General features: G+C 60.5%; 59 protein-coding genes, 1 tRNA gene and 1 pseudogene (1 of these 61 cut by a window edge). 36 read left to right on the top strand and 25 right to left on the bottom strand.

The annotated features are described in order from the left end of the window. Positions 1–1,148 carry the 3' portion of an ATP-dependent Clp protease ATP-binding subunit ClpA gene (gene clpA / locus J1G35_RS11870; protein ID WP_053128508.1) on the top strand. The gene continues 1,123 nt to the left of window position 1, outside the view, so the window shows 1,148 of its 2,271 coding nt (coding positions 1,124–2,271); its start codon lies off the left edge, out of view; the stop codon is at positions 1,146–1,148. A gap of 184 nt (positions 1,149–1,332) precedes the next feature. Here the strand turns inward: clpA and infA are convergent, their stop codons facing one another. The 3 genes from infA to aat form a co-directional block, all read right to left on the bottom strand. Next, positions 1,333–1,551 (bottom strand): translation initiation factor IF-1, encoded by a 219-nt coding sequence (gene infA, locus J1G35_RS11865; RefSeq protein WP_002553999.1) that lies wholly within the window; start codon positions 1,549–1,551, stop codon positions 1,333–1,335. Positions 1,552–1,651: 100 nt separating this feature from the next. Further along, positions 1,652–2,359 carry an arginyltransferase gene (locus J1G35_RS11860; RefSeq protein ID WP_053128509.1) on the bottom strand — a complete coding sequence of 236 codons (708 nt, stop codon included), beginning with the start codon at positions 2,357–2,359 and terminating at the stop codon, positions 1,652–1,654. Between the two features lie 56 nt (positions 2,360–2,415). Continuing rightward, the gene (aat, locus tag J1G35_RS11855; RefSeq protein WP_223015043.1) at positions 2,416–3,096 is read right to left on the bottom strand and encodes a leucyl/phenylalanyl-tRNA--protein transferase; all 681 of its coding nucleotides are present in this window, start codon (positions 3,094–3,096) and stop codon (positions 2,416–2,418) included. Between the two features lie 497 nt (positions 3,097–3,593). On the opposite strand from aat, the gene J1G35_RS11850 reads away from it, so the two are divergent. The 6 genes from J1G35_RS11850 to cysG are packed head-to-tail and all read left to right on the top strand — an operon-like array spanning position 3,594 to position 11,096. Continuing rightward, positions 3,594–6,002, top strand: a complete 2,409-nt coding sequence (locus J1G35_RS11850; protein ID WP_053128513.1) for a DNA translocase FtsK — start codon at positions 3,594–3,596, stop codon at positions 6,000–6,002. 54 nt (positions 6,003–6,056) lie between these two features. After that, a complete protein-coding gene (gene lolA / locus J1G35_RS11845) occupies positions 6,057–6,680 on the top strand; it encodes an outer membrane lipoprotein chaperone LolA (protein WP_016975527.1) in 624 nt (207 codons plus the stop codon). Between the two features lie 27 nt (positions 6,681–6,707). Then, positions 6,708–8,030 carry a replication-associated recombination protein A gene (locus J1G35_RS11840; RefSeq protein ID WP_027606344.1) on the top strand — a complete coding sequence of 441 codons (1,323 nt, stop codon included), beginning with the start codon at positions 6,708–6,710 and terminating at the stop codon, positions 8,028–8,030. Further along, positions 8,030–8,404 carry a fluoride efflux transporter CrcB gene (gene crcB / locus J1G35_RS11835; RefSeq protein WP_027606345.1) on the top strand — a complete coding sequence of 125 codons (375 nt, stop codon included), beginning with the start codon at positions 8,030–8,032 and terminating at the stop codon, positions 8,402–8,404. Before J1G35_RS11840 ends, crcB begins: the two co-directional genes overlap by 1 nt. A 16-nt stretch (positions 8,405–8,420) precedes the next feature. Continuing rightward, positions 8,421–9,701: a serine--tRNA ligase gene (gene serS, locus J1G35_RS11830; protein ID WP_167655666.1), complete on the top strand. Its 1,281-nt coding sequence runs from the start codon at positions 8,421–8,423 to the stop codon at positions 9,699–9,701. Then, complete coding sequence (gene cysG / locus J1G35_RS11825) at positions 9,702–11,096, top strand: siroheme synthase CysG (RefSeq protein ID WP_027606347.1); 1,395 nt, start codon at positions 9,702–9,704, stop codon at positions 11,094–11,096. 129 nt (positions 11,097–11,225) lie between these two features. On the opposite strand, the gene J1G35_RS11820 is transcribed toward cysG, so the two are convergent. The 6 genes from J1G35_RS11820 to tusD form a co-directional block, all read right to left on the bottom strand. Next, a complete protein-coding gene (locus tag J1G35_RS11820; RefSeq protein ID WP_223015042.1) occupies positions 11,226–12,221 on the bottom strand; it encodes a glutathione S-transferase family protein in 996 nt (331 codons plus the stop codon). An 88-nt stretch (positions 12,222–12,309) separates the two neighbouring features. Further along, positions 12,310–13,311, bottom strand: a complete 1,002-nt coding sequence (locus J1G35_RS11815) for a glycosyl transferase family protein (RefSeq protein WP_223015041.1) — start codon at positions 13,309–13,311, stop codon at positions 12,310–12,312. Continuing rightward, a complete protein-coding gene (locus J1G35_RS11810) occupies positions 13,308–13,643 on the bottom strand; it encodes a TusE/DsrC/DsvC family sulfur relay protein (RefSeq protein ID WP_053128521.1) in 336 nt (111 codons plus the stop codon). The genes J1G35_RS11815 and J1G35_RS11810 overlap by 4 nt, the downstream gene beginning before the upstream one ends. Continuing rightward, the gene (gene tusB / locus J1G35_RS11805; protein ID WP_053128523.1) at positions 13,640–13,918 is read right to left on the bottom strand and encodes a sulfurtransferase complex subunit TusB; all 279 of its coding nucleotides are present in this window, start codon (positions 13,916–13,918) and stop codon (positions 13,640–13,642) included. The genes J1G35_RS11810 and tusB overlap by 4 nt, the downstream gene beginning before the upstream one ends. Then, positions 13,918–14,268, bottom strand: coding sequence for a sulfurtransferase complex subunit TusC (gene tusC, locus J1G35_RS11800; protein WP_223015040.1), 351 nt, complete (start codon positions 14,266–14,268; stop codon positions 13,918–13,920). The genes tusB and tusC overlap by 1 nt, the downstream gene beginning before the upstream one ends. A 1-nt stretch (position 14,269) precedes the next feature. Then, complete coding sequence (gene tusD / locus J1G35_RS11795; protein ID WP_223015039.1) at positions 14,270–14,662, bottom strand: sulfurtransferase complex subunit TusD; 393 nt, start codon at positions 14,660–14,662, stop codon at positions 14,270–14,272. Positions 14,663–14,819: 157 nt separating this feature from the next. On the opposite strand from tusD, the gene J1G35_RS11790 reads away from it, so the two are divergent. Continuing rightward, on the top strand, positions 14,820–15,995 hold the full coding sequence (locus tag J1G35_RS11790; RefSeq protein WP_223015038.1) for a CaiB/BaiF CoA-transferase family protein: 1,176 nt from the start codon (positions 14,820–14,822) through the stop codon (positions 15,993–15,995). 96 nt (positions 15,996–16,091) lie between these two features. Here J1G35_RS11790 and J1G35_RS11785 read toward each other — a convergent pair whose 3' ends face one another. Next, complete coding sequence (locus J1G35_RS11785) at positions 16,092–16,586, bottom strand: SprT family zinc-dependent metalloprotease (protein ID WP_027606355.1); 495 nt, start codon at positions 16,584–16,586, stop codon at positions 16,092–16,094. A gap of 129 nt (positions 16,587–16,715) precedes the next feature. Next, positions 16,716–17,318, bottom strand: coding sequence for a Yip1 family protein (locus J1G35_RS11780; RefSeq protein ID WP_027606356.1), 603 nt, complete (start codon positions 17,316–17,318; stop codon positions 16,716–16,718). 264 nt (positions 17,319–17,582) lie between these two features. On the opposite strand from J1G35_RS11780, the gene ttcA reads away from it, so the two are divergent. Continuing rightward, complete coding sequence (gene ttcA, locus J1G35_RS11775; RefSeq protein ID WP_053128530.1) at positions 17,583–18,407, top strand: tRNA 2-thiocytidine(32) synthetase TtcA; 825 nt, start codon at positions 17,583–17,585, stop codon at positions 18,405–18,407. 80 nt (positions 18,408–18,487) lie between these two features. After that, entirely contained in the window at positions 18,488–19,159 is a 672-nt protein-coding gene (locus J1G35_RS11770) for a DNA-3-methyladenine glycosylase I (protein WP_053128532.1), read from the top strand. 43 nt (positions 19,160–19,202) lie between these two features. On the opposite strand, the gene J1G35_RS11765 is transcribed toward J1G35_RS11770, so the two are convergent. Genes J1G35_RS11765 through arsC form a run of 3 tightly spaced genes read right to left on the bottom strand, consistent with a single transcriptional unit; the run spans position 19,203 to position 20,558 of the window. Beyond that, positions 19,203–19,610 (bottom strand): DUF2069 domain-containing protein, encoded by a 408-nt coding sequence (locus J1G35_RS11765; protein ID WP_223015037.1) that lies wholly within the window; start codon positions 19,608–19,610, stop codon positions 19,203–19,205. Continuing rightward, entirely contained in the window at positions 19,594–20,208 is a 615-nt protein-coding gene (gene wrbA / locus J1G35_RS11760) for an NAD(P)H:quinone oxidoreductase (protein ID WP_223015036.1), read from the bottom strand. The genes J1G35_RS11765 and wrbA overlap by 17 nt, the downstream gene beginning before the upstream one ends. Continuing rightward, complete coding sequence (gene arsC / locus J1G35_RS11755; RefSeq protein ID WP_053128537.1) at positions 20,205–20,558, bottom strand: arsenate reductase (glutaredoxin); 354 nt, start codon at positions 20,556–20,558, stop codon at positions 20,205–20,207. Before arsC ends, wrbA begins: the two co-directional genes overlap by 4 nt. 115 nt (positions 20,559–20,673) lie before the next feature. On the opposite strand from arsC, the gene J1G35_RS11750 reads away from it, so the two are divergent. After that, positions 20,674–21,135, top strand: coding sequence for a TlpA disulfide reductase family protein (locus J1G35_RS11750; RefSeq protein WP_223015035.1), 462 nt, complete (start codon positions 20,674–20,676; stop codon positions 21,133–21,135). 51 nt (positions 21,136–21,186) lie between these two features. Here the strand turns inward: J1G35_RS11750 and J1G35_RS11745 are convergent, their stop codons facing one another. The 5 genes from J1G35_RS11745 to J1G35_RS11725 all read right to left on the bottom strand — a co-directional run bounded on the left by J1G35_RS11745 (position 21,187) and on the right by J1G35_RS11725 (position 26,649). Further along, positions 21,187–21,591: an META domain-containing protein gene (locus J1G35_RS11745; protein ID WP_223015034.1), complete on the bottom strand. Its 405-nt coding sequence runs from the start codon at positions 21,589–21,591 to the stop codon at positions 21,187–21,189. Further along, positions 21,588–22,028 carry a hypothetical protein gene (locus J1G35_RS11740; RefSeq protein WP_223015033.1) on the bottom strand — a complete coding sequence of 147 codons (441 nt, stop codon included), beginning with the start codon at positions 22,026–22,028 and terminating at the stop codon, positions 21,588–21,590. Before J1G35_RS11740 ends, J1G35_RS11745 begins: the two co-directional genes overlap by 4 nt. A gap of 71 nt (positions 22,029–22,099) precedes the next feature. Next, complete coding sequence (locus J1G35_RS11735; RefSeq protein WP_053128545.1) at positions 22,100–23,089, bottom strand: 2-hydroxyacid dehydrogenase; 990 nt, start codon at positions 23,087–23,089, stop codon at positions 22,100–22,102. 51 nt (positions 23,090–23,140) lie between these two features. After that, positions 23,141–25,894: a response regulator gene (locus J1G35_RS11730; RefSeq protein ID WP_053128547.1), complete on the bottom strand. Its 2,754-nt coding sequence runs from the start codon at positions 25,892–25,894 to the stop codon at positions 23,141–23,143. A gap of 239 nt (positions 25,895–26,133) precedes the next feature. After that, positions 26,134–26,649 (bottom strand): DUF2062 domain-containing protein, encoded by a 516-nt coding sequence (locus tag J1G35_RS11725; RefSeq protein WP_053128548.1) that lies wholly within the window; start codon positions 26,647–26,649, stop codon positions 26,134–26,136. Between the two features lie 135 nt (positions 26,650–26,784). On the opposite strand from J1G35_RS11725, the gene J1G35_RS11720 reads away from it, so the two are divergent. From J1G35_RS11720 to murB, 8 genes are all read left to right on the top strand, one after another. Next, entirely contained in the window at positions 26,785–29,010 is a 2,226-nt protein-coding gene (locus tag J1G35_RS11720) for a DNA internalization-related competence protein ComEC/Rec2 (protein ID WP_262417258.1), read from the top strand. Positions 29,011–29,119: 109 nt separating this feature from the next. After that, positions 29,120–29,755 (top strand): MotA/TolQ/ExbB proton channel family protein, encoded by a 636-nt coding sequence (locus J1G35_RS11715; protein ID WP_053128550.1) that lies wholly within the window; start codon positions 29,120–29,122, stop codon positions 29,753–29,755. Further along, positions 29,752–30,180, top strand: a complete 429-nt coding sequence (locus tag J1G35_RS11710) for a biopolymer transporter ExbD (protein ID WP_053128551.1) — start codon at positions 29,752–29,754, stop codon at positions 30,178–30,180. The genes J1G35_RS11715 and J1G35_RS11710 overlap by 4 nt, the downstream gene beginning before the upstream one ends. Beyond that, positions 30,180–31,190 carry a tetraacyldisaccharide 4'-kinase gene (lpxK, locus tag J1G35_RS11705; protein WP_053128552.1) on the top strand — a complete coding sequence of 337 codons (1,011 nt, stop codon included), beginning with the start codon at positions 30,180–30,182 and terminating at the stop codon, positions 31,188–31,190. The genes J1G35_RS11710 and lpxK overlap by 1 nt, the downstream gene beginning before the upstream one ends. 24 nt (positions 31,191–31,214) lie before the next feature. Beyond that, positions 31,215–31,400 carry a Trm112 family protein gene (locus J1G35_RS11700; RefSeq protein ID WP_003174668.1) on the top strand — a complete coding sequence of 62 codons (186 nt, stop codon included), beginning with the start codon at positions 31,215–31,217 and terminating at the stop codon, positions 31,398–31,400. Continuing rightward, on the top strand, positions 31,397–32,161 hold the full coding sequence (gene kdsB / locus J1G35_RS11695; protein WP_053128554.1) for a 3-deoxy-manno-octulosonate cytidylyltransferase: 765 nt from the start codon (positions 31,397–31,399) through the stop codon (positions 32,159–32,161). The genes J1G35_RS11700 and kdsB overlap by 4 nt, the downstream gene beginning before the upstream one ends. Continuing rightward, positions 32,161–32,625, top strand: coding sequence for a low molecular weight protein-tyrosine-phosphatase (locus tag J1G35_RS11690; RefSeq protein WP_223015032.1), 465 nt, complete (start codon positions 32,161–32,163; stop codon positions 32,623–32,625). Before kdsB ends, J1G35_RS11690 begins: the two co-directional genes overlap by 1 nt. Continuing rightward, positions 32,622–33,641, top strand: a complete 1,020-nt coding sequence (gene murB / locus J1G35_RS11685; RefSeq protein ID WP_053128558.1) for a UDP-N-acetylmuramate dehydrogenase — start codon at positions 32,622–32,624, stop codon at positions 33,639–33,641. The genes J1G35_RS11690 and murB overlap by 4 nt, the downstream gene beginning before the upstream one ends. A gap of 62 nt (positions 33,642–33,703) precedes the next feature. Here the strand turns inward: murB and J1G35_RS11680 are convergent, their stop codons facing one another. Further along, positions 33,704–34,375 carry a Bax inhibitor-1/YccA family protein gene (locus J1G35_RS11680; RefSeq protein ID WP_048728419.1) on the bottom strand — a complete coding sequence of 224 codons (672 nt, stop codon included), beginning with the start codon at positions 34,373–34,375 and terminating at the stop codon, positions 33,704–33,706. 152 nt (positions 34,376–34,527) lie between these two features. Here J1G35_RS11680 and J1G35_RS11675 point away from each other — a divergent pair. From J1G35_RS11675 to J1G35_RS11660, 4 genes are all read left to right on the top strand, one after another. Beyond that, a tRNA-Ser gene (locus tag J1G35_RS11675) sits at positions 34,528–34,618 on the top strand. A gap of 272 nt (positions 34,619–34,890) precedes the next feature. Next, positions 34,891–35,454, top strand: a complete 564-nt coding sequence (locus tag J1G35_RS30930; RefSeq protein WP_262417255.1) for a hypothetical protein — start codon at positions 34,891–34,893, stop codon at positions 35,452–35,454. A 359-nt stretch (positions 35,455–35,813) separates the two neighbouring features. Then, positions 35,814–36,455 carry an alpha/beta hydrolase gene (locus J1G35_RS11665; protein WP_156338094.1) on the top strand — a complete coding sequence of 214 codons (642 nt, stop codon included), beginning with the start codon at positions 35,814–35,816 and terminating at the stop codon, positions 36,453–36,455. Positions 36,456–37,007: 552 nt separating this feature from the next. After that, the gene (locus J1G35_RS11660; RefSeq protein WP_172681440.1) at positions 37,008–37,154 is read left to right on the top strand and encodes a hypothetical protein; all 147 of its coding nucleotides are present in this window, start codon (positions 37,008–37,010) and stop codon (positions 37,152–37,154) included. A gap of 167 nt (positions 37,155–37,321) precedes the next feature. On the opposite strand, the gene J1G35_RS11655 is transcribed toward J1G35_RS11660, so the two are convergent. Together J1G35_RS11655 and J1G35_RS30925 are read right to left on the bottom strand one after the other, a co-directional pair. After that, positions 37,322–38,947 carry a methyl-accepting chemotaxis protein gene (locus J1G35_RS11655; RefSeq protein WP_223015031.1) on the bottom strand — a complete coding sequence of 542 codons (1,626 nt, stop codon included), beginning with the start codon at positions 38,945–38,947 and terminating at the stop codon, positions 37,322–37,324. 309 nt (positions 38,948–39,256) lie between these two features. Then, a pseudogene (locus J1G35_RS30925) lies at positions 39,257–39,424 on the bottom strand (helix-hairpin-helix domain-containing protein); the annotation flags it as partial. Between the two features lie 436 nt (positions 39,425–39,860). Here J1G35_RS30925 and J1G35_RS11650 point away from each other — a divergent pair. The 4 genes from J1G35_RS11650 to J1G35_RS30920 all read left to right on the top strand — a co-directional run bounded on the left by J1G35_RS11650 (position 39,861) and on the right by J1G35_RS30920 (position 42,386). Then, a complete protein-coding gene (locus J1G35_RS11650) occupies positions 39,861–40,610 on the top strand; it encodes a hypothetical protein (protein WP_053128564.1) in 750 nt (249 codons plus the stop codon). Between the two features lie 113 nt (positions 40,611–40,723). Next, a complete protein-coding gene (locus J1G35_RS11645; RefSeq protein WP_053128566.1) occupies positions 40,724–41,200 on the top strand; it encodes a GAF domain-containing protein in 477 nt (158 codons plus the stop codon). Between the two features lie 148 nt (positions 41,201–41,348). Next, entirely contained in the window at positions 41,349–41,618 is a 270-nt protein-coding gene (locus J1G35_RS11640) for a hypothetical protein (RefSeq protein ID WP_053128567.1), read from the top strand. Positions 41,619–41,888: 270 nt separating this feature from the next. After that, positions 41,889–42,386, top strand: a complete 498-nt coding sequence (locus J1G35_RS30920; protein ID WP_082340902.1) for a hypothetical protein — start codon at positions 41,889–41,891, stop codon at positions 42,384–42,386. Between the two features lie 58 nt (positions 42,387–42,444). Here J1G35_RS30920 and J1G35_RS11630 read toward each other — a convergent pair whose 3' ends face one another. Together J1G35_RS11630 and J1G35_RS11625 are read right to left on the bottom strand one after the other, a co-directional pair. Further along, positions 42,445–43,071, bottom strand: a complete 627-nt coding sequence (locus J1G35_RS11630; protein ID WP_053128569.1) for an XRE family transcriptional regulator — start codon at positions 43,069–43,071, stop codon at positions 42,445–42,447. Positions 43,072–43,075: 4 nt separating this feature from the next. Next, the gene (locus J1G35_RS11625; RefSeq protein WP_223015030.1) at positions 43,076–43,234 is read right to left on the bottom strand and encodes a hypothetical protein; all 159 of its coding nucleotides are present in this window, start codon (positions 43,232–43,234) and stop codon (positions 43,076–43,078) included. A gap of 239 nt (positions 43,235–43,473) precedes the next feature. Here J1G35_RS11625 and J1G35_RS11620 point away from each other — a divergent pair, with 239 nt between their 5' ends. The 3 genes from J1G35_RS11620 (at position 43,474) to J1G35_RS11610 (ending at position 47,183) form a co-directional block, all read left to right on the top strand. Continuing rightward, entirely contained in the window at positions 43,474–45,591 is a 2,118-nt protein-coding gene (locus J1G35_RS11620) for a TonB-dependent receptor (RefSeq protein ID WP_223015029.1), read from the top strand. A 120-nt stretch (positions 45,592–45,711) separates the two neighbouring features. Further along, a complete protein-coding gene (locus J1G35_RS11615; protein ID WP_223015028.1) occupies positions 45,712–46,254 on the top strand; it encodes a sigma-70 family RNA polymerase sigma factor in 543 nt (180 codons plus the stop codon). Next, entirely contained in the window at positions 46,251–47,183 is a 933-nt protein-coding gene (locus J1G35_RS11610) for a FecR family protein (protein WP_223015027.1), read from the top strand. The genes J1G35_RS11615 and J1G35_RS11610 overlap by 4 nt, the downstream gene beginning before the upstream one ends. Here J1G35_RS11610 and J1G35_RS11605 read toward each other — a convergent pair. Further along, the gene (locus J1G35_RS11605) at positions 47,180–48,997 is read right to left on the bottom strand and encodes a sigma-54-dependent Fis family transcriptional regulator (RefSeq protein ID WP_223015026.1); all 1,818 of its coding nucleotides are present in this window, start codon (positions 48,995–48,997) and stop codon (positions 47,180–47,182) included. The two genes, J1G35_RS11610 and J1G35_RS11605, sit on opposite strands and share 4 nt — an antisense overlap. A gap of 264 nt (positions 48,998–49,261) precedes the next feature. Between J1G35_RS11605 and J1G35_RS11600 the strand changes: the two genes are divergently transcribed. The 6 genes from J1G35_RS11600 (at position 49,262) to J1G35_RS11575 (ending at position 55,315) form a co-directional block, all read left to right on the top strand. Further along, positions 49,262–50,356, top strand: coding sequence for an ABC transporter ATP-binding protein (locus J1G35_RS11600; protein WP_108572711.1), 1,095 nt, complete (start codon positions 49,262–49,264; stop codon positions 50,354–50,356). Next, complete coding sequence (locus tag J1G35_RS11595) at positions 50,356–51,453, top strand: ABC transporter ATP-binding protein (RefSeq protein WP_053128582.1); 1,098 nt, start codon at positions 50,356–50,358, stop codon at positions 51,451–51,453. The genes J1G35_RS11600 and J1G35_RS11595 overlap by 1 nt, the downstream gene beginning before the upstream one ends. Continuing rightward, positions 51,450–52,316 (top strand): sugar ABC transporter permease, encoded by an 867-nt coding sequence (locus J1G35_RS11590; RefSeq protein WP_025858174.1) that lies wholly within the window; start codon positions 51,450–51,452, stop codon positions 52,314–52,316. Before J1G35_RS11595 ends, J1G35_RS11590 begins: the two co-directional genes overlap by 4 nt. Positions 52,317–52,326: 10 nt before the next feature. Then, entirely contained in the window at positions 52,327–53,127 is an 801-nt protein-coding gene (locus J1G35_RS11585; protein WP_003174634.1) for a carbohydrate ABC transporter permease, read from the top strand. 10 nt (positions 53,128–53,137) lie between these two features. Then, the gene (locus tag J1G35_RS11580) at positions 53,138–53,410 is read left to right on the top strand and encodes a DUF2160 domain-containing protein (protein WP_014718862.1); all 273 of its coding nucleotides are present in this window, start codon (positions 53,138–53,140) and stop codon (positions 53,408–53,410) included. 162 nt (positions 53,411–53,572) lie between these two features. After that, positions 53,573–55,315, top strand: a complete 1,743-nt coding sequence (locus tag J1G35_RS11575; protein WP_053128584.1) for an ABC transporter substrate-binding protein — start codon at positions 53,573–53,575, stop codon at positions 55,313–55,315. Positions 55,316–55,573 lie beyond the last annotated feature (258 nt).

Here is a 55,573-nt window from a genome sequence, read left to right as displayed (position 1 = left end):
TCGAGTACACCGATGAAGCGTTGCGTGCGGCGGCTGAGCTGGCGTCACGCTACATCAATGACCGGCACATGCCGGACAAGGCCATCGACGTGATTGACGAGGCGGGGGCCTACCAGCGCCTGCAGCCGGTCGAGAAGCGTGTGAAGCGCATCGACGTGCCTCAGGTCGAGGACATTGTCGCGAAGATCGCGCGCATTCCGCCAAAACACGTCAACAGTTCCGACAAGGAGCTGCTGCGTAACCTGGAGCGCGACCTCAAGCTCACGGTGTTCGGCCAGGACGCGGCGATCGATGCGCTGTCCACCGCGATCAAGCTGTCGCGTGCGGGCCTCAAGTCGCCGGACAAGCCCGTCGGTTCGTTCCTGTTCGCTGGTCCTACCGGTGTCGGCAAGACCGAGGCGGCACGGCAATTGGCCAAGGCCATGGGGATCGAGCTGGTGCGCTTCGACATGTCCGAATATATGGAGCGTCACACCGTGTCGCGCCTGATCGGTGCGCCTCCGGGCTATGTCGGTTTCGACCAGGGCGGCCTGTTGACCGAAGCGATTACCAAGCAGCCGCATTGCGTACTGCTGCTCGATGAAATCGAGAAGGCCCACCCGGAAGTCTTCAACCTGCTGCTGCAGGTGATGGACCACGGGACCCTGACCGACAACAACGGGCGCAAGGCGGACTTCCGCAATGTCATCGTGATCATGACCACCAACGCCGGTGCCGAGACAGCCGCGCGGGCTTCGATCGGCTTTACCCATCAGGATCACTCGTCTGATGCGATGGAAGTGATCAAGAAGAGCTTCACGCCGGAGTTCCGCAACCGTCTGGACACCATTATCCAGTTTGGTCGCCTCAGCCATGAGGTTATCAAGAGTGTGGTGGACAAGTTCCTCACCGAGCTCCAGGCGCAGTTGGAAGACAAGCGCGTGCAGCTGGATGTCACGGAGGCGGCGCGCAGTTGGATCGCCGAAGGTGGCTACGATGCGGCAATGGGCGCTCGTCCAATGGCGCGTCTGATCCAGGACAAGATCAAGCGGCCGCTGGCCGAGGAGATCCTGTTTGGCGAGCTTTCCGACCATGGTGGCGTGGTGCATATCGACCTGAAGGATGGCGAGCTGACCTTCGAGTTCGAAACCACGGCTGAAATGGCCTGATCGTTCTGCAGCAACACAAAAGGCGCCGAAAGGCGCCTTTTTGCTGTCTGAAATGCAATTCTTGGAGCAATGAAGATCCATTGTGGGAGGGGGCTTGCCCCCTCCCGCATGGGGTTTCAGGTGTCAGGTAAATCCGACCCACACAAAAACGCCCGGCATAACCGGGCGTTTTGTATTGACTTGCTTAGCGAGCGCGGTAAGTGATGCGCCCTTTGCTCAAGTCATAGGGCGTCAGCTCGACGCGCACTTTGTCACCGGTAAGAATACGAATGTAGTTCTTGCGCATCTTGCCGGAGATATGCGCGGTTACGACGTGCCCATTTTCCAACTCCACACGAAACATGGTGTTGGGCAGGGTGTCGACGACAGTGCCTTCCATTTCGAAGCTGTCTTCTTTCGACATGCAGTAAAGCCCTCGGTATCCAGTGAATGGCCCGGTGCAACTGCGCCAGGCAAAAGCGGCGTGCATTGTGCCCGAAAAAGGGTGTTTAAGCCAAGGGGTTCTAGTTAAGCGTGACCCATCTTTGATTAATCAGCAGTTCTATGGGCCGATATTGGGTCTTGTAGTTCATCTTTTTGCAGTTCTTGATCCAGTATCCGAGGTACACCGCCTCCAGTTCCAGGCGCAGTGCTTCACCGATTTGCCAGAGGATCGCAAAGCGCCCAAGGCTGCGACGCTCTTCGGCTGGCTCGTAGAAGGTGTAGACCGCTGAGAGGCCGTTAGGCAGCAAATCGGTCACGGCGACGGCCACCAGGCGGCCGTCCGCGCGAAACTCGTAGAAACGCGAGAACGGCAGGTCGCGCACCAGAAAGGTGGAAAACTGGTCGCGGCTGGGAGGGAACATATCGCCGTCGGCGTGGCGTTGCTCGATATAGCGCTGGTACAGGTCGAAGTATTCTTCGGTAAATCGCGGCTTGGCAGCCGTCACCGTCAAGTCGGCGTTGCGCTTGAGGATGCGCTTCTGATTACGGTCCGGGAGAAACTGCGCCACAGGGATGCGTGCCGGCACGCAGGCATTGCAGTTCTGGCAGTGAGGCCGGTACAGATGATCGCCGCTGCGCCGAAAACCCATTTCCGAGAGATCGGCATACACGTGCACATCCATTGGCTGGCTGGGGTCGAGGAACAGCGTGGTGGCCTGCTCGTCGGGCAGATAGCTGCAAGAGTGGGGTTGAGTGGCATAGAACTTCAAACGCGCCAACTCGGTCATGATCAACCCTCGGGATAAGCTTTGGAATAAGTGTAAGCCAGGTGGGCGGATGTCGCCTACGAAACCCACGGCCCAGAGCTGGGTTGGTCCAGGTGGTCACGCAGGAAACCTGCGAAGTCGCTGCGGGATATGGCGCGGGCGCCCAGGCTGTGCAGGTGATCGTTGGGCATCTGGCAGTCGATCAGTACAAAGCCCCAGGCCTGCAATTGCCGGGTCAATGTGGCAAAGCCGAATTTCGAGGCGTTATCGGCGCGACTGAACATCGACTCGCCGAAGAACAGCTGTCCCATCGCCAGGCCATACAGGCCGCCCACCAGCTCGCCGTTGTCCCATACCTCTACCGAATGGGCGTAACCGCTCTGGTGCAGCGTCAGGTAGGCGCTCTGTATGCCTTCGGTGATCCAGGTGCCATCAGCATACGCACGCGGCGCGGCGCACGCCTGGATGACGGCGGCAAAGTCCTGGTCGAAGGTCACGGTATAGCGCTGCTGGCGCAATAGTTTGCCCAGGCTGCGCGAGACATGCAGTTCGTCAGGGAATATCACGGTACGCGGATCCGGCGACCACCAGAGGATCGGCTGGCCCTCCGAGAACCAGGGGAAGCAGCCGTGGCGATAGGCTTGCACCAGTCGCTCGGCCGACAGGTCGCCACCGGCGGCGAGCAGGCCATTGGGTTCGCGCATGGCCTTGGCCAGCGGGGGGAATCTCAGTGAGTCGCGTTGTAACCAGGTCAGCATGGCATCCAGGCTTACGGAAGGGGAGGGGAGTGGCAGGCGGGTCGTCTGCCCCAAGGGTGTGATTATTGTCGACGCAGCGCCGTGGGGCCAGCCCGAATCGGCCGTTGGCGTGCATTAGCGTGAGCGGGTGTTTCTGCAACTCTATGCCAGGGGTGTGGTCGTATTCGGGTCTGGCCCATGCAGGCCATTTGCCAAGCTTGCCTGGATTGGTAAAAACAGCTCATAAGCCTTTGTCAGCAAAGACAATGCATGCTCAAATTGAACATGTTGTGACACACAATTGGCTATGCTGCTTGAAGAAAGCCAAGTGGCGTGGCAACAGGAACACAAACCCGTACAATGCGGCCATTGTGGCGTTATCGCCATTTCATCCAGCAATCGCCCAGTGTTAAAAGTAGATTCCACGACGTTCGTTCATTTTTCAGCTGCTCGGATTGGGCAGTATTTGCACTTATTCAACAGATGGACGCGCTAACAGGCGCAGGAAAAGACCCGTTTTGAAGAAATCCGCCGCAACACCTAAAGCAGCAGTCGTGCCGGCCTGGCGCCAGCACCTGCATTATCGACTCAAGGAAGGCGCGCTGATCGCTATCGGCGCGCTGTGCCTGTTCCTGATGATGGCCTTGCTCACCTATGGCAAGGACGATCCGGGCTGGAGTCACAACAGCAAGATCGAAGACGTGCAGAACTTCGGTGGGCCTGCCGGTTCCTACAGCGCCGATATCCTGTTCATGGTGCTGGGTTACTTCGCTTACATTTTCCCTTTGCTGCTGGCGATCAAGACCTGGCAGATCTTCCGCCAGCGTCATGAGCCGTGGCAGTGGAGCGGCTGGCTGTTCTCGTGGCGCCTGATCGGCCTGGTATTCCTGGTGCTGTCGGGTGCCGCCCTGGCGCATATTCATTTTCACGCACCCACCGGCCTGCCGGCGGGCGCGGGTGGGGCGCTGGGTGAGAGCCTTGGGGACCTGGCGCGCAAGACCCTGAATATCCAGGGCAGCACCTTGATGTTTATCGCGCTGTTCCTGTTCGGCCTCACGGTGTTCACCGACCTTTCGTGGTTCAAGGTGATGGACGTGACCGGCAAGATCACCCTCGACCTGCTGGAGCTGTTCCAGGGTGCAGCCAATCGCTGGTGGGCCGCACGGGTCGAACGCAAGCGCATGGTCGCCCAGTTGCGCGAGGTGGACACCCGCGTCAACGAAGTGGTGGCGCCCAGCACGCCGGACCGCCGTGAGCAGGCCAAGGTCAAGGAGCGTCTGATCGAGCGCGAGCAGGCCCTGAGCAAGCACATGTCGGACCGCGAGAAGCAGGTGCCGCCGGTGATCGCCCCTGCGCCGCCCAAGCCTGCCGAGCCGAGCCATCGTGTGCAGAAAGAGAAACAGGCGCCGTTGTTTGTCGACAGCGCCGTGGAAGGCACCTTGCCGCCGATCTCGATCCTCGACCCGGCCGAGAAGAAACAACTCAACTATTCCCCTGAGTCCCTGGCGGCCGTCGGCCATCTGCTGGAAATCAAACTCAAGGAATTCGGCGTCGAAGTGTCGGTGGACTCGATCCACCCCGGCCCGGTGATTACCCGTTACGAAATCCAGCCGGCCGCGGGTGTAAAAGTCAGCCGCATTTCCAATCTGGCCAAAGACTTGGCCCGCTCACTGGCCGTGACCAGCGTGCGCGTGGTGGAAGTGATTCCCGGCAAGACCACCGTCGGTATCGAGATTCCCAACGAAGACCGCCAGATCGTGCGCTTCTCCGAAGTGCTGTCGACGCCCGAATACGACAACTTCAAGTCGCCAGTCACCCTGGCCCTGGGCCACGATATCGGCGGCAAACCGGTGATCACCGACCTCGCAAAAATGCCTCACCTGCTCGTGGCCGGTACCACCGGTTCGGGTAAATCGGTGGGCGTGAACGCAATGATCCTGTCGATCCTGTTCAAGTCCGGCCCGGAAGACGCCAAGCTGATCATGATCGACCCGAAGATGCTCGAGCTGTCGATCTACGAAGGCATTCCGCACCTGCTGTGCCCGGTGGTCACCGACATGAAGGACGCCGCCAACGCCCTGCGTTGGAGCGTTGCCGAGATGGAACGTCGCTACAAGCTGATGGCGAAGATGGGCGTGCGTAACCTGTCGGGCTTCAATGCCAAGGTCAAGGAAGCCCAGGACGCTGGCACGCCGCTGAGCGACCCGCTTTACAAGCGCGAAAGCATTCACGACGAAGCGCCGCTGTTGAGCAAGCTGCCAACCATCGTGGTGGTGGTCGACGAATTTGCCGACATGATGATGATCGTCGGCAAGAAGGTCGAAGAACTGATCGCGCGTATCGCCCAGAAGGCCCGTGCTGCCGGTATTCACTTGATCCTTGCCACCCAGCGTCCGTCGGTGGACGTGATCACCGGCCTGATCAAGGCCAACATCCCGACCCGCATGGCGTTCCAGGTGTCGAGCAAGATCGACTCACGGACCATCATCGACCAGGGCGGCGCCGAGCAACTGCTGGGTCACGGCGACATGCTCTATATGCCGCCAGGTACCAGCCTGCCGATCCGGGTTCACGGCGCCTTCGTGTCCGACGATGAAGTGCACCGTGTGGTGGAAGCCTGGAAGCTGCGCGGCGCGCCTGAGTACAACGACGACATCCTTGCTGGTGTCGAAGAGGCCGGCAGCGGCTTCGACGGCGGCAGCAGCGGTGGCGACGATGATGCCGAAACCGACGCGCTGTACGACGAAGCCGTGGCGTTCGTGCTGGAAAGCCGCCGCGCCTCGATTTCTGCGGTGCAGCGCAAGCTGAAGATCGGCTACAACCGCGCCGCGCGCATGATCGAAGCCATGGAAAACGCTGGCGTCGTCACTGCAATGAACACCAACGGCTCGCGCGAAGTCCTTGCTCCTGGGCAGGCGCGCGACTGATTCCGTGCCGCGTGGCAGCACGCGGCGCGCCCTTACGACTCAATGAGGACTCCCATGCGTCTTATCCGCATGCTGTTGTTGCCGGCACTGGCCTTGACCGCTGTTTCGGCCCACGCTGACCCGGCCTCCGTCGCCAGCCTGAAAAACCTGTTGGACAAATCCCAGACCCTGACCGCGCGCTTTTCCCAGCTCACGCTGGATGCCGGTGGTACCCAGTTGCAGGAAACCGCTGGCGAGATGGCCGTGCAGCGCCCAGGGCTGTTCTACTGGCACACCGAAGGCAAGGCCGAGCAGACCATCGTCTCGGACGGCCAGAAAGTCACCCTGTGGGACCCGGACCTGGAGCAGGCGACCATCAAGAAGCTGGACCCGCGCCTGAACCAGACCCCGGCGCTGCTGCTCTCGGGCGACGTGTCGAAAATCAACGACAGCTTCGACATCACCTCCAAGCAAACCAGCAACGTGATCGAGTTCACCCTCAAGCCGAAATCCAAGGACACGCTGTTTGACACGTTGTCCCTGTCGTTCGGCAACGGCGTGATCAATAACATGCGCCTGGTCGACAGCGTCGGCCAGCGCACCGATATCCTGTTCTCCGGGGTCAAGGCCAACCAGCCGGTACCGGCGTCCAAGTTCAAGTTTGACATCCCCAAGGGTGCCGACGTGATCCAGGAATAAACTGCCCAGAGGTTTCAAACGCTGCCCATGGATCTGTTTCGAAGTGACCCGATTGCCCAGCCTTTGGCCGCGCGCTTGCGCTCGACCAATCTGGATGAGTACGTCGGTCAGGAACACCTGCTCGCTCGCGGCAAGCCGTTGCGCGAAGCCCTGGAGCAGGGTGCACTGCACTCGATGATTTTCTGGGGGCCGCCGGGCGTGGGTAAGACCACCCTGGCGCGGTTGCTGGCAAAAGTCTCGGATGCGCACTTCGAAACGGTCTCGGCCGTGTTGGCCGGGGTCAAGGAGATCCGCCAGGCCGTCGAGGTGGCCAAGCAGCAGGCCGGGCAATACGGCAAGCGCACCATCCTGTTTGTCGACGAAGTGCATCGCTTCAACAAGTCGCAGCAGGATGCGTTCCTGCCCTATGTCGAAGATGGCACGTTGATTTTTATCGGTGCCACCACCGAAAACCCTTCCTTCGAACTGAACAACGCCTTGCTCTCGCGTGCGCGGGTCTATGTGCTTAAAAGCCTGGACGAAGCCGCGATGCAAAAGCTGTTGCACCGTGCCCTGAGCGAAGACAAGGGCCTGGGCAAGCGCCAACTGAGCCTCAGCGATGAAGGCTTCAAGATTCTGCTAAGCGCCGCCGACGGTGATGGCCGGCGCTTTCTCAACCTGCTGGAGAACGCCTCCGACCTGGCCGAAGACGGCAGCGAGATTGGCGTCGACCTGCTGCAAAGCCTGCTTGGCGACACGCGTCGGCGTTTCGACAAAGGCGGTGAAGCCTTCTACGACCAGATTTCGGCGCTGCACAAATCCGTGCGTGGCTCCAACCCGGACGGCGCGCTGTATTGGTTTGCGCGCATGATCGACGGCGGCTGCGACCCGCTGTACCTGGCCCGCCGCGTGGTGCGCATGGCCAGTGAAGACATCGGCAACGCCGACCCGCGTGCCTTGAGCCTATGCCTGGCGGCCTGGGAAGTGCAGGAGCGCCTCGGCAGCCCGGAAGGTGAGCTGGCGGTGGCGCAGGCCATCACGTACCTGGCCTGCGCACCGAAAAGCAACGCGGTGTACATGGGCTTCAAGTCCGCCCTGCGCGCGGCTGCCGAACACGGCTCCCTCGAAGTGCCGCTGCACCTGCGCAATGCGCCGACCAAGTTGATGAAACAACTGGGCTACGGTGATGAATACCGCTATGCCCATGATGAGCCGGACGCCTATGCCGCCGGTGAAGACTATTTCCCCGATGAGCTTGAGCCGCAGCCGTTCTACCAGCCTGTGCCCCGTGGCCTGGAGCTGAAGATCGGTGAAAAGCTCAATCACCTCGCCCAACTCGACCGTCTTAGCCCCAAACAGCGGAGAAAGTAGTGTTCAAGACGATTCTTGCCGTGTCCGCAGCGGGCATCGCTGGTACATTATTGCGTTTCGCCACCGGTACGTGGGTGAGCGCCAATTGGCCGAAGCATTTTTATGCGGCGACCCTGGCGGTCAACCTGGTGGGTTGCCTGATCATCGGGTTGTTGTACGGCTGGTTCCTGTTGCGCCCGGAAGTACCGATTGAAATTCGCGCTGGCTTGATTGTCGGCTTTGTAGGCGGTCTGACGACCTTTTCATCCTTTTCACTGGATACGCTGCGCTTGCTGGAAAGCGGGCAGGCCCTGGTCGCCTTCGGGTACCTCGGCATCAGCGTGTTCGGCGGGCTGCTCGCCACCTGGGCCGGCCTGTCCTTGACCAAACTTTGATAAACGAGAGACCGACATGCTCGATTCCAAACTGTTACGTAGCAACCTTCAGGACGTAGCGGACCGCCTGGCATCCCGTGGCTTTGCCTTGGATGTTGCGCGCATCGAAGCGCTGGAAGAACAGCGCAAGACCGTCCAGACCCGCACCGAAGCACTGCAGGCTGAGCGGAATGCGCGTTCCAAATCCATCGGTCAGGCCAAGCAACGTGGCGAAGACATCGCGCCGTTGATGGCGGACGTCGAGCGCATGGGCACCGAGCTGTCCGACGGCAAGGTCGAGCTGGAAGGCATTCAGTCCGAGCTGGATTCGATCCTGCTGGGTATTCCCAACCTGCCGCACGAGTCCGTGCCGATTGGCGAAGACGAAGACGGCAACGTCGAAGTGCGTCGCTGGGGCACGCCAACCGCCTTTGATTTCGAGATCAAGGACCACGTCGCCCTGGGCGAATTGACCGGTGGCCTGGATTTCGAAACCGCCGCCAAGATGTCCGGTGCGCGCTTTGCCTTGCTGCGCGGCCCGATCGCACGCATGCACCGTGCCCTGGCGCAGTTCATGATCAACCTGCACACCGGCGAGCACGGTTACGAAGAGGCTTACACCCCGTACCTGGTACAGGCGCCGGCGCTGATGGGCACCAGCCAGCTGCCGAAGTTCGAGGAGGACCTGTTCAAGATCAGCCGCGATGGCGAAGCCGATCTGTACCTGATCCCGACCGCCGAAGTGTCGCTGACCAATATCGTTGCCGGCGAGATCCTCGATGCCAAGCAACTGCCGCTCAAGTTCGTCGCCCACAGCCCGTGCTTCCGCAGTGAAGCCGGCGCCTCGGGTCGTGACACCCGCGGCATGATCCGCCAGCACCAGTTCGACAAGGTCGAGATGGTGCAAGTGGTTGAGCCGTCGACCTCCATGGAAGCCCTGGAAGGCCTGACCGCCAACGCCGAACGCGTCCTGCAACTGCTGGAGCTGCCGTACCGCGTCCTGGCGCTGTGCACCGGCGACATGGGCTTCAGCGCCGTGAAGACCTACGACCTCGAAGTGTGGGTACCCAGCCAGGACAAATACCGCGAGATTTCCTCGTGCTCCAACTGCGGTGATTTCCAGGCCCGGCGCATGCAGGCGCGTTTCCGTAACCCGGAAACCGGCAAGCCGGAGCTGGTGCACACCCTCAACGGTTCGGGCCTGGCTGTAGGTCGTACCCTGGTGGCCGTGCTGGAAAACTACCAGCAGGCTGACGGTTCGATCCGTGTACCTGAAGTGCTCAAGCCGTACATGGCGGGCGTTGAGGTCATCCGCTAAATGGAATTTCTGCCGCTGTTTCATAACCTGCGCGGCAGTCGTGTGTTGGTCGTCGGTGGGGGGGAGATTGCCTTGCGCAAATCCCGCCTGCTGGCTGACGCCGGCGCAGTGCTGCGGGTGGTTGCTCCCCAGATCGAAGACCAGTTGCGTGAGTTGGTGCAGGGCAGTGGCGGGGAAATGATTCTGCGCGGTTATCAGGAGGCCGACCTTGAAGGCTGCACCCTGATTATCGCGGCGACCGACGACGAGCCACTAAACGCGCAAGTGTCCAGTGACGCCAAGCGTCGTTGCGTACCGGTCAATGTGGTGGACGCGCCGGCCTTGTGCAGCGTGATCTTCCCGGCGATCGTCGACCGTTCGCCCTTGGTGATCGCGGTGTCCAGCGGCGGCGATGCGCCGGTGCTGGCGCGCTTGATCCGCGCCAAGCTGGAAACCTGGATTCCGTCCACCTACGGCCAGTTGGCCGGGCTGGCGGCGCGGTTTCGTGCCCAGGTCAAAGGTTTGTACCCGGATGTGCAGCAGCGTCGGGCGTTCTGGGAAGAAGTATTCCAGGGCCCGATTGCCGACCGTCAGTTGGCCGGGCAGGGCGATGAGGCTGAGCGTCTGTTGATCGAAAAGGTCAACGGCGCGCCGCCTTATGCGCCGGGCGAGGTGTATCTGGTAGGGGCTGGCCCGGGCGACCCGGACCTGCTGACCTTCCGTGCGCTGCGCCTGATGCAGCAAGCCGACGTGGTGCTGTACGACCGTTTGGTGGCGCCGGCGATTCTGGAACTGTGCCGTCGTGATGCCGAGCGCATCTACGTCGGTAAACGCCGCGCTGACCACGCCGTGCCGCAAGACCAGATCAACCAGCAACTGGTGGACCTGGCCAAGCAAGGCAAGCGCGTGCTGCGCCTCAAGGGTGGCGATCCGTTCATCTTTGGCCGTGGCGGTGAAGAAATCGAGGAACTGGCGGCCCATGGCATCCCGTTCCAGGTGGTGCCGGGGATCACCGCAGCCAGTGGTTGCGCGGCGTACGCCGGGATTCCGCTGACCCATCGCGACTATGCGCAGTCGGTACGCTTTATTACCGGGCACTTGAAGAATGGGACGTCGGACCTGCCTTGGAGTGACCTGGTAGGGCCGTCGCAGACCTTGGTGTTCTACATGGGCTTGATTGGCTTGCCGATCATCTGTGAGCAACTGATCAAGCATGGTCGTGCGGCGGATACCCCGGCGGCGTTGATCCAGCAGGGCACCACGTCCAACCAGCGCGTGTTTACCGGCACCCTGGCAGACTTGCCGCGCATGGTGGCGGAGCATGAAGTGCATGCGCCGACACTGGTGATCGTCGGTGAGGTGGTGGTGTTGCGCGAGAAGCTGAAGTGGTTTGAAGGCGCCCAGTCACAAGTCTGAGCACCTGCGCACACATCGACTGTAGGAACGAGCTTGCTCGCGAAAATCGTCAACGATAACGCGCCCATCCTGAATGCACGCGGTGTTTTTGAGTTATTCGCGAGCAAGCTTGCTCCTACGGGTTTTGTATCAGCTCCAAATGCCTTTGCTGGTTAGTCGCGCTCGATCATGCCCGGCATCAAACGCCTGCAACGGCCCCTTCGGCACAATCCCCGTCGGGTTGATGGTGCGGTGGCTCGCATAGTAATGCCCCTTGATATGCTCGAAATCCACCGTCTCGGCCACGCCCGGCCACTGATACATCTCCCTCAACCAGTTCGACAAGTTCGGATAATCGGCAATCCGCCGCAGATTGCATTTGAAGTGGCTGTAATACACCGCGTCAAAACGAATCAGCGTGGTGAACAAACGCACATCCGCCTCGGTCAGGTACTCGCCGGCCAGATAGCGATGGTCGCCCAAGTGCTGCTCGAGGTGATCCAGTTCGGCAAACACATCATCAAACGCGCTTTCATAGGCTTTTTGTGAGGTGGCAAAGCCTGCGCGGTATACGCCATTGTTCACGGCCGGGTAGATCCGCTCGTTCAGCCCATCGATGGTCGCGCGCAGCGGCTCGGGGTAGAAGTCCAGGGTGTTGCCGGTCAGCCCGTTGAACGCGCTGTTGAACATGCGGATGATCTCCGCCGATTCATTGCTGACGATGCGATTGAGCTGCTTGTCCCACAGCACCGGCACGGTGACGCGGCCGGTGTAGTCGGCGGTGTCGGCGGTATAGCGCTGGTGCATGAATTCGAAACCATCGAGCTTATCGCCGGTGGAGCCGTGGGCCTTGTCGAAGGTCCAGCCGTTTTCCAGCATCAGCCAACTGACCACGGACACGTCGATCAAGCTTTCCAGGCCCTTGAGCTTGCGCAGGATCAGGGTGCGATGGGCCCATGGACAGGCCAGGGACACGTAGAGGTGATAACGACCGGCCTCGGGCTTGAAGCCGCCTTCGCCGCTGGGCCCAGGCTGGCCATCGGCGGTCACCCAGTGGCGGCGCTGTGCCTGTTCCCGCTGGAAAGCGCCATCTGCGCTACTTTCGTACCACTGGTCTTTCCAGTGTCCTTCGATCAGCAAACCCATGACTGGCTCCTTGGCTAATAAGCGTTGGAGCCCAGTCTAAAGGGATGAGTTCGAACTAAAAGCGCAAAGACCGGGCGGGAATGATCGATTAAATCGATTTGTCCCGTGCATCCCAGTATTGCCGGGCCAATTCGAATGCCTGCTCCCGTGGGTGGCCAAGGCCGCGCAAGGCCAGGGCCATGGTGGCGATCAGCGCCAGTTGCGGGTAGCTGTCCTCTACGTCGCCGCGCCACACGGCCTTCAAGTGTTCAGGCTCCAGGGTTGCCGGCTTGACGTGACGCTGGTCGGAGAGGGCGGGCCATTCTTCATCCCAGCTTTCGCCACCGGTGGTGCCGTAGAGGTGGCTGATCGTATCGGGGTTGATCTCGACTTCGCCGCCGTCGCCCTTCACCACAATCACATGGTCGCCAAGCAGGCCGCTGGCATCGCGGTGCACGCCCTGGTAACCAGGGTGGAAAATGCTTTGCAGGCCGCAGCGCGCATTCAGCGGATTGAGCAGGCGCGCCAGGGAGTGGATCGGCGAGCGCAGGCCCAGGGTGTTGCGCAGGTCGATCATGCGTTGCAGTTGCGGCGCCCAATCGCCCAGCGGGATAAACGTCAGGTTGCCTTGTTCAAACGCGGTCCCGACCTGCTGCCAATTACGGCACAGCGGGATGTGCAGGGTTTGCAGCAATTGTTCGGTGTACAGCCGGCCCGCCGTGTGTGCGCCGCCGCCGTGCATGAGAATGCGCACGCCATTTTGCGCCAGGCACTTGGCCGCCAGCAGGAACCACGGCAGATGGCGTTTCTTGCCGGCGTAGGTCGGCCAGTCGACATCCACATTCAGTGCCGGGGCGTCCAGGCGTTCGCGCACGGCTTCGGTAAAACCGGCGAGTTCTTCCGGGCTTTCTTCCTTGTGGCGCAGCAGCATCAGGAAGGCGCCGAGCTGGGTGTCTTCGACTTTTTCGTCGAGCAGCATGCCCATGGCTTCGCGGGCCTCGTCGCGGGTGAGGTTGCGCGCGCCGCGCTTGCCTTTGCCCAGGATGCGCACGAACTGCGCAAACGGATGCTCGGCAGGGGTTTCAAGGGTCAGCGGGGCGAAGTCGGTCATAAGCAATTCGTCGGTCTGGGCAGGCCCGCCAGCTTGGCGGCGAGTTTGGCGGGAGTGCCGTTGAACAGTCTGTTGAGGTGCAAGCTGTTGCCCTTTTCCGGGCCCAGCTTCAAGGCCGTGTACTTGATCAGCGGCCGCGTGGCAGGGGACAGCTGGAATTCGGCATAGAACTGGCGCAGCAGTTCGAGGATCTGCCAATGATCTGCGGTCAATTCCAGGCCTTCGACGGCGGCCAGGGCATTGGCCACCTCATCGGACCATTCATTCAGGTCGACGAGGTAACCGTCCTTGTCCAGGTCCAGGGTGCGCGCGCCTATGGTCAGGGTGTTCATAGCCAGGTGTTGACCTTGCTGTAGTCGAGCGACAGCTGCACGAAACCCGGGTAGTCCACGCTGTCGGCCCAATCCGGCAGCGGCAGATTGCGCGCCTGCATGTCTTCGGCCAGCACAAAAACCTTTATGCCCTTGGTGTGCAGGGCCGCGTTATGCAGCCCATAGGCGCCATCGCCGCAGAGCAGGATCGCGTCTTCGGCGCCACAGATACGCAGGCAACTGTCGAGGCGGCTATCGGTAAACGGGGAGTGGGAAACCACATGTAGAGTCGACATCAGAGGGTCATCACCTGGTCGTAACGGTCAATCAGCTTGGCGATCGCTTCGCTGTCCAGCGACTGGGCATTGGCCAGCTGCGTCAGCCCGCGCTCACCCAGGCTATGGCTGCAGGCGAACACGTCATCGATGCCGAACAGGCCCAACGCCTGCAAGTTAGCGCTGAGGTCCTTTTGCTGCACGGCCTTGGCATCCTGGTGCGGCGCCAGTTGGAACACGCCGTCATCCATGAACAGCACGCCGATCGGCAGATCGAATGCGCCTCCGGCCAGCACGATATCCAGCGCTTCGCGCGCGCTCGGCCCGGACCAGGGCGCCTGGCGGCTGATCACCAATAAGGATTTGGACATGTCACGGCCCTCCAAAACAGATCAGGCGGTCGGCAGCCTGGGCGGCGTCGTGCAATTGCCCCAGGCCCGACAACGCCCAGGGCGCATCCAGATTGACTGCGCTGCGTTGATAGCGTGTGGCTTCCTCCGTGTTCAGCACGCCGCGACGCAAGGCGGCGGCGATGCACACCACGCCGTCCAGCTGATGCGTGCTGACAAACTCGCGCCATTGGCGGGCGATGTCCTGCTCATCCTGGGGCGTAACGAGGGTGTTGGAGGCGTTGTAGATGCCATCCTGATAGAAGAACAGCCGCACAATCTCATGCCCGCCGGCCAACGCCGCCTGGGCAAACAGCAGGGCGCGGCGCGAGGAGGGCGCGTGGGCGGCGGAAAACACTGCAATCGCAAACTTCATGGAACACTCTGCAAGCAAACGTGGGGCAATGATAAGGCCGCTGCCGCGAAAAAGCCCGCCGCGATCAAAACAGTCACTCTCGATGATCGTTCTGACGATTGCCGGTAGGCGCCAGGCTGCCTAGTCTGTTGGCATTCAAAACCCAAATGGAGTTCCCATGTCAGGCCCCTTGGCGTCCCTCAAAGTGTTGGATTTTTCCACCTTGCTGCCTGGCCCGTTTGCATCGTTGATGCTGGCGGACATGGGCGCTGAGGTGCTGCGCATCGAATCGCCGACGCGCATGGACCTGTTGCGTGTATTGCCACCCCATGACCAGGGGACTTCGGCCAGCCATGCCTATCTCAACCGCAACAAACGCAGCCTGGCGCTGGATTTGAAGCAGGCCGAAGCGCTGGAGATCGTCCGCGAACTGGTCAAGGACTACGACATTGTCCTCGAACAATTTCGCCCCGGAGTGATGGAGCGCCTGGGCCTGGGTTACGAGGCGCTGAAGGCGATCAACCCGCGGCTGATTTATGTGTCGATCACCGGTTACGGCCAGACCGGCCCTTACAAGGACCGCGCCGGGCATGACATCAACTACCTGGCACTGGCCGGGGTGGCCAGTTACACCGGGCGCCAGGACAGCGGGCCATTACCGTTGGGCGTGCAGTTGGCGGACGTGGGCGGCGGTTCGCTGCATGCGGTGGTGGGGCTTCTCGCTGCCGTCATTTCCCGGCAGCAGAGCGGGGTCGGCCAATACCTGGATGTCAGCATGACCGATTGCTCGTTCAGCCTGAATGCCATGGCCGGTGCGGGTTACCTGGCCTGCGGGGTCGAGCCGGAATGGGAGGGCCATGTGCTCAATGGTGGCAGTTTCTACGACTACTACCGCTCTCGGGACGGGCGCTGGATGTCAGTGGGCAGTCTGGAGCCGGCCTTCATGCAGCGATTGTGTGAAGCGTTGGGGCGCCCGGAACTGGCCGCGCAGGGCTTGAAGCCTGAGCAGCAGCTGGCGCTTAAGCAGGCCTTGCAGGTGGAGTTCGAGAAGCGCAGTTTCGAGCAATTGTGCGAGCTGTTTGCCGGGGTGGATGCCTGCGTGGAGCCTGTACTGACGCTGAGCGAAGCCGTGGCCCATCCGCAGTTAAAGGCGCGGGCGCTGGTCAGCCAGGTGCCCAGGGGCGATGGTTCGAGCCAGGCGCAGATTGCCTGCCCGTTGAAGTTTTCGGAAGGGTTGCCAGCGCCCCGGCACATTGGCGTCGCCGTGGGCGCGCACAGTGATGAAGTGTTGGCGGAGCTGGGCTTGAGCCCGCAGCGCATCAGCGAGCTGCGCAGCTCCAAGGTGATTATGTAGTGGCTGGGCGGACGCTATCGGGAGCAAGCCGCCTCCCACATTCAGGCCTGTGAATACGATCAAAATGTGGGAGGGGGCTTGCTCCCGATGAGGCCTTTATTCCACCCGGGTTTCGCCGGTAAATACCAATGTCTGCCGACAGCGCCGACACAGGTACCGTCGCCCCTGAGCCACCATGCCATGGCGCTGCGACGAAAACGGGAAGTCGCTGTCGGCACACGGGCAACGGTAGATATAGCGGGTCACCTGGCGACGCTTCACGGCATAGGTGTGGCAACGGTCCGGCGGCAGTTCGTAAACCCCACGCATGATCAGTTGCCATTCCTCGCCATGGGGCTGAATGCGCTCGCCAAACAATTGGTGGGCGATCAGGTGCGCCACCTCATGGGCCACGGTCTGTTTCAGGAAGTGTTGGCTGTTTTCTCGGTACAACTGTGGGTTGAAGCGCAGCAGGTTCTCGTGCAAATGCGCGACACCGGCCTTTTGGCCCCGCAGCTTGAGGCTGACCTGGGGGCGTTTGAAGCTTCGTTTGAAAAAGGATTCGGCTTGCAGGAAACAATCTTCGACGCGGGTATTGAGTTGCTCGGGCATGCTGTACATATCTCCAGAGGCGTCCAGTATGCCGCAAAGCGCTGTGTTTCCGAATCTGTCAGGCGCCGAATGGTCATGCATAACGTAAAAGGCCACCTTGCGGTGGCCCTGCCTTCACGATTGAACGGGTTAGTTGGTGTAGATGGGTCCTACGCCCAGCCCCCAGACAATCACGGTAAACGCCATGATCGCCACCAGCACCACCAGTCCTACGGCCAGTATCGAGCTGGAAAACAGGAAGCCTTCATCCGGGTCGATGCTCATGAAGGTCGGTACGCCGACATACAGCAGGTACACCGTGTAGCAAATCGCCGCAGTGCCCACCACCATGCCCAGCCACATATGCGGGTAGAGCGCCGCCAGCCCGCCGATAAACAGGGGGGTCGCGGTATAGGTGGCAAACGCCACGCACCGCGCCATGCTGGGGTTGGCGTCGTAGGTGCGGGCCATCCAGTGGATGAACGCGCCCATCACCGCCACGCCGCCGAGCATGGCCGCGTAGGACATGAGAGTCATCCACAGCGCACTTTCCTGGGTCAGCATGACCGGTGAGCGGTTGCCGATGACCCAGCCGACCTGGGTGGTACCGATAAAAGCGGATACGGCGGGGATCGCCGCGAGAATCAGGGTGTGAGTGAGGTACATGTGGCCGATGCTTTCTTCTTTATCGCCACGAATTTCCCGCCATTCCTGGTCGGGATGGGTAAACAGCCCCACGACGTGATGGATCATGCCAGTCACTCCTGTCGTTATTACCATCGCCCCCCATCGGAGCGCCTACGGGCCAAATGGCCACAAAGGTCTGGATATCTGTGTGCGACCTCTAATCGCAGTATAGGAAGTGATGACCGGAATAACTGTAGGGCCTTTAGAGCAAATTGCGCTGTAAACATGGGTCCTAATCGCGGCGGGGTCTTTTACTGTTAGCCCTTTAGCTGTTTTTTTTGCGTAAAATACCCGGCTTTTCGTCACACACCTCTAGCGGATCCAAGCGCCATGGGCACTCTTACGGTCAACCAGAATAAACTGCAAAAACGCCTGCGCCGCTTGGCCGGTGAGGCAGTCGCCGACTTCAACATGATCGAGGATGGCGACAAGGTCATGGTCTGCCTCTCCGGCGGCAAAGACAGCTACACCATGCTCGACGTGCTGCTGCACCTGCAAAAGGTCGCGCCGATCAAGTTCGAGATCGTTGCCGTCAACATGGACCAGAAACAACCGGGCTTCCCCGAGCACGTGCTGCCGGCCTACCTCAAGGCGCTGGGCGTCGAGTACCACATCGTCGAAAAAGACACCTACTCGGTGGTCAAGGAACTGGTGCCTGAAGGCAAGACCACCTGCTCGCTGTGCTCACGCCTGCGCCGTGGCACGCTCTACACCTTTGCCGATGAGATCGGTGCGACCAAGATGGCCCTGGGTCACCACCGCGACGATATCGTCGAGACCTTCTTCCTCAATATGTTCTTCAACGGCTCGCTCAAGGCCATGCCGCCCAAGCTGCGCGCCGATGACGGGCGCAACGTGGTGATCCGCCCGCTGGCGTATTGCAACGAGAAGGACATCCAGGCCTACTCCGACCTCAAGCAATTCCCGATCATCCCGTGCAACCTGTGCGGCTCCCAGGAAAACCTGCAGCGCCAGGTGGTCAAGGAAATGCTGGTGGAGTGGGAACGCAAGACGCCAGGGCGTACCGAAAGTATCTTCCGCAGCCTGCAGAACGTGCAGCCATCGCAATTGGCCGACCGCAACCTGTTCGACTTCACCAGCCTGAAAATCGATGAGACCGCCGCGTCGCGCTTCGTCAATGTTGTGAACCTCTGAGCCCATTCAACGCTCTGACACACGGCGCTTGCGGGCGCCGTTTTCAATTCAATTGCCAGCATTCAACAGCAGGAGAGGGCATGCGTGATTACAAGTGGCTGCACGAATACTGTCTGAACCGCTTCGGTTCAGCGGCCGAGCTGGACGCCCACCTGCCGGTGCCCAAGACTCCCGCGCAGTTGCGCAAGATCAGTGATGATCGCTACCTGTCGACCTTGGCGCTGCGCGTGTTTCGCGCCGGCTTGAAACACAGCGTGGTGGATGCCAAGTGGCCGGCGTTCGAGCAAGTGTTCTTTGGCTTCGACCCGGAAAAAGTCGTGCTGATGGGCGCTGAGCATCTGGAGCGGCTGATGCAGGACACGCGCATCATCCGCCACTTGGGCAAGCTCAAGAGCGTGCCGCGCAATGCGCAGATGATCCTGGATATCGAGCAGGAAAAAGGCAGCTTTGGCGCGTTTATCGCCGACTGGCCGGTGACCGATATCGTTGGGCTGTGGAAGTACCTGAGCAAGCACGGGCACCAGTTGGGCGGGTTGTCCGCGCCGCGCTTCCTGCGCATGGTCGGCAAGGATACGTTTGTGCCGAGCTATGACGTGGTGGCGGCCTTGAATGCGCAGAAGATCGTCGACAAGGCACCCACCAGCCTGCGCGACTTGGCGACGGTGCAGGCCGCGTTCAACCAGTGGCATGCAGAGAGTGGGCGGCCGATGTGCCAGCTGTCGATGATGCTGGCGTATACGGTCAATCATTGAGACTGGGGTGATGCCATCGCCGGCTTGCCGGCGATACGGTCTGTCAATCAGCAGCCAACCGGCGGTTCAACTGGTGCCGCCAGCGCACATACAGCAGCGCCGTGCAAAACACTGCCAGGCTGGCCAGCATCTCCAGCACCCCGAACCACTGCCGGTTCGGGTCATACGCTGCCAGCGCGCCCTTGATGAAATACAGGTTCACCACAAAGCACATCCACGAATGCCCGCGCGCACTGCCGATGATCATCCCCGGCGTGAGCACCAGCAGAGGTACCAGCTCGATCAGCAGGATCACCCACGGACGCGCGCCGTGCAGGTCGGCGACGAACAGGTAGTACCCGCATAACAAACCCACCAGGCCGAAAAACGCCAGCAGGCTTAACGCGCGTGCAGCCTTGACCCGTGGCTCCAGCCACGCTTGCGGCGGTAGAACCTTAGGCTTCCTGGCCACGGCCGTTCTCCAGCAGCGTGGCGGTCTTGGCCAGGCGCAGGCCCAGGGCCCGGCACAGGGTGATTTCATGCGGATCGAGCAGGCGTTTGCCATCCGGGCCGGCATGGTGGCTGGCGCCATACGGCGTGCCGCCGCCCTGGGTGTCGAGAAGCGCCTGTTCGCTGTAGGGCAGGCCAGTGATCAGCATGCCGTGGTGCAGCAACGGCAACAGCATCGACATCAGTGTGGTTTCCTGGCCTCCATGCAGGCTGGCGGTGGAGGTGAACACCCCGGCCGGTTTGCCGACGAGCGCGCCGGTCAGCCACAGGTTGCTGGTGCCGTCGATGAAGTACTTCAACGGCGCGGCCATGTTGCCGAAGCGCGTCGGGCTGCCCAGGGCCAGGCCCGAGCAGTTCTTCAAGTCATCGAGGCTGGCATACAGCGCGCCTTCATCCGGGATGCTCGGCGCCACGGCTTCGCACTCGGTGGAGATCGCCGGCACGGTGCGCAGTCGCGCTTCCATCCCGCCTTGCTCGATACCACGGGCAATCTGCCGAGCCATTTCGCTCACCGAGCCATTGCGGCTGTAATACAACACCAGCACATACGGCGACGTCACGGCAGGATCTCCAGCACGTTCTCTGGCGGACGGCCAATGATGGCTTTATCGGCGGTTTCCAGGATCGGGCGTTCCATCAGCTTGGGGTGTTCGGCGATGGCGGCAATCAGTTGCGCTTCGCTGAGGCTGGCATCGGCCAGGTTGAGGGCCTTGTATTCGTCTTCGCCGGTGCGCAGCAGTTGGCGGGCGCTGATGCCCAGCTTGGCCAGCAGTGCCTTCAATTGCGCGGCATTCAGCGGGGTTTCCAGGTAGCGCACCACGGTAGGGGCGAGGCCGCGGGCTTCCAGCAGTTCGAGCGCACCGCGGGATTTCGAGCAGCGCGGGTTGTGATAAAGCGTCAGATCGGTCATGTGCGGGTCGCATCTTGCGTAAGGTGGCGGGTATTCTACCTGCGCTGCGGCCCGTCCTTAAACCGTAAGAGGCGATAGGTCGCAACCAACGTTCATTTTTGCGAAGGATTACCCCATGACAAGGCGACTGATCGGTGCATTGGCGATCATCACAACCCTGCTGCTCAGCGGCTGCGGCAATGACTACGGCGTTGACCAATACGGCCAGAAAATCGCGGCCGAGCGCCTGGATAAACAGTGGCTGGTGGTCAACTACTGGGCGGAATGGTGTGGCCCGTGCCGTACGGAAATCCCCGAGCTCAACGCCCTGGCGGAACAGTTGAAGGGGCAGGGCGTGGGGGTGTTCGGGGTTAACTTCGACAATGTGCAGGGTGCAGAGCTGAAAGAAGCCAGCGACAAGCTGGGGATCAAGTTCACCGTGCTGGCACAGAACCCGGATGGGATCTTCGATATTCCGCGCAGCGAAGCGTTGCCGGTGACCTACATCATCGATGACAAGGGCAAGGTGCGCGAGCAGTTGATGGGTGAGCAGACGGCGGAAGGGGTGCTGGCCAAACTCAAGGCCTTGCGCGGCTAGAGTATTGTCCCCTCCCACATTTAGATCTCACCCACCTGTAGATCGGTGGAATCAGCCCTCTTCGAGCCACAGGCGAATCGGCTTGCCATCTGCCGGCCAGAAGCGGGTCTGCTCGATCGGCGAGATGTCCCAGCGCTGTACGCCTTGCAGGGCCTGGAAGAAGCGCTGTTCCTGCTCCATCAAGGCTTCGGCGCAGAGCTTGCGGGTGCTGCCGATCTTGCCGAAGCTGAGCTTTTCGCCCTCGACGGTGTACGGCGCGAACCAGTGGTTGCAGCCGCCATTGCCGTAGGCACGTCCATCGGCGCCGAGGGTGACGGTCAGGTGCGCGTAATCCATCAACGGCCGCTCACCAATCCACTCCACCACGTAGCTGTGATCCTGCTTGAGCTTGACTGCATCCCCAGCGCAGCCACTCAGGGCCGCACCGACGGCGGCGAGCAGAAGCAGGCGTTTCATTGCCCGGCCTGCTGGCATGTCGGGCAACGGTGCTTGGCGCCTTCGCTGGCCCAGCCCAACTCGGCAATGCGCGCGTTGGCGGCCGGTTGCAGCGGCTCTTTGGTCAGCTTGGTTTCCACCGCGAATTCAAACTCCAGCACAGCGTCGCAGCTGTCGCAGTTGACCTTCCAGGTGTGAATCTCCAGCTCGCCGAACTTCGGCCCCAGGGCCATGGCGACCCACTGGCCCGCCGGGCGGATGGAGTAGCGTGCGTCACCTTCGACGGTGAGTCGCATCGACAGGGTTTTACTGCCGCGAAGGGTGACGATCAGCACGTCGCCATGCTTGATCGAACCACCGTTGCCGGTGACCTGGTAACGGCCCGGCACCAGGGCGCGGCATTCGATCAGGGTGTGTTGCGGGCTCAGCAAGCTGAAGCGGAAATCGTGTTCGGCCATGGATCCTCCAAATAGGCGCGGCATCCTATCACGGGTGCCGGCCCATCATGACCCTGGTATGTGACCGCAGATCATCCTTCGACGAGGTTCTGCGCCCGGCCATCGGCCCATGCCGCAATATTGGCCAACGTGGTGCCGGCAATCGCCGCCAATGCCTCGCGGGTGAGGAACGCCTGGTGCGCGGTGATGATCACGTTGGGGAAGGTCAGCAGGCGCGCGAGTACGTCGTCCTGCAACGGTAGGTCCGAGCGGTCCTCAAAAAACAGCTGGGCTTCTTCCTCATACACATCCAGCCCCAGGTAGCCGAGTTGGCCGTCCTTGAGTGCTTCGATCAGCGCCGGCGTGTCGACCAGGCCGCCGCGACCGGTGTTGATCAGCATGGCGCCGGGCTGCATCTGCGCCAGGGAGCGCGCATTGATCAGGTGCTTGCTGTCGGCGGTCAGCGGGCAGTGCAGGCTGATGATCTGCGCCTGGGCCAACAGCTCCGGCAGGCTTACATAGCGCGCCCCGAGGGCCTGGACCTGCGGATTGGGGAAGGGGTCGTAGGCGAGCAGCTGGCAGCCGAAGCCCGCCATGATCTTGGCGAACGTGGCGCCGATCTGTCCGGTGCCGACCACGCCGACGGTCTTGCCCACCAGGTCGAAACCGGTAAGGCCATGCAGGCTGAAATCGCCGTCGCGGGTGCGGTTGTAGGCGCGATGCAGGCGGCGGTTGAGGGCGAGGACCAGGGCCACCGCATGTTCGGCAACCGCGTGGGGCGAATAGGCCGGGACACGCACGATGGTCAGGCCCAGGCGTTGGGCGGCAGGCAGGTCCACATGGTTGTAACCGGCCGAACGCAACGCGATCAACCGCGTGCCGCCCTTGGCCAGGTGTTCCAGCACCGGGGCACTGAGGTCATCGTTGATAAAGGCGCAGACCACCTCGTGGTGTTCGGCCAGGGCGACGGTGTCGAGGTTGAGCCGAGCGGGTTGGAATTGCAGTTCCAGGCCCTCTGGTAGCGGCTCGCCGAGGAAGCTGTCGCGGTCATAGGTTTGGCTGCTGAAAAGAATCACGCGCATTAAACATGCTCCCTGCCATTTATCAGTTGATCAGTGCCCATAAAAACAGGCTCAGGCACTGACCCGCGCTTCACTGGCCAGCCTGGCGATGGCCATGTCCAGTTCGTCCAATGCGTGCATGGCCTTGGCGTCGTCCTGCTTGAGCAGGGTTTCGGCCCGTTGGCAGGCGGCGCGCAGTTGCGGCACGCCACAGTAGCGGGTGGCGCCGTGCAGGCGGTGGACGCGCTCGATCAGGGCCAGGTTGTCTTTGGCGTCGCGGGCGACCTGAATGGCCTGCCGGTCGGCTTCCAGGGAGGCCAGCAGCATGGCGAGCATGTCGGCGGCCAGATCGGTCTTGCCAGCGGCCAGGCGCAGGCCTTCCTCGTGGTCCAGCACCGGCAATTGCACGCCCGGGCCGAGGCCTTCGACGGCGCGCTCCGGCACTTGGTTGCGCAGGGCCAGGCCGGTCCATTTCAGTACCACTTGGGCCAGTTGCCGTTCGCTGATGGGTTTGGTCAGGTAATCGTCCATACCGCTTTGCAGCAAGGCACGCTTTTCGTTGGCCATGGCGTGGGCGGTGAGGGCGACCACCGGCAACGGCGTGCCATGGCGCTCGCTTTCCCACTGGCGGATCGCCTCGGTGCTCTGGCGCCCGTCCATGCCGGGCATTTGTACGTCCATCAGCACCAGGTCGAAGGTGTCCTGTTTCACCGCGTCGACGGCCGCGTAGCCGCTTTCCACTGCACGGACCTGCGCGCCCATGTCTTCCAGCAGGGTTTGCACCAACAGCAGGTTCGCCGGATTGTCGTCGACACACAGCACACGCGGCGCACGGCTGGACAGCGGCTCGCCCGGCTCACTGCGCGACGGGCGCGGGCTGATCAGGTCGGACAGGGCGCGGCGCAGCTTACGTGTACACGCCGGCTTGGCCTGCAACTGGCTGTTGGGGTTGGGCACCGACTCGTTGAACAGCATCTGTTCGGTGGTGGGGCAGAGCACCAGCACCTTGCAGCCCAGGTGTTCGAGGTCCCATAGATGTTGGTTGAGGCGCTCGGGCGGGATGTCGTTGGCGGTGACGCCGAGTACGGCCAGGTCGATGGCCTGCTCGGTCTGGTGAGCGCTGGTGATGCCGTTGGTCAGGCTTTCCAGGGTATTGAACGGCGTGACTTCCAGGCCGCAGTCTTCCAATTGGTGCTGCAGGGCCTGGCGCGCCAGTTCGTGATTTTCCAGCACCGCCACGCGATGGCCCAGCAGCGGCGCGCAGGGCAGGTCTTCGACGTCGTCGCGGGTCTTGGGCAGGTTCAGGCTGATCCAGAACTCAGAGCCTTCGCCCGGCGTGCTGTCGACGCCGATTTCGCCGCCCATTTGCTCGATCAGGCGCTTGGAAATCACCAGGCCCAGCCCCGTGCCGCCGGGTTGGCGCGACAGTGAGTTATCGGCTTGGCTGAACGCCTGGAACAACGCGCGCACATCCTGGCTGGACAGGCCGATGCCGGTGTCCTGCACGCTGATGCGCAGTTGCACGTTGTCTTCCTGTTCGTCCTCGACCATCGCTCGGGCGACGATGGTGCCTTCGCGGGTGAACTTGATCGCATTGCTGATCAGGTTGGTCAGGATCTGCTTGAGCCGCAGCGGGTCGCCCACCAGCGCCAGCGGCGTGTCGCGGTAGACCAGGCTTACCAGTTCCAGCTGCTTGGCATGGGCAGCGGGGGCGAGAATGGTGAGGGTGTCTTGCAGCAAATCCCGCAGGTTGAAGGGGATGCTGTCGAGTACCAGTTTGCCGGCCTCGATCTTCGAGAAGTCGAGGATCTCGTTGATGATGCCCAGCAAGTTGTCGGCGGATTTTTCGATGGTGCCCAGGTAGTCCAGCTGGCGCGGGGTCAGCTCGCTTTTTTGCAGCAGGTGGGTAAAACCGAGGATGCCGTTGAGTGGCGTGCGGATTTCATGGCTCATGTTCGCCAGGAATTCGGACTTGATGCGGCTGGCCTCCAGGGCTTCCTTGCGCGCCAGGTCCAGCTCGATGTTCTGGATTTCGATGGTTTCCAGGTTCTGGCGCACGTCCTCGGTGGCCTGGTCGATGCTGTGCTGCAATTCTTCCTGGGCGTTTTGCAGGGTTTCGGCCATGCGGTTGATACCGGAGGCGAGTTGGTCCAGCTCCTGGCTGCCGAGTGCCGGCAGACGGGTTTCCAGGTTGCCGTCCTTGAGTTGGGCGACCGCTTGCTTGATCAGGCCAATCGGCGAATTGATCGTTCGGCTGATGCGCAGGGCGAGGGCTGCGGTGAAGATCAGGCCGATGGCAATCAGCAGCAGGCTGGCGAACAGGCTGCGATAGCCGCGCAGCAACATGCCGTTGTGGGACAGTTCCACCTCGACCCAGCCGAGCAGGCGGTCGGCTTCATCGGGGATCAGGTCGCCGGCGAGGTTGCGATGGCGGCCAAATACCGGCAGCAGGTAACGCGTGGCGTCGTTGCCGGTGCGCTGCAGCAGGTGGGAACTGTTGCCGACCGGCGGTTGGTTGAGCATGGTCGGCCCGGCGTGGGCGAGGGGTGTGCGGTCCGGCGCGAGGAACGCCACGGTGCGCACGTCGGGCTGCTCCAGGGATTGGGTGGCAATACGCTCCAGCAGGTCGGTGTTCTTGCTGCTCAGGGCCGGGGCCACCAGGGGCGCCAGCTGCTCGGCGATCATTTCGCCGCGTTGCAGCAGTTGGGCCTGCAACTCCGAGAGCTGCATCCAGGTGAAATAACCCCCCAACAACAACGCCATCAGGCTGGTCGGTAATAAGGTCAGCAACAGTACGCGGCCTTTTATCCCCATTCTTCTAAGCACGCCACTCTCCTGCTACCACACTGATATCAATCTTCCACGCCGGCATCCGGCCCGCGCCACCTGCGCAGTGTAGCCATTTGCGCGGTCTGGAATCTTGCAAATTAATGACAGGCGTCAATCTTCGGGCTATTTGGCGCCCCGGGGGCGACTGGCTGTGGCGGGGTTATCTTGAATAATCACGCATGGAGAATGCGTGCTTTGAAAGCGATTGGCGTGCGTATCGGTGCTTGTACTGACCTTCAAGCGCGGCGCTGTTTGCGCTTCTTCCATTGGTGCGCGACCCACCAGCGCCAATAGCCCATGGTCAGGCAATAGGCCAGGGCGCCCAACACCAGCCCCAATACCACCGAACCCAAGAGGAAGGGTTGCCACAGCGTGCTCAACTGGCCGCTGATCCATTCCCAGGTCAGGTCATCGGGCAGGCTGCGCGGCGGGACATTCATCAGCCAGGCGCCGGTCATATAGGTGCAAAGGAACACCACCGGCATGGTGATGGGGTTGGTCAGCCAGACCAGGCTGACGGCGATGGGCATATTGCCGCGCACGGTGATTGCCAGTACCGCCGCCAAGAGCATCTGCAACGGGATCGGGATGAAAGCCGCGAACAGACCCACCGCCATGGCGCGTGCCACTGAGTGCCGATTCAGATGCCAGAGGTTCGGATCATGCAGCAATGTGCCAAGAAACTGTAATGACTTGTGTTCCCTGATACTGGTGGGGTCGGGCATGTACCGTTTGAATAAGCGCCGAGGCATAAGGGGTCCAGGTCAGTTCGAGGGGCAAGTATGCCCGCATTCTATAAACAGAAAATTCAGACTTTGTGACAAAACATCATAGGCCACGCTGGGCACCCGACTAAGACTGAGTGGATCACTTGAAAAGGAGGGTTCATGAGGACAGGGATGTTCGCGCTGGCGCTGGGGTTGCTTGCCCTGCGCTTTCTACCTGGGTTGCCGACGACCGGGTGGCTGCTGGCCATGCTGGTGCTGGCATTGATGTTATTGCCCTTTCGCACGTTTCCATTGGCATTTTTCCTGCTGGGCTTGAGTTGGGGGTGCATCAGCGCACAGTGGGCGCTGGATGATCGACTGCGCCCGCAGCTTGATGGCCAGACGCGATGGCTGGAAGGCCGTGTCACCGGGTTGCCGCAGCAGGCGGATACGGGTGTGCGTTTTGAGCTGACCGACAGCCGCGCGCGCAAAGCCCGGGTGCCCAAGCGCATCCGTGTGTCCTGGCACGGCGGTCCGCCGGTCCGCAGTGGCGAGCGCTGGCGTTTGGCTGTAACGCTCAAGCGGCCGTCCGGGCTGCTGAATTTTCATGGTTTTGATCAGGAAGCGTGGCTGCTGGCCCAGCGTGTGGGCGCCACCGGCACGGTGAAGGATGGTGAGCGCCTGGCGACGGCTCGTCATGCCTGGCGTGACACTGTCCGCCAACGCCTGATGGCGGTGGACGCCCAAGGCCGCGAGGCGGGCCTGGCGGCCTTGGTATTGGGAGATGGCTCCGGGCTGGCAGCCGAGGATTGGCAGGTGCTGCAGGACACCGGCACGGTGCACCTGCTGGTGATTTCCGGCCAGCACATTGGTTTGCTGGCGGGGTTGATCTACGGGTTGGTCGCGCTCTTGGCACGCTACGGTTACTGGCCCCGTAGCTGGCCGTGGCTGCCGTGGGCGTGTGGCCTGGCGTTCGCCGCTGCATTGGGGTACGGCCTGCTGGCAGGGTTTGGTGTGCCCGTGCAACGCGCCTGCGTGATGGTGGGGTTAATGCTGCTGTGGCGTTTGCGCTTCCGCCATCTGGGGTTTTGGTGGCCGTTGTTGTTGGCGCTCAATGGCGTGCTGATCCTGGAACCATTGGCCAGCTTGCAGGCAGGGTTCTGGCTGTCGTTTACGGCGGTCGCGGTGTTGGTCCTGGCATTGGGTGGGCGTCTGGGGCCTTGGAGTGTCTGGCAGGCATGGACACGCCCTCAGTGGTTGATTGCCATTGGTCTGTTTCCGGTGTTACTGGTACTCGGTTTGCCCGTCAGCGTCACTGCGCCGCTGGCCAATCTGATTGCCGTACCGTGGGTCAGCCTGGTGGTGTTGCCGCTGGCGTTGCTGGGCAGCGTATTGCTGCCGCTGCCCTACCTGGGCGAGGGCATGTTGTGGCTGGCGGGTGGGGCGCTTGACGGGTTGTTCCGGGGCTTGGCGTGGCTCGCCGGGATAATGCCCGCCTGGATACCGGCCGAGGTGCCGGTGGGGTACTGGCTGATCAGCCTGATCGGCGCGGTGCTGGTTTTGCTGCCCAAAGGCGTGCCGTTTCGGCTGCTGGGCTGGCCGCTGCTGTTGTTGGCGGTATTTCCTCCGCGCGAGCCGGTGCCCCATGGGCGGGTGGAAGTGGTGCAATTGGATGTTGGGCAAGGGCAGGCATTGATCCTGCGCACCCGCCATCACACGTTGCTCTACGATGCCGGGCCGCGTTCGGGGACGGCGGACCTCGGTGCGCGCGTGGTATTGCCGGCGTTGAAAAAGCTCGGCATCGGGGCGCTGGACATGATGTTACTCAGCCATGCCGACGCCGATCATGCCGGTGGGGCGACGGCGGTTGCCCGGGGGGTGCCGATCCGGCGTGTCGTGGGCGGTGAAACCGAGGGGTTGCCGGCGTTTCTCGGAACTCAGCCCTGTATCAGCGGTGAGCGGTGGGTGTGGGACGGCGTGTCATTCGAACTGTGGCAGTGGCCTGACGCGACTGATGGCAATCCTAAGTCCTGTGTTCTGCAGGTCGAGGCCAATGGTGAGCGGCTGCTGCTCACCGGGGATATTGATCGGGCGGCCGAGCGGGCATTTCTCGCCTCATCGTTGGCCGTGCGCACCGATTGGCTGCAATCGCCTCACCATGGCAGTCGCAGTTCGTCGTCATGGCCTTTTCTACAGCGCTTGGCACCCACGTCAGTGCTGATTTCCCGGGGCCGTGGCAATGCGTTCGGCCATCCTCACCCGCAGGTGGTGGAGCGTTATCGGACACTGGGCAGCCAGATCTACGACAGTGCCGAGCAGGGGGCGGTGCGCGTGCAATTGGGGGCTTTCAAGCCACCGACTGTTGCGCGTAGTCAACGCCGTTTTTGGCGCGAAGCGTTACCGTAATCCAGCTTTGCTGAAGGCCGCAGCTCAAGACAGGCGCGTCTGTGGCCGACGAGCCCCGCCGCCGAACCTATATGGTAAAGTGGCGCACTTTTTCGAGGGGACATTCACTGTGTGGGAATTGGTCAAATCTGGCGGCTGGATGATGTTGCCGATCATCTTGAGCTCCATCGCCGCACTCGGCATCGTTGCCGAACGTTTGTGGACCCTGCGTGCCAGCCGCGTTACCCCCGAGCATCTGCTGGGGCAGGTCTGGGGCTGGATCAAGAACAAGCAGTTGGACAAGGAAAAGCTCAAGGAGCTGCGCGCCAATTCGCCGTTGGGTGAAATCCTCGCCGCGGGCCTGGCCAACTCCAAGCATGGTCGCGAGATCATGAAAGAGTGCATCGAAGAGGCAGCCGCCCGGGTCATTCATGAACTGGAGCGCTATATCAACGCCCTTGGCACCATCGCCGCCATGGCGCCGCTGCTCGGTTTGCTGGGGACGGTGCTGGGCATGATCGATATTTTCAGCTCGTTCATGGGGTCGGGCATGACCACCAACGCGGCCGTGTTGGCCGGCGGCATCTCCAAGGCCCTGATTACGACGGCGGCGGGCCTGATGGTCGGTATTCCGTCGGTGTTCTTCCACCGCTTCCTGCAACGGCGCATCGATGAGCTGGTGGTCGGCATGGAGCAGGAAGCCATCAAGCTGGTGGAGGTGGTTCAGGGCGACCGTGATGTGGACCTGGTTGGGGACAAAGCGTGAAATTTCGTCGCAAGCAACGGGAAAATGTCGATATCAACCTCGCGTCGTTGATCGACGTGGTGTTTATCCTGCTGCTGTTTTTTGTCGTCACCACCACCTTCACCCGGCAGACCGAGTTGCGCGTCGACTTGCCGGAAGCCGTCAGTGGTTCGCCGGCCGAAGACCAGGAAGTCAAGCAACTGGACATCGCCATCAGCGCTGACGGAGCGTTTTCGGTGAATAACCAGTTGCTGGAGAAAAACGACCTCGCCAGCCTGATCGTTGCCCTGGAGAAAGAGTCCGGCGGCGATACCAAGATGCCGTTGTCCATCAGCGCCGATGGCAAGACCCAGCACCAGGCCGTGATCACCGCGATGGACGCCGCCGGCAAGCTCGGTTTCAGCCATTTGCGCATGAGTACTGTCGAGGCGGCGAGCCAACCCTGATGGCCATGTCCGATCGTTTGCTCAAGGCCTGGTACGAGGGCCATCCGGCGCTCGCGTTGTTGCGGCCACTGGAGTCTTTGTATCGCCGGGTGGTGCAGCGCAAACGTGCGCGGTTCCTGGCAGGAGAGGGCGAGATCTATCAATCGCCGGTGCCGGTGGTGGTGGTCGGTAATATCACCGTGGGCGGCACCGGCAAGACGCCGTTGATCCTGTGGTTGATCGAACACTGTCGGCGCAGTGGCCTGCGGGTAGGTGTGGTCAGCCGCGGCTATGGCGCCAAGCCGCCGCAGTTGCCATGGCGTGTCGAGGCCAGCCATAGCGCTGCTGTGGCAGGTGACGAGCCTTTGCTGATCGTGCAGCGCTGCGGCGTGCCCCTGATGATCGATCCCGACCGCAGTCGCGCGGTGAAGGCCTTGCTCGCCAGCGAGGCCCTCGACCTGATCCTCTCCGACGACGGCCTGCAACACTACCGCCTGGCCCGTGACCTCGAACTGGTGTTGATCGACGCCGCCCGTGGCCTGGGCAACCGCCGGTGCCTGCCGGCTGGGCCGTTGCGCGAACCGGTTGAGCGTTTGCGCAGTGTTGATGCGCTGCTCTACAACGGTGCCGGCTCGGATCGCGACGATGGCTTTGCGTTTCGCCTGCAACCCACCGCGCTCGTCAACCTGCACAGCGGCGAGCGCAAGTCGGTGGTGCACTTTGCGGCGGGGCAGCAGGTACATGCGGTCGCCGGTATCGGCAACCCGCAACGTTTCTTCAACACCCTCGAAACGCTACACTGGCAGCCGATTCCCCATGCTTTTGCCGACCATGCGCCGTACAGCGCCGAGGTCTTGAATTTTACGCCGTCATTGCCGCTGGTCATGACCGAGAAGGACGCGGTGAAGTGCCGCGCCTTTGCCCAGCCCGACTGGTGGTACCTTGCGGTGGATGCGGTGCCGTCGCCGGCGTTCGTCGCCTGGTTCGACACGCAGCTGATGCGCTTGTTACCCGCCCGTCTCTTGCCTTAAAACGCTTCTTTCCAGGAAACACTCATGGACACCAAACTGCTCGACATCCTCGCTTGCCCGATCTGCAAAGGCCCGCTCAAGCTCAGCGCCGATAAAACCGAGCTGATCAGCAAGGGCGCCGGCCTGGCTTACCCCATCCGTGACGGCATTCCGGTGATGCTGGAAAGCGAGGCCCGTACCCTGACCACCGATGAGCGTCTGGATAAATGACCACCGCCTTTACCGTTGTCATTCCTTCGCGCTACGCCTCGACCCGCCTGCCGGGCAAGCCGCTGCAATTGATCGGCGGCAAGCCGATGATCCAGCTGGTGTGGGAGCAGGCCTGCAAAAGCAGCGCTGAACGTGTCGTGGTGGCCACGGATGACCCGCGCATCATCGATGCCTGCAAAGGGTTTGGCGCCGAAGCGGTGCTGACCCGTGAAGATCATAACTCCGGCACTGATCGCCTGGCCGAAGTGGCCACGAAGTTGGGCCTGGCGCCCGACGCCATCGTGGTCAACGTGCAAGGTGACGAACCGTTGATCCCGCCGAGCGTGATCGACCAGGTGGCCGCCAACCTGGCCGCCCATGGTGAAGCGAGTATGGCGACCCTGGCCGAGCCGATTGAAGACATCGACACCCTGTTTAACCCGAACGTGGTCAAGGTGGTCAGTGATGTCAACGGCCTGGCGCTGACCTTCAGCCGTTCGACCTTGCCCTGGGCGCGCGACGCCTTCGCCAAGCACCCTGACGTGTTGCCAGAAGGTGTGCCTTACCGCCGCCATATCGGCATCTATGCCTACCGTGCCGGTTTTCTGCATGACTTCGTCAGTTGGGGCCCATGCTGGCTGGAAAACACCGAATCCCTGGAGCAGCTGCGTGCCCTCTGGCACGGCGTGCGTATCCATGTGGGTGACGCTCTGGAAGCGCCGCCTGCGGGTGTCGACACGCCGGAAGATCTTGAGCGCGTCCGTCGCCTGTTGGGGGCCTGATGGAGGTTCTGTTTGTCTGCCTGGGCAACATCTGCCGCTCGCCTACCGCTGAAGGTGTACTGCGCCATAAATTGCGCGAGGCCGGGTTGGCGGGGCAGGTCGAGGTGGCGTCCGCCGGTACTGGAGACTGGCATATCGGCAACCCACCGGACCAACGCAGCCAGCGTGCGGCGTTGGTGCGCGGTTATGACTTGTCGGGCCAGCGTGCCCAGCAGGTCTCCCGCGCCGACTTTGCGCGCTATGACCTGATCCTGGCGATGGACAACAGCAACCTGCGCAATCTAAAGGCCATGCAGCCCGGCCAGGGCAAGGCGGAGCTGGACCTGTTTCTGCGCCGCTACGACGCTGAAGTGGACGAGGTGCCAGATCCCTACTACGAAGGCGAACAAGGCTTCGAAAGGGTCCTGGACCTGATCGAGCAGGCGTGTGATTTATTGGTGATCGAATTGAAGGGGCGGTTATGACCTTGCAAGTGCTGGCGCAGGTGTCGCTCAAGCCATTCAACAGCTTTGGCATTGATGTGCGTGCCCAACTCTTCGCCGAAGCTCACAGCGACGCCGATGTGCGCGAGGCGCTGGCCTATGCGTCGACCCAGGCGTTGCCCTTGCTGGTGATCGGCGGTGGCAGCAACTTGCTGCTGACCCAGGACATCCCTGCTTTGGTGTTGCGCATGGCCACCCAGGGCATTCGGGTGCTGCAGGATGATGGTGTGCAGGTGGTGGTCGAAGCCGAAGCCGGCGAAGCCTGGCACCCGTTTGTACTGTGGACCCTGGAACAGGGCTTCTGCGGCCTGGAAAACCTCAGCCTGATCCCCGGCACCGTCGGTGCTGCACCCATGCAGAACATCGGTGCCTACGGTGTTGAGATCAAAGACGTATTTGCCGGCTTGACCGCCCTGGATCGCCAGACGGGCGAACTGCGCGACTTCAGCCTCGAAGAATGCAACTTTGCCTACCGTGACAGCCTGTTCAAGCACGAAACCGGGCGCTGGCTGATCCTGCGGGTACGCTTCGCCCTGAGCCGCGCCAGCCATCTCAAGCTCGACTACGGCCCAGTGCAGCAGCGCCTGGCGGGGCAGGGGATCACCGAGGCGACACCGAGCGATGTCAGTCGCGCGATTTGCAGCATCCGTAGCGAAAAATTGCCCGATCCGGCAGTGCTGGGCAATGCCGGCAGCTTCTTCAAGAATCCGCTGGTCTCCAGGGCCCTGGCTGAAGAGTTACAGACACAGTATCCGGACCTGGTGGCCTACCCGCAGGCGGATGGGCAGATGAAGCTGGCCGCTGGCTGGCTGATCGACAAGGCTGGCTGGAAGGGCTTTCGAGACGGCGATGCGGGCGTTCATGCCCTGCAGGCGTTGGTGCTGGTCAACTATGGCGGGGCCACGGGGCACGATATTGCCAACCTGGCCCAGCGTATCCAGCGCGACATCGCCCAGCGTTTCAAGGTCGAGCTGGAAATGGAACCCAATCAGTACTGAAACCCTGAAAACAAAAATGCCCCGCATCTTTCGATACGGGGCATTTTTTATGCAGCGAGGAATCAGTCGTCGCGGCTCATGATGCCGAAGATCTGCAACAGGCTGATAAACAGGTTGTAGATCGACACATACAGGCTGACAGTCGCCATGATGTAGTTGCGTTCACCGCCGTGGATGATGGCGCTGGTCTGGAACAGGATGCACACGGAGGAGAACAGCACAAAACCCGCGCTGATCGCCAGTTGCAGGCCGCTGATCTGGAAGAACATGCCCGCAACCACTGCCGCCAGCAACACGAAGAAGCCTGCGGTGATGAAACCGCCCAGGAAGCTCATGTCCTTGCGGGTGATCAGCACGTAGGCTGACAGGCCACCAAACACCAGGGCCGTCATGGCAAATGCCGAGCTGACCACTTCCGCACCGCCGGCCATGCCGAGGTAACGGTTGAGGATCGGGCCGAGGATAAAGCCCATGAAACCGGTCAGGGCAAACGCCGACACCAGGCCCCAGGCCGAGTCACGCAGCTTGTTGGTCAGGAAGAACAGGCCATAGAAGCCGATCAGCACGACAAAGATATTCGGGTAGCCGACGTGCATCTGCTGGGCCACGAACGCCATTACGCCGCTGAATGCGAGGGTAAGGGCGAGCAGGCCATAGGTATTGCGCAACACGCGGCTGACTTCAAGCTGCTCAGCCTGCGCGTTACCATTCACTGCGTAATTCTGTTCGCGCATGGCGACACTCCTTCGGTTTTGAAACGTTCAGTCGCAAAGATCATAACAGACGCTCTGTAACAAGCTATGGCGAGAGTTTGACAGTGTGTTTCATTCGGGTATTATGGCGCCCGCTGAGACAGGATGGGCTAGAATAATCCTGTGACGCACAAGGGAAATTGGCAGAGTGGTTGAATGCACCGGTCTTGAAAACCGGCGAACGTTAATAGCGTTCCCAGGGTTCGAATCCCTGGTTTCCCGCCAAGATTCAAACGAAAGCCTCGCGAAAGCGGGGCTTTTGTGTTTCTGGGGTTTGATAACACCGGCTTCTTAAAGGCTGATCGTTTCCGCATCATTACAATCAGGATGCATGCGCAGCTCGGTGCCACAGTAATTGTCCTACCAAATTTGTGACTTTTCTGACGACCTTTTACTCGTCATCTGTTTGTTTTTTTACTATTATCGTCCATCTGCGCACTCAAGGAAGAGAGGCTGAGCGCCTTGAGGCTGGTAGAAAATTTACACTCGATCATTGAGTGAGTTATTACTTTTACCCAGAACCTAACGACTCAGCCAACCATAATTACTTCTTGGTGAAACCGATGGATAAAATGTGTGGCATCGTTGTAGTGGCAGGACTTGCCCTCTCGGGATGCGCTACGAAAACTCCAGAAAAACCTCAAGTGCCCCCACCTCCTGCCGTCGTCCAGCAAGCACCAGCGGAAGTCGCACCTGCGACGCCAGAAAAATGGTCTGTGCGATACGAGGCTGCACCTGAACACGCCAGTGCTGAGGCCCCAACTCCTGCCTCTCCAGAAGCCGCTGAGCCTGAATCAGAAAAAAACTTAAACCAAAATCGCGCTGAGCAATGCCGTAAAGAGCTGGATGTCTTAAAGGTTTACAACAAAGCGTCTTACACTAAATACGAGACGGAATACCAAGCCATTGCTGCCAAGACTGCCAAATACATGGAAGTTAAAGACTCACTAGGTCCCGATTTAAACTACATGGTTATGCCCGCTTATCAATTTCAAATTCGTGAATTCTGTTTCCGAGTTAAGACCCGTCTGTCGCAGCTTGTGCTTCGCCAAGCCAAATAATGACCCCGCGTTAGGGTGCGTCTTTTGCCAGTTAAGGAAACGCCGAAAAAGACTTCCATCTCTGATGAAATACTCGCCTCACGCGAATTTGCATAGCGGCCTTGAAAACCGGCGAACGTTAATAGCGTTCCCAGGGCTCGAATCCCTGCATCCCGCCAAGATTCCAACGAAAGCCTCGCGAAAGCGGGGCTTTTGCGTTTCCGGTTTCTCCATAGTTAGATAGCCTATTTTCTTAATACCCGTGGAGGAGGGCGCCAGAGTAAGGCCGACTGAGCGCGCTCTTTGCGGTCTCGTACAATGTTGCCGTTTGCCCCATTTATCTAGCGCCTATGCGTCAAGCCATCTCAAGGATCGAGCCCGTGATCAACTCTCCCGAAAAAATCATATTTTTGCCCGGCGCTTCCGGTAACACGCAGTTCTGGCGTCCAGTGTGTGAACTTCTCAGGATTAGAGCTCAGAGGCTTCATGTCGGATGGCCCGGCTTCGGTGATATGCCGCCAATCCCTTCCGTCGCCAGCATGGATGATTTGGTAGCTCGCGTAGTCGCTGAAATAGACCGGCCAACCGCTTTAGTCGCGCAATCCATGGGCGGCATTGTCGCTATGCGCGTAGCGCTTGAGAACCCTGACTTGATCACCCATCTTGTCCTGACTGTCACCTCTGGCGGTGTGGATATGTCCGACCTGGGTGCGCACGATTGGCGCGAGGAGTTCGCCGCAAATTATCCGGAGTTACCCCGTTGGTTCCTCGACGATCGCACCGATCTCACCCACCGACTGCTCGAGTTGCACATGCCCGTATTGCTCATCTGGGGGGATTGCGACCCCATTAGTCCGGTCGGTGTTGGCCAGCGATTGATGCAACTCCTTCCCTCAGCAGAAATACATGTGCTCCCCGGCGGCGGTCATGACCTGGGCTTTACCCACCCCGTAGAAGTGGCGGGGTTGATCGATAAACATCTGGCTCATGGGCTGCCTGAGCCGTCACCAATTTTGACATAAGCGGCGTACTACACGTCGTTGGGTGTAATCCTTTTCCCCCCAATTCAGCGGAACAAAAATCGGATTTCGACATCATTTACAAAAATTGCGCATTTGTAGAGGTTTTATGTCAGCCAAAGACGATTTGATTGAATGGAGCAGCCGATGGCAAATCTCTAAGGACATTATTTCATGCAAGAAATGCCAGGCGCGGCAGTCAGAAAGTCAGGGAAGGGATGAATTCGTACACTCTCCAAGCTGTGCTTTACACGGACAACCGCATACGCCGTGGGAAGAGCTGCAAGCCATTGCGAAAAGACTCCAGAACTCCTGAACTCAACGCGATGGCTCCGGCAGCTCATGCGAGCGGCGACCTCAATGTCTCGGCTTACGAATCAAGGCTCATGCAGTGATGTCGCAATGAAATCACTGCAATTAAGATGTTCCATGGTTGTACAAACGTCCTACTCCGGGTTGTGAGAACTCCATGAATATCCCTTGCCGCCGGGTGCGCCAGTCAGTCCTCTAACGCCGGCCTGGCGAAGATGCAGGAAACCCGCATTACTATTCGTCTTGGAAGATATCAACCGCAATGTGACCGAGATTCGCAACAGCAGTGTTGCGCTGATGGAGGGCATAGAGGACAACGCGGTGACAGCGCAGGAGCTTTTGTTGCTGACGGGGGAGTTGCGTACTGTTGTTTCGCGTTTCCAGCTATAAGGCGACGCAGAGCAGGCTTCAATTTATTAGCTGCGCCGCCCTTTGGCGGCACCGGCTGATCTGGGGTGTCGCGATAGGGCCGGGCAACCCCTACAGCTAAGCCATTACTGAGCATGTGCCTGGTCGGTGCTGGCTGAAACTGCAGGAGTGGTCGTTTGCTCCCGGCCCTACGTCCTGAATCGCAGAACCAAATCGTTCAGGTTGACGGCCAAGCGTGACAGCTCATTGCTTGCAGTCAACGTCTGGCGGGTTCCCTCGCTGCTCTGAACGGCAAGGTCGCGGATACTTATCAGGCTGCGATCAACGTCACGGGCCACGTGTGCCTGTTCCTCGGATGCCGTTGCAATCTGGATATTGCGATCATTGATTTCGAGTACTGAATCTATGATTTGGCGAAGCGATTGGCCTGCCTGCTCTGCGGTATCACGCGTACTGTAAACCTCCGATGTACTCTTCTGCATCGATGCTACTGCGGCGGAAGAGCCTGCTTGAATTGTCGCGATCATCTGTTCGATTTCTTGAGTTGAAGTCTGGGTGCGGTGCGCCAGCGCCCGAACTTCATCTGCGACCACCGCAAACCCACGACCCTGTTCGCCTGCGCGTGCCGCTTCAATCGCCGCGTTCAATGCCAGCAAGTTGGTCTGTTCAGCAATAGCCCGGATGACGCTGAGCACTTTGCTGATGTCTTGCGCCTGACCTGCGAGCTCTTTTACCTGGTCTGACGAAACTTCGACCAATCCTGTCAGGCCCCTCATGGCAGTCAGGGTTTCGGTGACTTTTTTGTTGCCAAGATCGGCGGCCAGGCTGGACTGCATGGCGGCTTCCGAAGTGGAGTTGGCATTGCGGGCAACCTCTTCCACGGCAACGCTCATCTCGGTGACTGCGGTGGCGGCTTGCTCTATTTCGCTGTTTTGCTGTTGTAATGTGCGATCCGCACTTTCTGTGATCGAGGTCATTTCAACGGCAGCAGTACTCAACTGAGCAGACGCTCCTGAGATTTCCAGGATCGTGTGCCGGAGGTTTTTCTGCATCCTGTTCAGTGCATGCATCAAGCGCGATGCTTCATCCGAACCCGTGACTTCAAGGTCATGGGTAAGGTCGCCTGCGGCAATATCTTCTGCCAACTTCAGAGAGGCACTGATAGGGGTCACAATACTTTTAGTAAACAAGGTGGCCAGAATCAGGGTGAGCGCAAACGCTACAACCAGTACGGCTATTAGTACGTTGACGCTATGGTTATATACGTCTGCCGCATCTTGGCCAGACACCGTGGCCTGACGTGCATTTTGCTCGCGCAGAATAGTCAGTTGGTCTTGAAAGGCGCTGGCCCGCTGGGCTTGCTCTGTGTTCGCGTAAGTGACTGCTTGTTCATGGTCAGGTACATCGAGGGCGAGTACTTTTCTCAGGCCATCAATGTAGCTGTTCATTGCTTGGGTGGCCTTCTCAAATTGTATTTTATCCTGCTCCCCAGCTATCAAGTTGTCGCGATAAAACGCTGTCTTCGATTGGAGTGTGCCCACGGCCTCCTCGACCTTTGACAGCGACGCATCATGCACTTCTTTGGTGGTACTTGAGAGCATGCGGATACTCTCAAGACGGGCATGCAGAAGGGCGATTTGAATATCGTCAATTACCTGGATGCTGGGCAGTGAATTGAGCTCGATGTTCTGTTCGGCAGTGCGCAGATGGCCGATTTGCAAATACGAGAAGCCTGCCAGGCTGATCAGCAACAGTGTGATTAAGCCAAAGTAGACGAAAGCTCTGCGCGCGATATTCAAGGATCTTAGTGTCATATAGGCCTCCGAGGGCCGAGGTGTCAGGGGAGTGGCCCCCTGCGTCAGTCTGTTGGTCGCAAGCAAAAGCAGCCTTTCAGGCGGCACATTGGCGCTCCATTGCATCCTGGCGGCGATATGTACATTGAGGAATTCAAAAAAATGAATCGAGATGATAGGCGCGCTAAATAATTGCGCACTTAAAAATAAGGCTCAAAGAAATTTTCAGCCGCGCCCTGATGTATCCGTCTGCGTGCGGCGCGCTCAAGCGCCTTGAGCAAACTCTGCAGCTGCAGTAATGGCTGCACGGGCTTAGGGGCTGTTCTTTCAGCAGGTCGAACCGAGCGCCGCAGATGCTTGAGACAGGATTTCACCCACCTTTGACTGGGCGAGTTCGGGCAGCGATTCGATCCCCATCTGGTCCAACCGACTAACGACAGTGGGGCCTACGCCTTTGAGCGCAAGCAAAGCGTTTCTCTCTTCCAATGAGAATGGCATCTGCAAAATCCGTTTTTCAATGAGTTGATCAGCCCTAAATAGACGGCCATACCTGCCCCCGCCGCCCTTGCAGCTGATATCAAAGGCAGTGACCCATGGCTCAGCAGAAAAGCTGAGCCACCGAAAGCAGGCAAATCACCTGTGCAAAAATCTGAGCTCTGATGGGATGTTTCATCTGCGCGATCCTCCTGTACAGCTGCGTGTGAGAGTGCCGTGCGCGATGTAGATCCTCCCTGGATCGCCAACAACACTCGCAACTGTTCCATGGAGTATAGGCCCTGAAACGAATCTTTCACGATTCGGCCAATTCATTCCCCGGTAGGCTCTGTTTACAACTATCTGCCCAGCCCATCGCACTTTTTTTCATTTTCCCAATCTATGGTTGTCCCAGCCCCTTCGATTTCCCGCGTGGGCAAAAGAATCAGATCGGGTGCCGATGGATCGCACGTTACTTTTATTCAAGACTCGACGCATGCGCCTGCCACTGTGGCTGGCCCTGGTGTTAATGCTCTGCGCCAGTGGGTGCACCCAGCAACAGGGCCGGGACATCGTCAAGCAGTTCAGCAATGGCAAGCCCGATGAGTTCTTCCAGACCAGTGTCGATCGCATGGCGACCCTGGGCATGCGCGACAACTTGCAGAGCCTGTATTTGCTCATGAACAAGCTCTACCTGCGCAACCCCAACCAGTGGCGCCAGTCGGGTTACCCGGATGCGGTAAGCGCTGCGCGGGAGATTCGTCAGGCGATCGAGCAGCGTCGCTCCCTGCCAGCCCTCGGAGACCGTCGCGACCTCGCCGCGTTGAGCTACTCCCTGAGCCCCGAGTTCAAAGGCGACCGGGTCGGCGCCTTCATTTATGCCATCGGCAGCATGATAGTGACCGCCCACGGTGGGCGCACTGAGTTCTACATCAGCGACTCGATCAACCCGCAGTTCGTCAGCAATGCCGCGCGCAATATTGAAAAAGCCACCTGGTTGCTCAGCAAGCGCCAGGACGCAAATGGCGTCTTGCTGTTGTTTTCCAACGAAATATCAGAGGAGGGCAGCAACCTGAGTTTCGCCGTCGAGTTCGGCAAGATTGTCGCGCGTCTTGACCTGCTGACCCAGATGCTCGATGAACGCTACCGCCGTATTGGGCTTAACTATGCACAAAGCCTGTTGTTGATGAATTTCCTGCCGGTGCAGTGAGGCATTTCGTCGGCAGGCACTTAAGCCGCGCTGCCGGTGGCCGATGCAGTGGCAACACGTGTCATCCGCTGCAGCGTTCATTCCGTTGGGCTCTTTGATTTGAGGAGAGCGTTATCAAATATCTAACAGCCGAAGAGTTGGACGCCATCACGGAGATTGAGACTACGTCCAACATTTTGCGACTTACCACGCGTTTGACCGGAATGCGTTTCTCCGCCATTTCCAAGATGACTGACAGTCACTGGGTGGCCTGTGCCGTGCATGACGAATTGCAATTCGGTCTGGAGGCGGGCGACGAGTTGCTGGTGGAAGCCACGCTATGCAACCAGGCTCGCGCCAATCGCAAGTCGATCATCATTGAGCACGCCAGCAAGGATCCGGTGTTCTGGGAACATCCGCTGCCCAAGGCACATGGATTTGAGAGTTACATCTCGTTGCCCATTGTGTTCTCGGATGGCACCGTTTTCGGCACCTTGTGCGCGCTGGATGTGTTGCCCAGGAGCCTTGAAAACCCGCAAATGTTTGAAATTCTGAGCATATTTACGCGGCTTATCGGCACCACATTGGAGTTACAGCGCAATAGAGTCTGAGCCAGGTCTTCTTAAGTGTTGGATTTTGGCCGTTCGGTGTGCTGTTTCTCTTTTGACTGTAGGACGCGGCCTATCCTGCATTCCGATACTTGAAACACCCGTCTTTGCGCAATAGCCTCGGATTTTTCTGAAAAAACGAGGCCCTACCTTGGGTAAGCGAAAAACGGCTTGGCCGACGGACCGCGAAATACGCCTGCGCTTTATCCTCTTCGCTGTGATTGACGCCGCCAGCGTTCAGGGCGTTCCCTCCGAGCTGTTGCTGCCAGCGCACAAACTGCTGCGTGACTCGCCGACAGAGGCGCAGTTGCTCGGTGCCCTGGATGAGATTCTCGCCACTGATGAAATGTACGGGTTCAGGCTGCCACCGGGCTCTGAGGCCGCTGAGTTGATGCAGTCGTTAGGGAAACCCGATGGCTAGGGGGCAGCCGTTAGACCGTTTATTTCCTTACGATTGGACGATAGTCCTGGATCGAATATCCATCACGCCGATTGGCGCCAGGTGGCGGACATCAACAACGCAATAGCTTCGAAATCCTCGTCATAACGCCTGTCATCGCTGTTTTGTTCGACTAAGCGTCCCTGCGAACATCCATTCCTGCTGCTCCTTCGTCGTCTTGCGCAGACCTCCGGCATCTCTAGAATCGGCGCCAGAACTTAGCCATTTCCTGTCGATTACGGAGTTTCGAACATGATGAATGCAATGCAGATGCCGATGAACACCGCCATGCCAATGATGCCGATGATGGGCATGCCGATGATGATGGCCACCATGAAATGCGAAATGGCCGCTGACGCCATGATGTGCACCATGAAGCCGGCCGCTGGCATGGATATGGCTCAGTTCAAGACCAACGCCGAAATGATGGCGATGATGATGAACTGCGGCATGCCGATGATGATGCAGTGCGCCAATATGTCGATGATGTGCATGTCGGCCGACGCCATGGCGATGATGACCGGCATGAACATGATGCCGATGATGGGCATGCCGATGCCCATGATGAAGTGCGTCATGGAATGCACCATGATGGCCGACAGCATGATGTGCAAAATGATGCCGATGCCAGGCATGAGCATGGACATGATGAACAACTGCTGCATGCTCATGAACAAAATGATGAACGACTGCGCCATGCCCATGATGATGAGCTGCAACGGCATGCCGATGATGTGCTGCACCTGCTGACAGGTCCCGCGCGATAAAAAAACGCCCCGATAAGTCGGGGCGTTTTTTTTTGCCGCAATTAATCCAGCCGCTCGGGGTAGGTGATCACCAGGAACGCCACGGCTTCGCTGTCCGCCGGGTTGCGGTAGCGATGGGGCTGGTCGGCGTAGAACAGGATCGAATCGCCGGTAGACAGCAAGTAGCGTTCGTCATTGACGCTGACTTCCAGCACGCCTTGGGCCACCACCAGGTTTTCCTGGATACCCGGTCCGTGGCCTTTGGACACTTCCTCGCCAAGCGCACGCAGGCGAATCTCGTAGAATTCGGATTGGCGTGCCGTATCGTAGGGAAACAAGGCACGGCTGATAAACGCGCCATCGGCACTCACCAGGCGTTTGCTCTGCTGCGCCGGCAACACCTCAACCCCTTCGAACGCACGGTCTTCCAGGAACGCCGCCACCGACACCTTCAGGCCCTTGGCAATTTTGCACAGCACCTTGATCGACGGCACGCTGCGCCCGGATTCGATCTGCGCCAGCATTGCCCGGCTCACGCCACAGACGCGTGCCAAGGCGTCCAATGACAGGTGCCGTTTGCTGCGCAGGCGTTGCAGGTTATGCGCCACGCACAGGCTGATCACATCGTCATCGGTGTTGGGTTTGGGCAGCGGTTCGGGCGGTTCGGGAATCACCTGCAGGAAATTCATTGGCCTACGCCCGACGTGTATCGCTGGGCGTTGCGGAGTGGGTGGTAAACACCGCCAACCCTGCGCGCGCCGCGTACATCGCCCACATCAACTCGGCCGTTGCACGTGCCTGGCGGCGTTTGCGATGGAGGGTAAAGTCGATGACGGTGGCGGATGCAGGCATGGAGGCGATCTCGTAGGTGACTCGATGGCTCCACAGTAATGCGTGCTGGTTATTTCTTTAAATACTGAGTTTTCATGTATTAATTCGATTTTGGACTTAAAAAATAAATCCGGTCCGACGCTGTTGTGGGAAGGGTCTGGTCCGTTATCAAGGCGTGACTTGGCGAGCATCGTTGCCTTCCCATCACTGTTCGCGTGATGGCCTAGCCTTTCACGCCCCCGAATTCAAAGGACTCGCCCATGCTGCTGCGTTCACCTCCGTTCCTGTTTGCCGCCCTGACCCTAAGCTCGCTGGTGCACGCCGAAGATCTGCAATTGGCGCCGGTCGAAGTCACCACGCCAGAGGCCAGCGCCGGCGAAGTGGCCCAGGAACAGCTCAAGAGCGTGCCCGGCGCCACCAATTACATCGACATGAGCAGCGTGCAGCAGGGGCGGGTGAGCACCAACGAAGACGTGTTCAAGTACCAGCCGGGTGTGTATGCCAAGGCGGCGAATAACGAAGGGGTGAAGCTGTCCATTCGCGGTTCGGGCCTGAACCGCAGCCCAGGCGCCCACGCCTCCGGGCTCTATGAGATGTTCGATGGCTTGCCGTTGACCGGCCCCGGCGGCACCCCTTATGAACTCAAGGACCCATTGTGGCAAAGCCGCGTCGAGGTGTTGCGCGGCGCCAACGGTTTTGATCAGGGCGCGTTGGCACTGGGCGGCGCGGTCAACTACGTGACCCATACCGGCTACGACGCGCCCAAATTACAAGTGCGCTACGAAGCCGGCAGCCGTGGCTATGCCCAGCGCGAAATCAGTTCGGGCCAGGTGCTGGGGGATGCCGACTACTACATCAGCCTGACCGACTCGCAATCCGACGGCTACCAGCGCCAGAGCGCCGCCACCGGCAAAGGCATGGCCGCCAACTTCGGCTACCGCTTCAACCCGGACCTGGAAACCCGCTTCTACTTGCGCTACCGCGAAACCACCAACGACACCCCCGGCAAACTCACCCGCGCCCAGATCAGCCACGACCCGCGTGCCGCCAACAGCCTCAACGCCGCCCGTGACTCCAAGCGCCTGCAACCGGGCTCCACCTGGATCGCCAACAAGACCACGTTGCAACTGGACGAGAGTTCGCGCCTGGAAGTCGGGCTGGCGTATCACGATTACCCGATGGACCTGCGCGAAGGCACCAACCGCCTCAAGGTGGCCTACACCGATATCAGCAGCACCTTGAATTACATCCGCCAGGACTCGTTATTCGGCCACGACAGCAAAACCACCCTCGGCCTGCGCACCACCCAGGCGATGCCCAACAACGGCACGTCGGAATACGTGCGCACGCCAGCCGGCAACACCGCAACCTACGCCCCCGGCACCAAGACCCGCGACTACAGCTACCTGGGCTCCGACACCGTGCTGCATATCGGCAATGACCTGGAACTGGTCCAGGACTTGTGGCTTACCACCGGCCTGGCCGCGATCTACACCCGCCGTGAAACCCAGGTCACCTATCCCGAAGGCCAGGCGCCGCTCAGCCAGCATGACTGGGACTACGCACCGCGCATCGGCCTGCGGTATGACTTCAGTCCGCAGCTGCAGGTGTACGGCAACCTGAGCCGCTCGGTCGAACCACCGCATGCGTGGTCGATGATCTGGGGTTCCAACAAGTACTTTCCGGCGGGCAGCGGCCCGGCCACTGGATTACAGCGCGAAGGTGTCAGTCTGAAAAACCAGACCGCCACCACCCTGGAAATCGGTGGCCGTGGCGAAGCATGGCTCGGCCAGTGGGACCTGGCGCTGTACCGCTCCGAAGTGCGTCACGAACTGCTCACCGTGGAAACCCAGGCCCAGACCTCGACCAGCAATGCCATCGTCGCCGAGTCCAACGCCAGCCCCACCGTGCACCAGGGTGTGGAACTGGGCCTGCTCAGCCCGCTGTGGGACGGCGGCCGCAGCGGTAAGCTCGATGTGCGCCAGGCCTATACCTTCAGCGACTTCCACTACCGCGACGACGACCGTTTCGGCGACAACAACTTGCCGGGCATCCCCAAGCACTACTATCAGGCGCAACTGCGCTACAGCCACCCGACTGGCTTCTACACCAGCCTCAATACCGAGTATTCCTCACGGGTGGCAGTGGATTACGCCAACTCCTATTACGCCGCGTCCTACACGCTCCTGGGCGCGACCTTCGGCTACGACGCCCCCAAGCAGGACTGGCAAGCCTGGGTCGACCTGCGCAACCTCACCAACCGCCGCTACGCCAACACCGTCACGCCGGGCTACGACGACAAGGGCCTGGACGTCGCACGCTCCACCCCGGCCGACGGACGCGGGATCTACACTGGTGTCTCATGGAGCTGGCGCTAAGCCGGAGCTATCCAGCCCCTGTGGCGAGCGGTCTGCGACGGGGAGGGCCTTGCTCCTACACTGTTTTACTGGCATTGTTTGCGCAATTGGTAACTCTTCCCATTTGAGACTCTTTTGCGCATGCAAGATATTCCGGCCGCGCTGGGCGATTCAGTGCGTCAGCAGACCCTTACGGCGATGTACAGCGAGCACCACGGCTGGTTGCACGGCTGGCTGCGCAGAAAACTGGGGTGTTCCCAGCATGCCGCCGACCTGGCCCACGACGCATTCATCCGTGTGCTGATGCTGGCCGAGCCGCAAAATATCAAGGAACCGCGGGCCTTCCTGGCCACCACGGCAGGGCGTTTACTGATCGATGGCGCCCGGCGTCGACGCATTGAAAAAGCCTACATGGAAGCCCTGGTCATTCAGAGCGAGGACGCCGGCATGCCCGATCCGGCCGCGATCCATGTCGCCCTGCAAGCCCTGGAACGCATCGCCGAAATGCTTGCCGGCTTACCCGCCAAGGCCCGCGAAGCCTTCCTGTTGAGTCGCCTCGACGGGTTGACCTACAGTGAAATCGCCACGCGCCTGGACGTGTCCGCCAGCACCGTCAAAAACTACATCTCCAGCGCCCTGGTGCACTGCTACCACAGCCTGCATGCGGCAGACCCGCTGGCATGAACTCCGAACAGATCATCCAGCAAGCCGCGAATTGGCTGACACGCCTGCACGACGAAGAGGTCAGTGAGGCCGAGCGCCAAGCCTTCAACGCTTGGTGCCAGGCAGACCCGCGTCACGCGGTCGCCATCGAACGCATGCGCTCGCTGTGGGGCAGCCTCGACACCTTGCCAGCGCAACCTGCACGCCTGGCCCTGAACCGTGCGTTTGCGCCGCGACGCGCGCGCGGTGCGCAGGTGATGGGTGTGCTCGGCATCGTGCTGTGCGGCTGGCTGAGCCTGGAGCATCTGCCCGTTTGGATGGCCGACCAGCGCACCGGCGTGGGTGAGCGCCGCCAGATCGCCCTCGAAGACGGCAGTCAGTTGCAGCTCAACAGCAACTCGGCGGTGGACGTGAAATTCGACGGTCACCAACGGGTGATCGAACTGCTGCAAGGCGAACTCTGGGTCGACGTGGCCAAGGACGCGCAACGGCCCTTCGTGGTGCGCACCGACCAAGGCACGGCGACGGCATTGGGCACGCGTTACCTGGTCAAGCGTGCGCCAGACGGCACCACGGTGGTGACGGTGATCGAGTCCACCGTGGCAGTCAAAGGTGACAGCAGCGAAGGCGTCAAGGTCGCCGCCGGCCAGCGCTCGATCCTTGACCATGGCCGCGCCCAGCCGCCCCAGGCCAGCGGCAACACCGACCCGGACGCCTGGACCCGTGGCCTGCTCAAGGTCAATGACCAGCCACTTAGCGAGGTGTTGCAAACCCTGGCCAGCTACCGCCACGGCCTGCTGCGCTTCGACCCCCAGGCCCTGCAGAACCTGCGGGTGACGGGGGTGTTCAAACTGGACGACACCGCCGCGGCACTCTCGACGTTGGCGGATAACCTACCGATCCAGGTGGAGTACTTCACCGACCTGCTGGTGGTGGTCAAGCCGCGCTAGCGTTCGTTCTGGCGCAGGCGCTTGTACAAGGTGTTGCGGCTCACCCCCAGCTCCCGCGCCAGGTGGGAAATATTCCCACCGGCCGCCTTCAGACGCTGGGTCAGGTCGATGCTGTCATCCAGGTATTCGCTGGCGCGCAGCGGCGCTGTCACTTTCAAATCCACAAAAAAATCATCCGGCAGATGTTCCGGGCGGATCGGCTGTTCCTCGGCCATCGCCAGCGCCACCTGCAACACGCTGCTCACCTGGCGCAGGTTGCCCGGCCACGGGTGCTGCTCGAACAGCGCCAGCACCTCGGCGCTGAGCCCGGCCCATTGGGTGGGCTCACGGTGCTGCTGCCACAGCTGCTGGAACAGTGCCCGCTTGTCGCTGCGCTCGCGTAACGGCGGTAATTCAAGGGTCAGGCCGCCGATGCGGTAGTACAAATCCTCGCGAAAACGCCCGGCCTGGACCAGCTCGCGCAAGGCCCGGTTAGTGGCCGAGATAATGCGCAAATCCACCGGGAACAACTCGCTGCTGCCGACCGGTTGCACGCACCGCTCCTGCAATACCCGCAGCAGGCGCGCTTGCGTCGGCAGCGGCATATCGCCGATTTCATCGAGGAACAGCGTGCCTTTGTCGGCCTTGCGGATCAGGCCGATGCTGCCTTTCTGGTTGGCGCCGGTGAACGCGCCTTTTTCGTAGCCGAACAGTTCCGATTCCACCAGCTCGGCGGGAATCGCCGCACAGTTCACCGCGATAAAGGCCTGCTGGCTGCGGGAGCTGGCCTGGTGCAAGGCCTTGACGAAGACCTCCTTGCCCACGCCGGTTTCACCGTGGATCAGCAACGGGATGTCCTTCTCCAGCAAACGCTCGGCCTGGCGCACAGCTTTTTCCACGCGCACATCACCAAAGTGCAGGGTCTTCAAACCAATCGCGGCGGGCTTTGGCGCAACGGGCTCGCTGAACACGCGGGCCTGCACCGGCATCTGCTTGGGCCGTTTGAGCAGGCACTGGAAGCGATTACGTCCCGCCGCCTGCAACGAAAAAGGCAGGCCCTCCGGTTGATTGAGCAACTCCAGCAGCGACACCTTGAACAAACTATCGATCATCACCCGCGACAGACTGATGCCCAGCAAGTTGTCGGCACGACGGTTGGCCGAGAGCACCTGACCGCTCTCATCAAAGATCAGCAGGCCCGCCCACTGGCTGTCGAGGTTGCTCAGGCCGGTGTTGAAGGTCAGTTGGAAGTGCTCACCGCGAAACAGGTTGAGGATCAGCCGGTTTTCCACGGTCTGGCTCATCATCTTGACCATGCCCAAGGTGTGGGAGGGCGGCAGGTAGCTGTCGCTGGACACATCCAGCACCGCGATAATTTCGCGCTGGGCATCGAAGATCGGCGCCGCTGAGCCGGTCATGAAGCGGTTGGCCTTGAGGAAGTGTTCGTCGTGTTCGATATGCACCGCCTGGGCACAGGCCAGTGCGGTGCCGATGGCATTGGTGCCGCTGGAGCGCTCCCTCCAACTGGCGCCGGCGCTGAAACCACGGGCCAGCTTGGGCTCGATAAAGCGCTGGGTGCCCCAACTGGTCAACACCTGGCCTTGGTTGTCGGCCAGCATGATCAGGCAGTTGGAGTTGCTCAGGATGTTTTCGTAATAGGGCAGGACTTCCTGATGCGTGGTCTGCACCAGGGAATGCTGGCTTTCCAGCAATTGGCTGATGCCCTCGGCGGGCAGTTGATCGAAGCTGGGCGTGCTCTGGTGGTCCAGGCCGAAGGCGCGGCAACGGCGCCAGGATTCCTGGATAAGGGTGTCGTGAGCCAGGGGTTCGGCCATGGGGCGACCTTCTTTTTATTGTTTTGGGGTCTTGCACAATCCAGCGGATGTAACCAGATCAATCGGGTTCAAAGAGTGTTGTTCAGAACTGTTCATTGTCAACCCCAGGACTGTTCAATTGTTCAGCCCAATCTGTTCATTTCTGTTCGCTCCTGAACATCACGTTCAGCCCATTGCCTTGTGGATCAAGCACCTGCCGTTTTTGGCATGAAACTCGCTCTGACGACTGGCCAGATTCACTCCAATAATAAAAAAGGTCGTGTCATGTCATTGACCCTGGAACATGTCTCCCGCGTCGTCGAAGGTCAAACCTGGATCGACGACGCCAACCTGCGCTTCGAAGCCGGTTCCTTCAACGTTTTGCTTGGCCGCACCCTGTCCGGCAAGACCAGCCTGATGCGCCTGATGGCCGGCCTGGACAAGCCCGACAGCGGCCGCATCCTGATGAACGGCGTAGACGTCACGCAAAAGCCGGTGCGCCTGCGCAATGTGTCGATGGTGTATCAGCAGTTCATCAACTACCCGACCATGACCGTGTTCGAAAACATCGCCTCGCCGTTGCGCCAGGCCGGTGTGTCCAACGAGCTGATCCAGAGCAAAGTGCTGGAAACCGCCAGGATGCTGCGCATCGAGAAATTCCTGCAGCGCCACCCGTTGGAGTTGTCCGGTGGCCAGCAGCAACGCACGGCCATGGCCCGGGCCCTGGTGAAAGACGCCGAACTGATCCTGTTCGATGAGCCGCTGGTGAACCTGGACTACAAACTGCGCGAAGAGCTGCGTCAGGAAATGCGCGAGCTGTTCAAGGCGCGGCATACCATCGCCATCTACGCCACCACCGAACCCAACGAAGCTTTGGCACTGGGCGGCACCACCACCATTCTTCACGAAGGCCGGGTGATCCAGAGTGGCAAGGCGGCCGAGGTCTATCACCAGCCACAGACCGTGTTGGCCGCTGAGCTGTTTTCCGAGCCGCCGATCAACCTGATGCCGGGGCGTATCAGCGGTAACGAGGTGAGCTTCGCCAATTTCGTGCACTTCCCGCTGAACGTCGACCTGCGCCCCATCGGCGAAGGCGAATTCCGCTTCGGCGTGCGCCCCAGCCATATCAGCCTGGTGCCGAGCAACGACGACGACCTGGAGCTGGCGGTGACGGTGGAAGTCGCCGAGATCAGCGGTTCGGAAACCTTCCTGCACGTGCGCAGCGAGCACTTTCTGCTGGTGCTGCACCTGCCGGGGGTGCACGAGTACGACGTCGACGCGCCGATCCGCGTGTATATCCCCACCCATAAACTGTTTGTGTTCGATGGCCAGGGCCGTTTGGTCCAGGCCCCCGGGCGCCGCGTCGCGAGGGTTGCCTGATGGCCGAGATCCATTTGCAGAACCTGGCGCACAGCTACAGCCCTACACCGAACGGGCCTGAGGACTACGCCATTCGGGAAATGAACCACATCTGGGAGCAGGGCGGTGCCTACGCCTTGCTCGGGCCGTCGGGCTGCGGCAAGTCGACCCTGCTCAATATCATCTCCGGCCTGCTCAGCCCGTCCGAGGGCCAGGTGCTGTTTGACAGCAAAGTGGTCAACGACCTCACCCCGGAAAAACGCAACATCGCCCAGGTGTTCCAGTTCCCGGTGGTGTACGACACCATGACCGTGTTCGATAACCTGGCCTTTCCCCTGCGGAACCAGGGCATGGCCGAGGCGAAAATTCACAGCAAGGTGCAGGAAATTGCCGAAGTCCTCGACCTGCAAACCCTGCTGAGCAAAAAAGCCCGCAACCTCACGGCCGACGAAAAACAGAAAGTCTCCATGGGCCGTGGCCTGGTGCGTGACGACGTGTCGGCAATCCTTTTCGACGAACCGTTGACGGTGATCGACCCGCACCTGAAGTGGAAACTGCGGCGCAAGCTCAAGCAGATTCACGAGCAGTTCAATATCACCATGGTCTACGTCACCCATGACCAGCTTGAGGCCTCGACCTTCGCCGACAAGATCGCGGTGATGTACGGCGGGCAGATCGTGCAGTTCGGCACGCCCCGTGAGTTGTTCGAGCGGCCGAGCCACACCTTTGTCGGCTATTTCATCGGCAGCCCTGGGATGAATCTGATCGAAGTGCAGGCCGAGGCCGGCGGTGTGCGGTTTGCCAGCACGCTGCTGCCGTTGTCCGAGGCCCTGCAACAACGCATCGCCGGCAGCCACTACACGAAGCTGCAAGTGGGCATCCGCCCGGAATTTATCCACGTATGGGACGAGCACAACCCTGACGCCCTGCAGGCCGATGTCACTCATGTCGAAGACCTCGGCACCTACAAGATCATGACCCTCAACCTCGACGGCGCCACCCTCAAAGTGCGCCTGGCCGAAGACAAACCGGTGCCCGAGGGCAGGGCGTCCATCAGCTTTCCCGCGCAGTGGCTGATGGTGTATGCCGACGACTACCTGCTGGAGGTGCAGCCATGAACAAGGTGCAGAACAACAAGGCCTGGTGGCTGGTGTTGCCGGTGTTCCTGCTGGTGGCGTTCAGTGCGGTGATCCCGATGATGACCGTGGTCAACTATTCGGTGCAGGACATCTTCGACCAGTCCAGCCGCTACTTTGTCGGCGCCGACTGGTACAAACAGGTGCTGCTCGACCCGCGCCTGCACGACTCGCTGCTGCGCCAGTTCATCTATTCGGCCTGCGTGCTGCTGATCGAAATCCCCCTGGGCATCGCCATCGCCCTGACCATGCCGACCAAGGGCCGCTGGTCGTCGCTGGTGCTGATCATCCTCGCCATTCCGCTGCTGATTCCGTGGAACGTGGTGGGCACCATCTGGCAGATCTTCGGCCGCGCCGATATCGGCCTGCTGGGCTACAGCCTCAACGCCTTGGGCATCAGCTACAACTACGCGGCCAACACCATGGACGCCTGGGTCACGGTGCTGGTGATGGACGTGTGGCACTGGACTTCACTGGTGGCGCTGCTGTGCTACTCCGGGCTGCGGGCTATCCCCGATGTGTACTACCAGGCGGCGCGTATCGATCGGGCCTCGGCGTGGGCCGTGTTCCGACATATCCAGTTGCCGAAAATGAAAAGCGTGCTGCTGATCGCGGTGATGCTGCGCTTCATGGACAGCTTCATGATCTACACCGAGCCCTTCGTCCTCACGGGCGGCGGGCCGGGTAACGCCACGACGTTCCTCAGTCAGACGCTGACCCAGATGGCCGTAGGCCAATTCGATCTGGGCCCGGCGGCCGCGTTCTCCCTGGTGTATTTCCTGATCATCCTGTTGGTGTCCTGGCTGTTCTACACCGCCATGACCCACTCCGACGCCAACCGCTGAGGCCGCCAACATGAGCAAGCGCAAGGTTATTCCGCTGCTGATCTACATCCTGTTCCTGCTGGTGCCGATCTACTGGCTGCTGAACATGTCCTTCAAGAGCAACACCGAAATCCTCGGCGGGCTGACGCTGTTTCCGCAGGATTTCACCCTGGCCAACTACAAGGTGATCTTCACCGACCCGAGCTGGTACACCGGTTACCTCAACTCGCTGTACTACGTGAGCCTGAACACGGTGATTTCCCTGAGTGTGGCGTTGCCGGCAGCCTATGCTTTCTCGCGCTACCGCTTCCTGGGCGACAAACACCTGTTCTTCTGGCTGCTGACCAACCGCATGGCGCCACCGGCGGTGTTCCTGCTGCCGTTTTTCCAGCTGTATTCATCCATCGGCCTGTTCGACACGCACATCGCCGTGGCCCTGGCCCACTGCCTGTTCAACGTGCCGTTGGCGGTGTGGATCCTGGAGGGCTTCATGTCCGGGGTGCCCAAGGAAATCGACGAAACTGCCTACATCGACGGCTATAGTTTTCCCAAGTTCTTCGTGAAGATTTTTATCCCGTTGATCGGCTCCGGCATCGGTGTGACCGCGTTTTTCTGCTTCATGTTTTCCTGGGTCGAGTTGCTGCTGGCGCGCACCCTGACCTCAGTCAACGCCAAGCCCATCGCGGCGGTGATGACCCGCACGGTGTCGGCGTCGGGGATCGATTGGGGCGTGCTGGCGGCGGCGGGGGTGTTGACCATCCTGCCCGGCATGCTGGTGATCTGGTTTGTTCGCAACCACGTGGCCAAGGGCTTTGCCCTGGGCCGGGTCTGAGGAGTCGATGATGGAATGGATGGCCTGGACCACCCCCACTGCACTGTTCTTTGGCGGTATTGCCCTGATTCTCGCGGGCATGACCACCTGGGAGCTGCGCTCGCCGAGCATCCCGCGGCGCGGCTTGCTGCCGATCAGCACCACCCGTGGTGATCGCTTGTTTATCGGTCTTCTCGGCAGCGCCTACCTGCATTTGCTGGTAATCGGCGTTACCGACTGGAGCATCTGGGTAGCGTCCGCGCTCTCCCTGGTATGGCTGTTGAGTGTGATGCGTTGGGGCTAGTGCCCCGACACTTTGTAGGAGCGAGCTTGCTCGCGAAAATCGCCAACGATAACGCGGGCATTTTGGATGTACGCGGTGTCCTCGGGTTTTTCGCGAACAAGCTCGCTCCTACAGGGGGTTGTGGCGTTTGTAGTCCTTTTTGAAATTAACCAGGAGGTCTCTATGTTGAATAAAAACAATAAGCTGCGACATAGCATTTCATTGGCCGCCGTACTGGCCCTCAGCGGTTTGAGCGCCACGGCCTGGGCCGATGCGTATGAAGATGCGGCGAAAAAGTGGATCGGCAGCGAGTTCAAACCGTCGACTCTCACGGCCGACCAGCAGTTGGAGGAGTTGAAGTGGTTTATCAAAGCCTCGGAACCGTTCCGTGGGATGAAGATCAACGTGGTGTCGGAAACCCTCACCACCCACGAGTACGAATCCAAGGTACTGGCCAAGGCCTTCAGTGAAATCACCGGGATCAAGCTGACCCACGACCTGCTGCAGGAAGGCGACGTGGTGGAGAAGCTGCAAACCCAGATGCAGTCCGACAAGAATATCTATGACGGCTGGGTCAACGATTCCGACTTGATCGGTACGCACTTTCGCTATGGCAAGACCGAATCCATCACCGACCTGATGGCCAACGAAGGCAAGGCCTTCACCTCGCCCACCCTGGATATCAAGGACTTTATCGGCATCTCCTTCACCACCGCGCCGGACGGCAAGATCTACCAACTGCCCGACCAGCAATTCGCCAACCTCTATTGGTTCCGCGCCGACTGGTTCGAGCGTCCGGAACTGAAAGCCAAGTTCAAGGAAAAATACGGCTATGACCTCGGCGTGCCGGTGAACTGGTCGGCCTACGAAGACATCGCCAAATTCTTCAGTGAAGACGTCAAGGAAATCGACGGCAAGCGCATCTATGGGCACATGGACTACGGCAAGAAAGACCCGTCCCTGGGCTGGCGCTTCACCGATGCGTGGTTTTCCATGGCCGGCGGCGGCGACAAAGGCCTGCCCAACGGTTTGCCGGTGGATGAGTGGGGCATTCGCGTGGAGGACTGCCACCCGGTGGGCTCCAGCGTGACCCGTGGCGGCGACACCAACGGCCCGGCCGCCGTGTTCGCCACGCAGAAATACGTGGACTGGATGAAAGCCTACGCGCCACCGGAAGCGGCGGGCATGACCTTCTCCGAATCCGGCCCGGTGCCGTCCCAGGGCAACATCGCCCAGCAGATCTTCTGGTACACCGCGTTTACCGCCGACATGACCAAGCCGGGCCTGCCGGTGGTGAACGCCGACGGTACGCCGAAATGGCGGATGGCGCCGTCGCCGGTCGGGCCGTATTGGGAAAAGGGCATGAAGAAGGGGTATCAGGACGTGGGTTCCTGGACGTTCCTCAAGTCGACGCCCGAGAAGCAGAAACTCGCGGCCTGGCTTTACGCGCAGTTCGTGACCTCGAAAACCGTGTCGCTGAAGAAAACCATCGTCGGCCTGACGCCGATTCGTGAGTCCGACATCAACTCACAGGCCATGACCGACATGGCGCCGAAACTCGGTGGCCTGGTGGAGTTCTACCGCAGCCCGGCGCGGGTCGAGTGGACCCCGACCGGCACCAACGTGCCGGACTACCCACGCCTGGCACAGCTGTGGTGGAGCAACATTGCCGCCGCCGCCAGCGGCGAGAAAACCCCGCAACAGGCCCTCGACAACCTGGCCAAGGAGCAGGACGCGATCATGACGCGCCTGGAACGCTCCAAGGTGCAGCCGGTATGCGGTCCGAAAATGAACCCCGAGCGTGATGCGCAATACTGGTTCGACCAACCGGGTGCGCCGAAACCGAAACTGGCCAACGAGAAGCCGAAAGGTGAAACCGTGGCCTATGGCGACCTGCTCAAGCAGTGGGAGGCCGCGCGTAAGTAAACGTGCCCGGGCATGAAACACAAAACGGCACCCAGGTGCCGTTTTGTTTTGGCGCAAACATAAAGCAGCTCTGTGACCGATGGCGCGCGTTGGTCAGGCAATCCTGAGTATGGGCAGCTTAGTCTCGTGGCGGCCTTCGGGCCGACCATGTATTTGGAGTTGACCGAGTACATATCCGTTGCTGCGGTCACGGCCACCTAGGGTTCCGCCCTTACGGCGGGTCACTTTTGGAAAGGAGCCCCAAAAGTAACCAAAAAG

Source organism: Pseudomonas sp. SH10-3B (assembly GCF_019891415.1).
Taxonomy (GTDB): Bacteria; Pseudomonadota; Gammaproteobacteria; order Pseudomonadales; family Pseudomonadaceae; genus Aquipseudomonas.
This window is presented reverse-complemented; position numbering and strand designations above follow the sequence as displayed.

Excerpts from the sequence above, each read along its gene's own strand:
- infA (WP_002553999.1), bottom strand. The coding sequence starts at position 1,551 with ATGTCGAAAGAAGACAGCTTCGAAATGGAAGGCACTGTCGTCGACACC.
- J1G35_RS11860 (WP_053128509.1), bottom strand. The coding sequence starts at position 2,359 with ATGACCGAGTTGGCGCGTTTGAAGTTCTATGCCACTCAACCCCACTCT.
- aat (WP_223015043.1), bottom strand. The coding sequence starts at position 3,096 with ATGCTGACCTGGTTACAACGCGACTCACTGAGATTCCCCCCGCTGGCC.
- lolA (WP_016975527.1), top strand. The coding sequence starts at position 6,057 with ATGCGTCTTATCCGCATGCTGTTGTTGCCGGCACTGGCCTTGACCGCT.
- J1G35_RS11840 (WP_027606344.1), top strand. The coding sequence starts at position 6,708 with ATGGATCTGTTTCGAAGTGACCCGATTGCCCAGCCTTTGGCCGCGCGC.
- serS (WP_167655666.1), top strand. The coding sequence starts at position 8,421 with ATGCTCGATTCCAAACTGTTACGTAGCAACCTTCAGGACGTAGCGGAC.
- cysG (WP_027606347.1), top strand. The coding sequence starts at position 9,702 with ATGGAATTTCTGCCGCTGTTTCATAACCTGCGCGGCAGTCGTGTGTTG.
- J1G35_RS11820 (WP_223015042.1), bottom strand. The coding sequence starts at position 12,221 with ATGGGTTTGCTGATCGAAGGACACTGGAAAGACCAGTGGTACGAAAGT.
- J1G35_RS11815 (WP_223015041.1), bottom strand. The coding sequence starts at position 13,311 with ATGACCGACTTCGCCCCGCTGACCCTTGAAACCCCTGCCGAGCATCCG.
- J1G35_RS11810 (WP_053128521.1), bottom strand. The coding sequence starts at position 13,643 with ATGAACACCCTGACCATAGGCGCGCGCACCCTGGACCTGGACAAGGAC.
- tusB (WP_053128523.1), bottom strand. The coding sequence starts at position 13,918 with ATGTCGACTCTACATGTGGTTTCCCACTCCCCGTTTACCGATAGCCGC.
- tusC (WP_223015040.1), bottom strand. The coding sequence starts at position 14,268 with ATGTCCAAATCCTTATTGGTGATCAGCCGCCAGGCGCCCTGGTCCGGG.
- tusD (WP_223015039.1), bottom strand. The coding sequence starts at position 14,662 with ATGAAGTTTGCGATTGCAGTGTTTTCCGCCGCCCACGCGCCCTCCTCG.
- J1G35_RS11790 (WP_223015038.1), top strand. The coding sequence starts at position 14,820 with ATGTCAGGCCCCTTGGCGTCCCTCAAAGTGTTGGATTTTTCCACCTTG.
- J1G35_RS11785 (WP_027606355.1), bottom strand. The coding sequence starts at position 16,586 with ATGCCCGAGCAACTCAATACCCGCGTCGAAGATTGTTTCCTGCAAGCC.
- J1G35_RS11780 (WP_027606356.1), bottom strand. The coding sequence starts at position 17,318 with ATGATCCATCACGTCGTGGGGCTGTTTACCCATCCCGACCAGGAATGG.
- ttcA (WP_053128530.1), top strand. The coding sequence starts at position 17,583 with ATGGGCACTCTTACGGTCAACCAGAATAAACTGCAAAAACGCCTGCGC.
- J1G35_RS11770 (WP_053128532.1), top strand. The coding sequence starts at position 18,488 with ATGCGTGATTACAAGTGGCTGCACGAATACTGTCTGAACCGCTTCGGT.
- arsC (WP_053128537.1), bottom strand. The coding sequence starts at position 20,558 with ATGACCGATCTGACGCTTTATCACAACCCGCGCTGCTCGAAATCCCGC.
- J1G35_RS11750 (WP_223015035.1), top strand. The coding sequence starts at position 20,674 with ATGACAAGGCGACTGATCGGTGCATTGGCGATCATCACAACCCTGCTG.
- J1G35_RS11745 (WP_223015034.1), bottom strand. The coding sequence starts at position 21,591 with ATGAAACGCCTGCTTCTGCTCGCCGCCGTCGGTGCGGCCCTGAGTGGC.
- J1G35_RS11740 (WP_223015033.1), bottom strand. The coding sequence starts at position 22,028 with ATGGCCGAACACGATTTCCGCTTCAGCTTGCTGAGCCCGCAACACACC.
- J1G35_RS11735 (WP_053128545.1), bottom strand. The coding sequence starts at position 23,089 with ATGCGCGTGATTCTTTTCAGCAGCCAAACCTATGACCGCGACAGCTTC.
- J1G35_RS11725 (WP_053128548.1), bottom strand. The coding sequence starts at position 26,649 with ATGCCTCGGCGCTTATTCAAACGGTACATGCCCGACCCCACCAGTATC.
- J1G35_RS11720 (WP_262417258.1), top strand. The coding sequence starts at position 26,785 with ATGAGGACAGGGATGTTCGCGCTGGCGCTGGGGTTGCTTGCCCTGCGC.
- lpxK (WP_053128552.1), top strand. The coding sequence starts at position 30,180 with ATGGCCATGTCCGATCGTTTGCTCAAGGCCTGGTACGAGGGCCATCCG.
- J1G35_RS11700 (WP_003174668.1), top strand. The coding sequence starts at position 31,215 with ATGGACACCAAACTGCTCGACATCCTCGCTTGCCCGATCTGCAAAGGC.
- kdsB (WP_053128554.1), top strand. The coding sequence starts at position 31,397 with ATGACCACCGCCTTTACCGTTGTCATTCCTTCGCGCTACGCCTCGACC.
- J1G35_RS11690 (WP_223015032.1), top strand. The coding sequence starts at position 32,161 with ATGGAGGTTCTGTTTGTCTGCCTGGGCAACATCTGCCGCTCGCCTACC.
- murB (WP_053128558.1), top strand. The coding sequence starts at position 32,622 with ATGACCTTGCAAGTGCTGGCGCAGGTGTCGCTCAAGCCATTCAACAGC.
- J1G35_RS11680 (WP_048728419.1), bottom strand. The coding sequence starts at position 34,375 with ATGCGCGAACAGAATTACGCAGTGAATGGTAACGCGCAGGCTGAGCAG.
- J1G35_RS11655 (WP_223015031.1), bottom strand. The coding sequence starts at position 38,947 with ATGACACTAAGATCCTTGAATATCGCGCGCAGAGCTTTCGTCTACTTT.
- J1G35_RS11650 (WP_053128564.1), top strand. The coding sequence starts at position 39,861 with ATGGATCGCACGTTACTTTTATTCAAGACTCGACGCATGCGCCTGCCA.
- J1G35_RS30920 (WP_082340902.1), top strand. The coding sequence starts at position 41,889 with ATGATGAATGCAATGCAGATGCCGATGAACACCGCCATGCCAATGATG.
- J1G35_RS11630 (WP_053128569.1), bottom strand. The coding sequence starts at position 43,071 with ATGAATTTCCTGCAGGTGATTCCCGAACCGCCCGAACCGCTGCCCAAA.
- J1G35_RS11625 (WP_223015030.1), bottom strand. The coding sequence starts at position 43,234 with ATGCCTGCATCCGCCACCGTCATCGACTTTACCCTCCATCGCAAACGC.
- J1G35_RS11620 (WP_223015029.1), top strand. The coding sequence starts at position 43,474 with ATGCTGCTGCGTTCACCTCCGTTCCTGTTTGCCGCCCTGACCCTAAGC.
- J1G35_RS11615 (WP_223015028.1), top strand. The coding sequence starts at position 45,712 with ATGCAAGATATTCCGGCCGCGCTGGGCGATTCAGTGCGTCAGCAGACC.
- J1G35_RS11610 (WP_223015027.1), top strand. The coding sequence starts at position 46,251 with ATGAACTCCGAACAGATCATCCAGCAAGCCGCGAATTGGCTGACACGC.
- J1G35_RS11605 (WP_223015026.1), bottom strand. The coding sequence starts at position 48,997 with ATGGCCGAACCCCTGGCTCACGACACCCTTATCCAGGAATCCTGGCGC.
- J1G35_RS11600 (WP_108572711.1), top strand. The coding sequence starts at position 49,262 with ATGTCATTGACCCTGGAACATGTCTCCCGCGTCGTCGAAGGTCAAACC.
- J1G35_RS11595 (WP_053128582.1), top strand. The coding sequence starts at position 50,356 with ATGGCCGAGATCCATTTGCAGAACCTGGCGCACAGCTACAGCCCTACA.
- J1G35_RS11590 (WP_025858174.1), top strand. The coding sequence starts at position 51,450 with ATGAACAAGGTGCAGAACAACAAGGCCTGGTGGCTGGTGTTGCCGGTG.
- J1G35_RS11585 (WP_003174634.1), top strand. The coding sequence starts at position 52,327 with ATGAGCAAGCGCAAGGTTATTCCGCTGCTGATCTACATCCTGTTCCTG.
- J1G35_RS11580 (WP_014718862.1), top strand. The coding sequence starts at position 53,138 with ATGGAATGGATGGCCTGGACCACCCCCACTGCACTGTTCTTTGGCGGT.
- J1G35_RS11575 (WP_053128584.1), top strand. The coding sequence starts at position 53,573 with ATGTTGAATAAAAACAATAAGCTGCGACATAGCATTTCATTGGCCGCC.